The following is a 44,197-nucleotide window of genomic DNA, read 5'->3' as shown; positions in this document are numbered from 1 at the left end:
TCGCAGGGGGAGATCGCGGCTGCGGTGGTGGCGGGTGCGTTGAGTCTGGAGGACGGTGCGCGGGTGGTGGCGTTGCGCAGTCGGGCGATCGCCGCGGAACTCGCCGGCCACGGCGGCATGGCATCGGTGGCGGCCTCCGAGAAGGACGTGCGCCGACTTCTGGACGGCATCACGGACCCCGTGACCGTGGCCGCGGCCAACGGACCCGCCACGACTGTCGTCTCGGGTACCCCCGAAGGGCTCGACGCGCTCCGGGCCCGGTGCGAACGCGAGGGAGTGCGCTACCGCCGCATCCCGGTCGACTACGCCTCCCACTCCGGGCAGGTGGACGCGCTCACCGACCGGATCCTCGCCGACCTGGCCCCCATCCGCGCGGACCGCGCCCGGGTGCCGTTCTTCTCGACGGTCACCGGTGACTGGCTCGGCGACGAGGTGCCGGACGCCGCCTACTGGGTGCGCAACCTCCGCCACCGGGTCCGCTTCGAGGAGGCCGTACGCGCCCTCGCCGCGACGGACGCCGGAGCGTTCGTGGAGTGCAGCGCGCACCCGGTGCTGACCGCGGCCGTGCACGAGACGTTGGAGGCGGCCGGTCACGAGGCCGCGGTGACCGGGACCCTGCGCCGCGACGACGGAGGGGCCCGGCGCCTGTTCGCCTCGCTCGGCGAGGCCTTCGTGCACGGCGTGCCCGTGGACTGGGCGCGGGCGTTCGCCGGCGTCGGCACCGGACACGTCGACCTTCCCACCTACGCCTTCCAGCGCGAACGCTACTGGTGGGACCCCGACACGCTGCGCGGGCCCGCCGCGCCGGACACCTCGCGCCCCGGCGACGACACCGGCTTCTGGGAAGCGGTGCAGAGCGACGACGCCGGAACCCTCGCCGACCTGCTCGACGTGGACGGCGACGCCCTGGACGGCGTACTGCCCGCGCTGCGGACCTGGCGCCGCCACCGTACGGCCGAGGCCGCTGTCGACTCCTGGCGGTACCACGTGCGCTGGGCCCCGGCGACCCTGCCCGGCGATCCCGTACTGAGCGGCACGTGGCTGCTGGCGGTCCCGGCGGACTCCGCCGCGGCGGCCGACTGCGCCGCCGCGGTCGCCGCCGCCGTACGCGAACACGGTGGTGACGTCACCACGCTCACCCTCACCGCGGACGCCACCCGGGACGACGTCGTCCGCCTGCTGCCCGACGGAGCCTTCGCGGGGGTGCTGTCCCTGCTGACCGTCACCGACGGAGACGGAACCGCTCGGGGACGCGTCGAACGCACCGGCCTCACCACCACCGTCGCCCTGTTCCAGGCGCTCGGCGAGGCCGGGTGCAGCGGCCCTCTGTGGTGCCTGACCCACGACGCGGTCACCGCGACCGCCGAGGACGCGCGCACCGCCCGGGACGCCGCCGCGGCCCAGCACATGGTGTGGGGCCTCGGCCGGATCGCGGCCCTGGAACACCCCGAGCGGTTCGGCGGCCTCGTCGACCTGCCCGCCCGCCCCGACGGGCGCACGGGCCGCCTCCTCGCGGCGGTCCTGGCCGGCGGCAGCGGCGAGGACCAGGTGGCCCTGCGGCCGTCCGGCGCGCTCGTCCGGCGCCTGTCCCGCACCGGTGCCCCCACCGGGACGCGGCCGGCGTGGCGCCCGCACGGCACCGTCCTGGTGACCGGCGGCACCGGCGGTCTCGGCGCCCGCGTGGCCCGCCACCTCGCCCGGCACGGCGCCGACCACCTCCTGCTGGCGAGCCGACGCGGCCCGGACGCGCCGGGCGCCGCCGAACTGCGCGCCGAACTGGAGGAGACCGGCGTCCGCGTCACCCTCACCGCCTGCGACGTCGGCGACCGGGAGGCCGTAGCCGAACTGCTCGCGACCGTGCCCGCCGACCATCCGCTGACGGCGGTCGTGCACACCGCCGCCGTCCTGGACGACTCCGTCGTCGAACGCCTCACCCCCGACCGGATCGACCAGGTCCTGCGGGTCAAGGCCGACGGCGCCCGGCACCTGCACGAACTGACCCTGGACACCGGCCTGGACGCCTTCGTGCTCTTCTCCTCCCTGGCCGGCACCCTGGGCGCCTCCGGACAGGGCAACTACGCCCCCGGCAACGCCTACCTGGACGCCCTCGCCGAGCAGCGGCACGCCCTGGGACTGCCCGCCACCTCCATCGCCTGGAGCATCTGGGACGAGCGCGGCATGGCCACCGAGGGCGACATCGAGGCGACCGCCGGCCGCCACGGCCTGCCCGTGATGGACCCCGGCCTGGCCGCCGAGGCCCTCGTCGCGGCGGCCGGCGACACCGAACCGACCGTCGTCGTCGCGGACGTGGAGTGGGACAGGTTCCACGTGGCCTACACCGCCACCCGCCCCAGCCCCTTCCTCGCCGACCTGCCCGAGGTCCGCCGGCTCACCGCCGCGGCCACCGGGCCGGCCCCCGGCACCGCCGCCGGTACTCTCGCCGGGCGCGTCGCCGCGCTGGGCGGCCGGGCCGAACAGCAGGCCGCCCTGCTCACCCTCGTCCGCGAACAGGCTGCCGAGGTCCTCGGCCACTCCGGACCCGACGCCGTCGATCCCACGACCGCCTACCGCGACCTCGGCTTCGACTCCGTCACCGCCGTCGAACTGCGCAACCGGCTGAACAAGGCGACCGGACTGCGGCTGGCCTCCACCATCGTCTTCGACCACCCCACCGCCCGCGATCTCGCCGCCCACCTGCGGGACGAACTCGTCGGCGGCCCCGGCGCGGACCCGGCCCCGGTCCCCGCGCCCGGCCCCGCTCCGGCCCCGGCGGACGGGGACGACCTGATCGCCGTCGTCGGCATGGGCTGCCGCTTCCCCGGAGACGTCCGCTCCCCGCAGCAGCTGTGGCAGCTGCTCCGCGACGGGGGCGACGCCATCACCCCGTTCCCCGACGACCGGGGCTGGGACCTCGACGCCCTCCGGGGAACCGACCCGGGCGACCGCGCCGGCACGTCGACCGCCCACGAGGGCGGATTCCTCCACGACGCGGGCGATTTCGACGCGGAGTTCTTCGGGATCTCGCCGCGTGAGGCGCTGGCGATGGACCCGCAGCAGCGGCTGCTCCTCGAAACCTCCTGGGAAGCGCTCGAACAGGCCGGCATCGACCCGACCGGCCTGCACGGCACCCGCACAGCCGTGTTCACCGGCACCAACGGCGGCGACTACCTCACGGTCAGTCCCGACGTCCCCGAGGAGACCGCCGGATACGTCGCCACGGGCAACATCGGCAGCGTCCTCTCCGGGCGGGTCGCCTACACCCTCGGACTGGAGGGCCCGGCCCTCACCGTCGACACCGCCTGCTCGTCGTCCCTCGTCGCCCTGCACCTGGCCGTGCGCTCGCTCCGGCAGGGCGAGTGCGACCTGGCCCTCACCGGCGGTGTCACCGTCATGTCCACCCCGGGCATCTTCACCGAGTTCACCCGCCAGGGCGGTCTGGCCGCCGACGGCCGCAGCAAGGCGTTCGCAGCCGGTGCGGACGGCGCCGGGTTCGCCGAGGGGGTCGGCGTCCTCGTCGTCGAACGGCTCTCGGACGCCCGGCGCAACGGCCACCGGGTGCTCGCGGTCGTGCGGGGCAGCGCGGTCAACCAGGACGGCGCGTCGAACGGCCTGTCCGCACCCAGCGGCCCCGCGCAGCAACAGGTCATCCGGGCGGCGTTGGCGGACGCCGGGCTGGACGGGTCGGACGTGGACGTGGTGGAGGCGCACGGTACGGGTACGAAGCTGGGTGATCCGATCGAGGCCGGGGCGCTGCTGGCGACGTACGGGCAGGGGCGTGATCCCGGACGGCCGTTGTGGCTGGGGTCGGTGAAGTCGAACATCGGCCACACGCAGGCCGCGGCCGGTGTCGCGGGCGTCATCAAGACCGTCCTCGCCCTGCGGCACGCAGCCCTGCCCCGGACCCTGCACGCCGAAGAGCCCTCCGCACACGTCGACTGGTCCACCGGCACCGTGGCACTCCTCACCGGGCCCCGCGACTGGCCGGAGACGGGACGGCCGCGCCGCGCCGGTGTCTCGTCCTTCGGCGTCAGCGGCACCAACGCCCACGTCATCCTGGAACAGGGGCCGGACCCGGAGGCCCGCGACGACGACCACCCCACCGACGGCACCGTCGAACCCTGGACGCTGACGGCGCGGTCCGACGCGGCCCTGCGGGACCAGGCCCGGCGCCTGCTGCCGTTGGCGGAAGGCGCCGCACGGGACACCCGGGCCCCCCGGGGCGACGACATCGGCCACGCCCTCGCGACCACACGCGCCGTACTCGACCACCGGGCGGTCGTCCTCGGCGCGACCGGCGCCGACCCGGCCGGCGCCCTGACCGCCCTGACCGCCCTGACCGCCCTGGCCGAGGGCCGGCCGACACCCGCCGTCGTGACCGGCACGGCCACCTCCGCCGACGACCGCGTCGTCTTCGTCTTCCCGGGTCAGGGGTCGCAGTGGGTGGGTATGGCGTTGGGGTTGTTGGGTGATGTGCCGGTGTTTGCGGAGCGGTTGGGGGAGTGTGCGGCGGCGTTGGAGCCGTTTGTGGATGTTCCGTTGTGGGAGGCGTTGGGTGATGGGGTGGCGTTGGGTCGGGTGGAGGTGGTGCAGCCTGCGTTGTGGGCGGTGATGGTGTCGTTGGCTCGGGTGTGGGAGTGGTTCGGGGTGCGTCCGGCTGCGGTGGTGGGGCATTCGCAGGGGGAGATCGCGGCTGCGGTGGTGGCGGGTGCGTTGAGTCTGGAGGACGGTGCGCGGGTGGTGGCGTTGCGGAGTCGGGCGATCGCCGCGGAACTCGCCGGCCACGGCGGCATGGTCGCCGTGCAGCGGCCCCTCGCCGAGGTGGAGGGGATACTCGCCGGCTACGGGGAGGAGGTCACGGTCGCCGCGGTGAACGGGCCCGGATCCACCGTGGTCTCCGGCGGCACCGACGCGCTCGACGCCCTGATGGCCGACTGCGAGACCCGCGGCGTCCGGGCCCGCCGCATCCCGGTCGACTACGCCTCCCACTCGGCACAGGTGGACGCGCTCACCGACCGGATCCTCGCCGACCTGGCCCCCATCCGCGCGGACCGCGCCCGGGTGCCGTTCTTCTCGACGGTCACCGGCGACTGGCTCGGCGACGAGGTGCCGGACGCCGCCTACTGGGTGCGCAATCTCCGCCACCGGGTCCGCTTCGAGGAAGCGGTACGGGAACTGGCCGCCGACGGCTTCGACGCCTTCGTGGAATGCAGCGCCCACCCGGTGCTCGCCGGGAGCGTGACGCAGACGCTGGAGGACGCGGGCCGGGACGCGGTCGTGACCGGCTCGCTGGTCCTCGGCGACGGCGGTCTGCGACGCCTGCTGACCTCACTGAGCGCCGTCTTCACGCACGGCCTCCCCGTGGACTGGAGCCGGATCTACACCGGCACCGGAGCCCGCCACGTCCCGCTGCCCACGTACGCCTTCCAGCACGAACGCTACTGGCTCGACACCGGCCCCGGCACCGGCGCCCCGGACGTCGCGTCCGCCGGACTCACCCCGGACCGCCACCCGCTGCTCGGCGCGGCCCTGCGCACCGCCACCGGTTTGAGCCTCGTCCTGACCGGGCGGCTCACCCCGTACCGCCACCGCTGGCTCCGCGACCACGCCGTCGGCACCCTTCCGCTCCTGCCGGGAACCGCCCTGCTCGAACTGGCGGTGCACGCGGGCGAACGGTACGGAACCCCCCACATCGGTGAACTCACCCTGCACGCCCCGCTGCCGCTGCCCACCGGAAGCGACACCACGGACCTCCAGGTCACCGTCACCCCCGACGGCCCCGACGGCGCGACCGCGACCGTGCACAGCCGTCCCGGCACCGACGCCGGCCCGGACACCCGGGACTCCGCCCCCTCCTGGGTCCACCACGCGACGGCGGTGCTCCGCGCGGACGCCCCCGCACCGGAGCCCGCCGAACCCCAGTGGGCCGCCACCTGGCCGCCCTCCGGCACCACCGAGGCCGACCTCACCGGCCTCTACGACGAAATGGCCGACGCCGGCTACGCCTACGGCCCCGCCTTCCAGCGACTCGCCCGCCTCTGGCACGCCCCCGACGGCACCGTCTACGCGGAGGCGCGACTGCCCGAGCACGGCGAACCGGCGTCCCCCGACGACGAGGGCTTCACCCTCCATCCGGCACTGCTCGACGCCGTCCTGCACGCCGTGGTCACCACCACCCGCTCCGAGGACGGAGTGCGCCTGCCGTACGCCTTCGACGACGTCGCCGTGCACGCACCCGGAGCCCGCGTGCTGCGCGCCCGGATCACCCGCTCCGGCGACTCCGCCGTCGCCCTCGACCTCGCCGAACCGTCGGGGCGGCGGGTCGCGAGCATCGGCTCCCTCACCCTGCGGCCCGCCGACACCGCGCAGCTCACCGCGTCGCACGGAGCGGCAGCCCGCTCCCTGTTCGCCGTGGAATGGGAACCGCTGACGCAGCCCGGCGAGGAACGCCCCACCGGCCGGTGGGCCGTACTGGGCGACGGCGACGGCGTCCCCGTACTCGAAGCGCTCCGGAGTGCCGGCGCCGCACCGGACGCCCACCGCGACCTCGACGGTCTGCTCGCCGCCCTCGACGCCGGTGCCCCCGCGCCCGACCTCCTCGTGTGGACCGTCGGCGACCGGCACGACGACACCGTGACCGCGGCGCACGATCACACGGCCACGGCCCTGGCGACCGCCCGCGCCCTGCTCCTCGACGAACGGCTGGCCGGCACCCGGCTGCTCGCCGTCACCGAGGGAGCAGCCGGCCCGGCCCCCGCGACCGGCGCCGCCGCCGCCACCGTCTGGGGCTTCCTGCGCACCGCGCACACCGAGACACCCGGACGGTTCCTCCTCGCCGACACCGACCGGGACCCCGCGTCGCTGCGGCTCCTGCCCGCCGTCGCCGCGGGCGAGGAACCCCAGGTCGCCCTGCGCGCCGGCCGCGTCCACACCCCTCGCCTCACGCGCTCCACCGACCGGGCCGACGACACCCCCGCCCCCTTCGGTCCCGACAGCACGGTCCTGCTCACCGGCGCCACCGGACACATCGGCCGGCTGATCGCCCGGCGCCTGGTCCATGAGCACGGCGTACGCCGACTCGTCCTCGTCAGCCGACGGGGAGGCGAGGCGACCCGCGACCTCACCGCCGAACTCGCCGGGGCGGGCTGCGAGGTGACCACCCTCGGCTGCGACCCTGCAGACCGCGAAGCCCTGCGGACCGCGCTCGCGGGCATCCGCGCCGACCACACCCCCACCGCGGTGGTGCACGCGGCGGGCGTCCTCGACGACGGAGTCGTCACCTCCCTGACGCCCGACCAGCTCACGACCGTGCTGCGCCCCAAGGTCGACGCCGCCTGGAACCTGCATGAACTGACCAAGGACGAGCCGCTGACCGCGTTCGTCCTCATGTCCTCGGTCTCCGGCCTCCTCGGCGGCGCGGGGCAGGCCAACTACGCGGCCGCCAACGCCTTCCTGGACGCACTCGCCGCCCACCGCGCCGACCTCGGTCTGCCGGGACAGAGCCACGCCTGGGGCCTGTGGGACCAGGACGACCTCAGCGGCGGCATGGCCTCCGGACTCGACACCACCGACCGCGCCAGGCTGGCCCGGCTGGGCGTGGCGCCCCTGCCCGAGGACCAGGCCCTCGCGCTGTTCGACCGGGCGGTCGCGGACCCCGCACCGCTCGCCGTGCCCACCAGGCTGGACCTTCGACAGGTACGCGAACAGGCGGAGAGCGAGGGGATCCCGCCACTGCTGCGCGGACTCGTCCGCCCGCCACGGCCCGCGGGCAGCGACGGAACCTTCACCGAGCGTCTGACGGCCCTGACACCGGACGAGCGGATCGACCTGGCCCTCGGGCTCGTACGCGACCTGGCCGCCGCCGTACTCGGCCACGCCTCGGCCGACCGGGTCCCCGCCACGCGTGCCTTCCGCGACTCCGGCTTCGACTCGCTCGGCGCACTCGAACTGCGCAACCGGCTGAACAACGCCACCGGACTGCGCCTCCCCGCCGGACTGGTCTTCGACCACCCCACCCCCACGGAGCTGGCCGCCCACCTGGTGGACCAGCTGCCCGGCCCGGCCCGGCAGGAGGAGCCCGCCGCGCCCGCCGCCCCCACCGACGAACCCCTCGCGATCGTCGGCATGGCCTGCCGCTATCCCGGCGGCGTCACCAGCCCCGGGGAACTCTGGGAGCTGGCCGCCACCGGCGCCGACGGCATCGGCCGCTTCCCGGCGGACCGCGGCTGGGACCTCGACGGGCTCTACCACCCCGACCCGGACCACACCGGCACGTCGTACACCCGCGAAGGGGGCTTCCTCCACGACGCGGGCGACTTCGACGCGGGTTTCTTCGGGATCTCGCCGCGTGAGGCGCTGGCGATGGACCCGCAGCAGCGGCTGCTCCTCGAGACCTCCTGGGAAGCCCTCGAACAGGCCGGACTCGACGCCGACGACCTGCACGGCAGCCGCACCGGAGTGTTCGCGGGGCAGGTCTACCACGACTACGCACCGGCCCCGGAGCGGACCCCCGGACACGTCGAGGGCCTGCTCATGACCGGCGGCGCGGGCAGCGTCCTGTCCGGCCGGGTGGCCTACACGTTCGGTTTCGAGGGGCCGGCGGTGACGGTGGACACGGCGTGCTCGTCGTCGCTGGTGGCGATCCACCTGGCGGGCAGGGCCCTGCGGTCGGGCGAGTGCGACCTCGCGCTGGCCGGCGGCGTGACCGTCATGGCGACCCCCGGCCCCTTCGTCCAGTTCGCCCGTCAGCGGGGTCTTGCGGCCGACGGCCGCTGCAAGCCCTTCTCGACGGACGCCGACGGCATAGGGATGGCCGAGGGTGCGGGCGTCCTGGTCCTGGAGCGGCTGTCGGACGCGCGGCGCAACGGACACCGGGTGCTCGCGGTCGTCCGGGGCAGTGCGATCAACCAGGACGGTGCGTCGAACGGCCTCACGGCACCGAACGGCCCCGCGCAGCAGCGCGTGATCCGCGCCGCGTTGGCGGACGCCGGGCTGGCCACCTCGGACGTGGACGCGGTGGAGGCGCACGGCACCGGCACCGTCCTCGGCGACCCCATCGAGGCGGAGGCGCTGCTGGCGACGTACGGGCAGGGGCGGGATGCCGGGCGGCCGTTGTGGCTGGGGTCGGTGAAGTCGAATGTGGGGCACACGCAGGCGGCGGCGGGTGTGGCGGGTGTGATCAAGATGGTGGAGGCGTTGCGGCGGGGGGTGTTGCCGGCGTCGCTGCATGCCGGGCGGCCGTCGCCGCATGTGGACTGGTCGTCGGGTGGGGTGCGGTTGCTGGACCGGGCGCGTGAGTGGCCCGAGGTGGGGAGGCTGCGCCGGGCGGGTGTGTCGTCGTTCGGGATCAGCGGCACCAACGCCCACGTCGTCCTCGAACAGGCCCCTGCCGAGACCGGGTCCGGAGCGGGGCGACGCGCCGAACTCCCGGTCGTGCCCTGGGTGATCTCCGGTCACCACCAGGAGGCCCTGCGGGCGCAGGCCGGACGGCTGGCGGCCTTCGTCGAGGCACGGCCGGACACCTCCGCCACGGATGTCGGCGCCGCACTCGCGGCGGGTCGTGCGGTGCGCGGGCATCGTGCGGTGGTGGCGGGTGCGTCGCGGGAGGAGTTGCTGGGTGGGGTGCGGGCGTTGGCCCGGGGTGAGGGTGGTGCTGGTGCTGGTGCTGGTCCAGGTGGCTGGCGGGGGTGGGCGCAGGTGGTGCAGGGTCAGTCGGTGGCATTTCTGCGCCGCCTTGCTTGCCAGGTGACCGCGGCGGCCAGGGCGGCGATGGCCGCGATGCCGGTGATGAGGCCGACCGAGGGGCCGCCGCCGCTGTCGTCGTCCGAGATGTTCTTCTCCTCGGGTGCTGCCGACCCGTTCTGCTTCTCCTGCTTCTGGTTCTCCTGGTTCTGCGACACCTGCTCCCCGCACCCCGACTTCGGGTACCCCCCGATCGCGCACAGCAGGGCGTTGGTGTCGTAGCGGAGGGGGCCGGCGACGGCGGCCAGGGTGTCGGCCGTGGTCGCGTCGGGGGAGACCTGGGCGCAGGCCGTGCGCGGGGACGGCGGGGTCTCGCCGGACGGGGCGTCGGAGGCCGTGCCGAAGTCGAGGACGAGTGCCACCCGCTTGCTGCCGTCCTCGGCCGGTGTCTTCGCGCAGATCGACGCGAAGTCCGCCGTGCCGCGCGGCTGGGCCGCGTCGCCGGAGTCCTCGCTCACCGAGAAGCGGAAGCCCTGGACGTCGCCGTCGGCGGGGCGGGCCGTCGAGGGGCCCTGGGTGGCGTAGGCCCACTGGTCGCCGTCGCGGTCCCAGAAGGACCAGTAACGGTAACCGGCGGCCTGCGCCTGCCCCGCGGCCGCGATCAGGACGAACGCGGCCAGGACGAGGAGGGCGACGCGGCGGGTCACGGCTGCTGCTTCTTCGAACGGTTGCTGAGCAGGAAGCCGATGCCGATGCCGAAGACCAGGAAGACGCCGACGAACCACCAGACGCCGAAGGGGGAGTCGTCCTCCTTCTCGTCCTTCTCGTCCTTCTCGTCGTCCTTCTTCTTGTCTTCCCCGTCCTTGTCGCCGCTCGTGGTCGCGGCGTCGCCCGCCTTCGCCCCCTGCGGGGCCGGGCCCGTCGCGTTCAGTTGCTCGACCAGGTCCGTGCCGCCGAAGTCGCGCGGGTCGGTGCCCGCGGCGTGGGCGGCGAAGATCAGCTGGGCGTAGGCGGCCGGGCCGTTCTCCTTCGCCCAGTTCCCGGCGTTCTTCTCCAGCCAGGACATCAGCGCGGCCGCCTTGTCGGTACCGCCCTGCGCGGCGAGGGCGACGACCGCGTCGGAGGTGTTGCCGTAGTCGGGCTGCGAGGTGGAGCCGCCGAGGGCGGACGTGAGGTAACCGTGCTCGGCGACGGCGGCGGTGAGGTACGCGGCGCCGTTCGCGGCGGCCTGCTCCCGGGTCGGCTTCTTCGCGTCGGCGCAGGCGGCTTCCGCCTCCGTGGCCGTGCCGTCGGCGGCGGCCCCGGCGACCAGGCCCTTGCCGAGGGCGCCGAGGACGCCGGCGGCGGTCGCGTCCGCGTTGGCGAGCAGCTTGCCGTCCTCGTCCGGCTGGAAGGCGAAGGCGCCCTCGCCCTTGTCCTTCGCGCAGGGCAGGGCGAACGTCAGCAGGGCGTCGTACGGGGACTTGCCGTCCTTCTCGACACCCTCCGGGTCGGTCTCCGTGGCGGTCAGGGCGCCGATGACGACGGAGGTGGAGTTGGCGTCGCTGGGGGTGCCGGGGCTGTAGCCCCAGCCGCCGTCCTTGTTCTGCACGGACTTCAGCCAGCCGAGGGCGTCCTCCACGACGTCGCCGTGCCCGCCGACGGCCCACAGGGCCTGGACGGCGGCGGCCGTGCTGTTGGTGTCGACCATGGTCTTGTCGTCGCAGGCCTTGGCCGGGTCGGCGCGGAAGGCCGGGAAGGCGCCGTCGGCGCACTGCTGGTCCGTAAGCCACTTCACGGCCTTCGACGACGGCACCACACCGGCCGTGTCCTGCGCGAGCAGCGCGAGGGACTGGCGCCAGACACCGTCGAACTGCGGGTTGCCGGACCCGTACAGCCCGGACGCGGCGGCGGACGGCGAGGGCGCGGTGGACGCGGTGGTGGACGGCGACGGGTCGGCGGCGACCGCGGGCGCGGCGGCGACGGCTATCACGGCTGTGGCGGCCAGAGCCGCGGCGCTGCTGCGACGGCGGACGTTCATGAGCGGCGGGTGCCTTTCCCTGTGCGGGGCCGGGCAGCACGGGGCACCCCCGGCGGCTCGGCCCCGTATGCCTCGACGGTGCCCGTGCACCGGCGGGCGCCGGGCACGTGAGCCGGTCACGTCCGTGCGGGGCAGTCCGGCTCACCGTCCGCGGTCCTCAGGAGGGCTCGGCGGGGCGGTTCACGGTTGCGGGTCAGCGCCGGAATTGCACCGGCTTCCCCCCGTACGGGTGATGACGACCCCGCCACTTTACCCGCCCGCCGGATTCGGGCCGAGGGGTGCGGTGGGAGGGGTGTGCTGGGAGGGATGCGGTGGGAGGGGTTGGTGACGGCCGAGCGGCTACGGTGACCGGCCCGGCCAACTCTCAGAGGCGCGGCGCGGTGCCGTCCTCGGGCTCCGTCAGGTCGATCAGGCGGCACACCGTTTCGATGTCCGTCCGTACCTGGGTCAGGGACGTGCGGCCGGCGAGCCAGGTGATCAGGGTCGAGAGCCAGGTGTGCTCGACGACGCGGACGGCGGAGAGCTGCTCCGGGGTCGGGTTCTCCAGGCCGCCCATCGCGTCCAGGATGATCGCCGTGGTCTGCCGGGAGACCTGGTCGACCTCCGGGGAGACGCTGCGGTCCGCGAAGGTCAGGGCGCGGGCCATCGCCTCGGCCAGCCGCGGTTCGCGCTGGAGTGCTCCGAACGCCCGCATCAGGGTCTGCGCCACCCGGTCCGCGGCCGTCTCGCCGGTCGGCGGGCTCTTGCGGAGGGTGCCGTGCAGCCGTTCCAACTGGTCGTGCATGGTGGCGACGAGCAGGTGGACCTTGGAGGGGAAGTAGCGGTACAGCGTGCCGAGGGCGACCTGCGACGACTCCGCGACCTCCCGCATCTGCACCGCCTCGAAACCGCCCCGGCCGGCCAGCCGGGCGGTCGCCCGGAGGATGCGGCGGCGGCGCTCCCGCTGCCGCTCCGTCAGGGGCGGGGCAGCGGGGCGGTGCGGCAGGCCCGCCACCTCCGGCGCCGTCTCCGGCCTGTCTGCCCTGGTCACCTGCTCCCCCTCTCGCCGTGGCCCGCCGTGGCCCATCATGGCCCGCCGTGGCGTGAATCACCTGATCCACTCGTCACAGTCCGGCTACCTGCCGGTAGATTCGAAGCCGCTGACGATCAAGTCTGAAACTTGTTCTAGATTAGCGTCCCGGCATAGTGTCGCGGGACGTCGCGGGACGTCGCAGGACAGCGCAGTGAGAAGGGGGCCCAGAGTGACCGCCGAGGCCAGTCGGACGGGTCCCCGTCCGGAACCCGCCGCCGACGGCTTGCGACCGCTGCGCATCGCGCTCCTCACCTACAAGGGGAACCCGTTCTGCGGCGGCCAGGGCGTCTACGTCCGCCACCTCTCGCGCGAACTGGCCCGCCTCGGCCACCGCGTCGAGGTCATCGGTGCCCAGCCCTATCCCGTCCTCGACGTCCTCGACGTCCTCGACGAGGGGATCGACGGGTTCGAGGGGCCCGCGGGGATCGATGGGCCCGAGGACCGGCTGTCGCTCACCGAGCTGCCGAGCCTCGACCTCTACCGCCAGCCCGACCCCTTCCGCACCCCGAAGCGCGGCGAGTACCGGGACTGGATCGACGCGCTCGAGGTCGGCACGATGTGGACCGGAGGGTTCCCGGAGCCGCTGACGTTCTCGCTGCGCGCCCGGCGCCATCTGCGCGCCCGCCGCGGCGACTTCGACGTCGTGCACGACAACCAGACCCTCGGGTACGGGTTGCTGGGCGACGTGGGTGCGCCGCTCGTCACGACCGTCCACCATCCCATCACCGTGGACCGGCAGTTGGAGCTGGACGCCGCCGACAGTCGCAGGCGCCGCTACTCGGTGCGCCGCTGGTACGCCTTCACCCGCATGCAGAAGCGCGTCGCACGCCGGCTGCCCTCCCTGCTCACCGTCTCCGGCACCTCGCGCCAGGAGATCATCGACCACCTCGGCGTACGGGACGACCGGATCCATGTCGTCCACATCGGCGCCGACACCGGCCTGTTCTCCCCCGACCCCTCGGTGCCGCGGGTGCCGGGCCGGATCGTGACGACGTCCAGTGCGGACGTGCCGCTCAAGGGCCTGGTCTTCCTCGTCGAGGCGCTGGCGAAGGTGCGCACCGAGCACCCCCGGGCCCACCTCGTCGTCGTCGGCAAGCGGCCCGCCGAGGGGCCCGTCGCCCAGGCGATCGAGCGGTACGGCCTCGAAGGCGCCGTCGAGTTCGTCAAGGGCATCTCGGACGCCGAACTCGTCGACCTGGTGCGGTCGGCGGAGGTCGCGTGCGTGCCGTCGCTGTACGAGGGGTTCTCGCTGCCCGCCGCCGAGGCCATGGCGGCCGGCACGGCGCTGCTCGCCACCACCGGCGGGGCCGTCCCGGAGGTCGCGGGGCCCGACGGGGAGACCTGCCTCGCGGTGCCGCCCGGCGACGCGGACGCGCTGGCCGCCGGGCTGAACCGGCTGCTCGGCGACCGCGAACTGCGGGCGAGGCTCGGCGCGGCCGGACGCGAACGGGTGCTGAAGCACTTCACCTGGGCCCGTGCCGCCGAGGGCACCGTCGCCCGCTACCGCGAGGCCATCGGCCGCGATTCCTCCGCGCCGGCCGCGCCGGCTGCACCCGCTGCACCGGCCGCACCGGCCACGCGGCCGGTCGGGTCCCAGGGACCGGCCGCGGCCCCGACCCCACCCCCGACCACCGGTGACACCGGCGTCTATCCCGAAAGCAGGGCCACGTGCTGACCGTCGACTTCTCCCGGTTCCCGCTCGCCCCGGGCGACCGCGTCCTGGACCTCGGCTGCGGCGCGGGCCGGCACGCGTTCGAGTGCTACCGGCGCGGGGCGCGGGTCGTCGCCCTGGACCAGAACGCGGAGGAAATAAGGGAGGTCGCCAAGTGGTTCGCGGCGATGGAGGAGGCCGGTGAGGCTCCGGCCGGCGCCACCGCCACCGCCATGGAGGGCGACGCGCTCGCCCTGCCCTTCCCCGACGCGTCCTTCGACGTGGTCATCATCTCCGAGGTGATGGAGCACATCCACGACGACAAGGGCGTCCTCGCCGAGATGGTCCGCGTCCTCAAGCCCGGCGGCCGCATCGCGGTCACCGTGCCCCGCTACGGCCCCGAGAAGGTCTGCTGGACGCTGTCCGACGCCTACCACGAGGTCGAGGGCGGCCACATCCGCATCTACCGGGCCGACCAGCTCCTCGCCCGGATCCGCGAGGCCGGCCTCAAGCCGTACGGCACCCACCACGCGCACGCGCTGCACTCGCCGTACTGGTGGCTGAAGTGCGCGTTCGGCGTCGACAACGACAAGGCGCTGCCGGTGCGGGCGTACCACAAGCTGCTGGTGTGGGACATCATGAAGAAGCCGCTGGCGACCCGCGTCGCCGAGCAGGCGCTCAACCCGCTGATCGGCAAGAGCTTCGTGGCCTACGCCACCAAGCCGCACCTGCCGCCGGTGGACGCCGCGTGACCTCGTCCCGTTCTCCCGGCACGCCCCGCACTCCCCGTACGGAGCACCTCGTCCTGCCCGGCGTCCTCACCGACGAGCAGGCCGCCGCGACCGTCCGGGGCATCCTCGCCGTACAGCGCGAGGACGGAGCGATCCCCTGGTTCCGCGGGCACCACCTCGACCCGTGGGACCACGTCGAGGCGGCGATGGCCCTGGACGCGGCCGACGAGCACGAGGCCGCCGGGCGGGCGTACGCGTGGCTGGCCCGGCACCAGAACCAGGACGGTTCCTGGTACGCCGCCTACGCCGACGGGGACTTCGCCGACGTCACGGACCGCGGCCGGGAGACCAACTTCGTCGCCTACGTCGCCGTCGGCGTCTGGCACCACTACCTCGCCACCGGCGACGACACGTTCCTGGACCGGATGTGGCCCGTCGTCCACGCGGCCGTCGAGTTCGTGCTGCGCCTCCAGCAGCCCGGCGGGCAGATCGGCTGGCGGCGCGACGACGACGGCTCCGGCACCACCGACGCGCTGCTGACCGGCAGTTCCTCCGTCCACCACGCGCTGCGCTGCGCGCTCGCCATCGCCGAGCAACGCGAAGAGCCGCAGCCCGACTGGGAGTTGGCGGCGGGTGCGCTGCGGCACGCCATCCGCCGCCACCCGGAGCGGTTCCTCGACAAGGGGCGCTACTCGATGGACTGGTACTACCCGGTCCTGGGCGGCGCGCTGACCGGCACCGAGGCCCGCTCCCGGCTCAGGGAGAGCTGGGACCGCTTCGTGGTCCCGGACCTCGGGGTGCGCTGCGTCGTCCCCAACCCGTGGGTGACCGGCGGCGAGTCCGCCGAACTCGCCCTCGCCCTGTGGGCGGTGGGCGAGTCCGACCACGCCCTGACCGTCCTGCAGTCCATCCAGCACCTGCGGGACGAGGAGAGCGGCCTGTACTGGACGGGGTACGTCTTCGAGGACGACGCCGTATGGCCGCGCGAGCTGACCGCCTGGACGGCCGGATCGCTGCTGCTCGCCGTCGCCGCGCTCGGCGGCCACGAGGCCACCTGCCAGGTCTTCGCGGGCGACCGCCTGCCGAGGGGACTCGACCCCGACTGCTGCGTCTGACCGCGGGGCGGTGTCCGGCCCGTAGGCCGGTCCGGTCGGGGGCGGCGCCGATCAGTTCCGGTGCAGGCGGTTGGCGATGGCGTGGCCGACGAAGAGGTAGACGACCGCGGCCAGTCCGTAGCCGGCGACCACGCGGGCCCAGGCCTCGTCGAACGTGAACAGGTCGTGCGACCAGCCGGCGAGCCAGCGGGCCGCGTCATGGACGAACTGCACCAGGTCGTTGCCCCGGTTGGCGTCCAACAGGTACATCAGGATCCACAGTCCGAGGATGACGGCCATGATGTCCGCGATCACCGCGACGACCGTTCCGGCGGAGTGGGAGCCACTGCGACTTCGAGGGGACATGCCTTCCGTCTGGCCCCGCAAGTGTGTTTGAAACCTGCGAAACCCCCGGCCCCCCGCCCGGCGGCACGGTGAAGTGCCGGTGGGCGGGGGGCCGTTGAGGTGAGCGAGCGGGCGGGCAGGCCCGGCCGGTCAGCCGCGCTGGATGCCCGAGGTGTCCTGCAGGACACCTCGGCGGCCGTCCTGCGTCTGCGCGACCAGGTTGGCGCCGCGCTGCTCGACGGCCAGGTACCAGGTACCCGGCGCCAGCTCGGCGATCGGCGTCGGGGAGCCGTCCTCCGCGAACAGCGGACGCGGCACCGGCACGGCGAACCAGAACGGGGAGAAGTCCCCGGCCGGCTGCGCCTGCGCCTGCTGCGGAGCCTGCGGCTGACCGGGCTGCGGCTGGCCGGGCTGGGGCTGCCCCGGCTGCGGCTGCCCGCCGAAGGGCTGGCCGGGCTGGCCCGGCTGGCCGCCGAACGGCTGCTGCTGGGCGCCCGGGTAGCCGTAACCACCCTGGGGCTGGCCGCCGTAGGGCTGCGGCGCCGCCGGACGCGAGGCCGGGATCAGGGAGCCCTTGAGGGCCGGGACCAGCTCGGTGGCCACGGCCGCGGCCGCCATGATCAGCGTGGCGATCAGGGCCAGGATCAGGCCCATGCCGGCGTTGATGCCGCTGGCCCCGCCGTTGTTGTCGAAGGCACCGGCCGGGTCGAAGATGTTGCCGAGCGCGCACCACGCGGCGAACACCGTGAACGCGGTGCCGAACTGGCCGAGGTCGAGCCCCGCCACCTTCCTGGGCTGCGGCATGGCACGCGCCACGACGACGAGCGCGGCGCCGATGACGCCCGCCAGAACGACACCGAGCACGACCGAGCCACTGCCCCACAGGCTGGGGATTTCGGCGCTGTCCGGGGCACCGTCGATCGAGTAGATGTCGAGGAACGACGCGATCAACAGCAACACCGCTGCTCCGATCACCACGCCGTCGCCTCGAGTGAGGGAGCGGATATTCACTTCAGGTCCTTCGTAGATGGTCTCGTCATCGGTAGAGGCGTCGCTGTCACGATGGCGCCGAAAGGTTCCGGTGTGAAGCGCGGGGGTGGCCCCTCATCGTACGGACGACACTATCGTCCGTACCTCGGCGCTGTCCGCAGGGATGGGCGCGCTGATCGCTACCCGCGCAGGAAACTCACAATCCCCTCAGACATCCCTTGCGCCGCCTTCTGCCGCCAACTGCCGCTGGTCAGCAGGGCGACGTCCGTGCTGTCGCGCATGTTGCCGCACTCGATGAAGACCTTCGGAACCGTTGACAGATTGAGACCGCCCAGGTCCGTGCGCGTGTTCAGGCCGGTGCCGTCGCCGATGTAGTTGGAGGGCGCGCTGCCGGTGACGCGCACGAAACTGCCCGCGACGCTCTCGCCCAGTTCCGCGGAGGGTGCCACGATGGCGCGGGTGTCGGCGTCGCCGTCGTGCACCGCGCCCGGCATGATCACGTGGAAGCCGCGGTTGCCGGCCCCGGACCCGTCGGCGTGGATCGAGATCGCGGCGTCCGCGTGCGCCTCGTTGCCGATCCGGGCGCGCTCGTCCACGCAGGGGCCGTACGAACGGTCGCCGTCCTGCGTCAGCTTCACCGTCGCGCCCTGCTTCTCCAGCAGCTCGCGCAGCCGGTGGGCCACGTCCAGGGTGAACTTCGCCTCGGGCCAGCCCGTGTTGGTGGCGGTGCCCGTCGTGTCGCATTCCTTCCAGTGTGTACCGACGTTCACCTTGCGGTTGATCTGCGAGGGATGCTCGAAGTTGGCGGGGTTGTGCCCCGGGTCGATGACGACGACCTTGCCCTTGAGGGGCGCGGAGTCCGAGGGGGACGGTTTCGCGGTGGGGGAGGGTTCCACCGTGGCCGACGGCTCGGTGGTGGCGGAGGACGTCGCCGGGGTCCCGGCGGCGTCTGAGCCCCCGCCGTCCGAGCCGCCGCCGACCGCCGCGTACACCCCCCACCCGAGCAGCGCCCCCGGTACGAGCGCGGCGACCGCCACGGTCAGCGGGCGGCGCAGCGGGGAGCGGCGGGGCTGAGGAGGTTCGAAGTCCGGGCCTGTGTACGACACGTCAGCGACTCTAGGGCCTGTCCGGTACTCAGGCCCTCACCGCGTCCGGATCCCCGTAGCCGCTGCAGCCGCCGCAGCCGCCGCAGCCGCCGCAGCCGTTCGCCGCAGGACGCGCAGCGAGTCGGTCGCGGAGACCTCGGTGAACGCGCCGGACGCGAGAGCCCTGAGGTAGACCCGGTAGGGGGCCTGGCCGGTGAACTCGTCGGCCGGGTCCGGGAAGACGTCGTGGATGACCAGCAGGCCGCCGTCGGCCACGTGCGGCGCCCAGCCCTCGTAGTCGGCGTTCGCGTGCTCGTCGGTGTGGCCGCCGTCGACGAAGACGAGGCCGAGCGGGGAGTTCCAGACCGCCGCGACCTGGGGGGAGCGCCCGACCAGCGCGACCACGTGCTCCTCCAGACCGGCCCGGTGCAGGGTGCGGCGGAAGGCGGGCAGGGTGTCCATCACGCCCAGCTCCGGGTCGACCGTCTCCGGGTCGTGGTAGTCCCAGCCCGGCTGCTGTTCCTCGCTGCCCCGGTGGTGGTCGACGGTGAGCGCGGTGACCCCGGCCCGGCGGGCCGCGTCGGCGAGCAGGACGGTCGAGCGCCCGCAGTACGTGCCGACCTCCAGCAGCGGCAGCCCGAGCCCGCCCGCCTCCACGGCGGCGGCGTACAGCGCGCGGCCCTCGTGCGCGGGCATGGGGGCCTTTCGGTGGTCGTACACCTGTGTTCCTGTGCCTCGGTCGACGTACGGGCGTCTGAGCCTCGGTCGACGGCTGGGCGGGCTGGCGGCCCCATGTTGCCGCACCCCCCCGCCGCGCGCTGCGGCAGGGGGTGCGGGACCGGCCGGGGCCGCCTGCGGGTCGGGGCCCGAGGGCCGGCCGGAGTCCGGGAGGTCGGCTCAGGCCGGGACCGTCTCGCCCGGCAGGGACAGGTCCAGGTCGACGGGGCGGTCGCCGCCGTGGGTCGCCGAGTGGGCGAGCGGGCCGTGACCGGCGGCGCGGGCGGCCAGGACGTACGGGCCCCGGGCGGGCACCGCGAGGGCGTAGCTGCCGTCGCCCGCGGAGAGGGTCGCGCCCGCCTGCCGTCCGTGCCGGTCGATCAGCGTGACCTTCGCGCGGGCCACGGGAACGCCGTCGGCGGCCAGCACCCGGCCGCGGAAGCCGTGGGGCTGCTCCTCCCCGGCCCCGACGAGCGCCTGCTCGGCACGGACCAGGTTCGCCTCCTCCTCGCTGCTCGCCCGCAGCTGCGTGACCCCGGCCGCCGGGGTGCGGCGGGGGAGGAAGAAGGCCAGCGCCAGACCGATCGCGACCGCGGCGGCCGCGATCAGGAAGGAGACGCGGAAGCCCTGCATGGTGGGGAGGGCGACGCCGCCGACGTCGGTCGCCGTGTCGGCGAGCACCATGCCGATGACGGCGCTGGACACCGACGTACCGATGGACCGCATCAGGGTGTTGAGGCCGTTGGCCGCGCCCGTCTCCGAGGCCGGGACCGCGCCGATGATCAGCGCGGGCAGCGAGGAGTAGGCGAGGCCGATGCCGGCGCCGATCAGCACGGAGGTGACGATGGTCTGCCAGGCGGCGCTCATCAGGCCGAGGCCGCCGCCGTACCCGACCCCGATGATCAGCAGGCCGATGATGAGGGTGGTGCGGGGGCCGTAGCGGGCGGACAGGCGGGCGTACACCGGAGCCGTGAACATCATCGTCAGGCCCAGCGGGGCCACGCACAGACCCGCGACGACCATCGACTGGCCGAGCCCGTAACCGGTCTCCGAGGGCAGCTGCAGCAGCTGCGGCAGGACGAGGGAGATGACGTAGAACGAGACGCCGACCATGATCGAGGCGAGGTTGGTGAGCAGGACCTCGCGGCGGGCCGTGGTGCGCAGGTCGACCAGCGGGGCCGCGACGCGCAGCTCCATCAGCCCCCACAGCAGCAGGACCACCGCGGCGGCGGCGAACAGGCCGAGGGTGGTGCCCGAGGACCAGCCCCAGTCGCTGCCCTTGGTGATCGGCAGGAGGAAGAGGACCAGTCCGGCGGCGAGGCCCAGGGCGCCGGGCAGGTCGAAGGACCCCTTGGCGCGCAGCGGGGACTCCGGTACGACCAGCAGCGTCAGGGCGATGGCGAGGAGGCCGAGGCCGGCGGCGCCGTAGAACAGGGCGTGCCAGTCGGTGTGCTGGGCGACCAGGGCCGCGGCGGGCAGCGCCAGACCACCGCCGACGCCGATCGAGGAACTCATCAGCGCCATCGCCGAGCCGAGCCGCTCGCGGGGCAGCATGTCGCGCATCAGGCCGATGCCGAGGGGTATCGCGCCCATCGCGAAGCCCTGGAGCGTACGGCCGACGATCACCGGGAGCAGGGCGTCGCTGAACGCGCTGATCAGCGCGCCGACCACCATCACCGACAGGCTGACGATCAGCATGCGGCGCTTGCCGAAGAGGTCGCCGAGCCGGCCCATGATGGGCGTGGCCACGGCTCCGGACAGGAGCGTGGAGGTCATGACCCAGGTGGCGTTGCTGGGTGTGGTGTCCAGAAGTTGGGGCAGGTCCTTGATGACGGGAACGAGCAGGGTCTGCATCACCGCGACGGCGATGCCCGCGAAGGCGAGTACGGGCACGGTGGCCCCGCTCGCCTTTCGCACGGGCTCGTCGGTCGTCGTGTGGGACATGTGGCGGGGCCTCCAGGCCAGGAGTCGTCGAGACGCGTGCGGGGTCGGCGCATGCGTGCGTGGGCGGGACGTGTGCAGGGGGAACCTCGTGTGCCCGGGCAACTATTCCGATGCTTCGAGTCCCTAACGAATTCTTGACCTTCTCTTGGTGACCCCGCAATGCCGCCTTTTCCGCCGGGTCACCCGTGGCCGCGCCCGTGCCCATGGCCGTGCCCATGGCCTGTCACTGTCCCTGGTCGTGGCCTGCCCGTGGCCGTAGGCCCTCGGACCTAGTACCGCCCGGGGTCGAAATACCGATGCAAGGGGCGCTTCCGGGTTGAGACCATGACGTTCATGCTGGAAGCCACCGGTACCTCCGCCGGCCCCCGAATATCCCCGCGCCGTACGCCGCCCACCTGGCTCGTCGTGGCCCTCGCCTGCGCGGGACAGTTCCTCGTCGTGCTCGACGTCTCCGTCGTCAACGTCGCCCTGCCGTCGATGCGGACCGACCTCGGACTGAGCGCGCAGGGTTTGCAGTGGGTGGTCAACGCATACGCCATCGCCTTCGCCGGGTTCATGCTGCTCGGCGGCCGGGCCGGCGACCTGTACGGACGCAAGCGGATGTTCCTGGTCGGGCTCGCGGTGTTCACCCTGGCCTCGCTCGGCGGCGGCCTCGCCCAGGAGGGCTGGCAACTGCTGCTGGCACGGGCCGCGCAGGGCCTGGGCGCGGCAGTGCTCGCGCCCTCCACGCTGACGATCCTCACCGCCGCCGTGCCTGAGGGCGCGGCGCGCGCCCGGGCGATCGCGACCTGGACCGCGGTCGGCGCGGGCGGCGGTGCCGCGGGCGGTCTGGTGGGCGGAGTCCTGGTGGACGGGCTGTCCTGGCGCTGGGTGCTGCTGATCAACGTGCCGATCGGCGCGGTGGTGCTGATCGGCTCCGTGCTGTGGCTGACCGAGGGCCGGGGCGGCGAGCGGCGCCGCCTGGACCTGCCGGGCGCGGTCCTGGTGACCGCCGGCCTCGCCACCCTCGCGTACGGCATCTCGCAGACCGAGTCCGAGGGCTGGACGGCGGCCGCGGCGCTGCTGCCGCTGGCGGCCGGGCTCGCGCTGCTGGCCCTGTTCCTCGTCGTCGAGACCCGGACGAAGGCGCCGCTGATGCCGCTCGGGCTGCTGCGGCTGCGGTCGGTGGCGTCGGCGAACGTGGCGATGCTGGTGTCCGGTTCGTCGATGTTCTCGATGTGGTTCTTCATGACCCTGTACGCGCAGAACGTGCTGGGCTACTCCCCGCTGGAGGCCGGGCTGGCCCTGGTGCCCAGCTCCCTCGCGGTGATCCTCGGCTCGAAGGCGGCCCCGCGGTTCATGCCGGTGGTCGGAGCGCGGAACGTGGCCGTCCTCGGCACGGTCGTCGCGGCCGTCGGCTTCGGCTGGCAGTCGACGATGACCGCGGACGGGAGCTATCTGACCGCGATCATGATCCCCGGCGTGCTGATGATGCTGGGAGCGGGGACGGCGGCGACTCCACTGGCCTCGCTGGCCACCTCCGGCGCGGCGCCCGGGGACGCCGGGCTGGTCTCCGGGCTGATCAACACCTCCCGGACGATGGGCGGTTCGCTGGGGCTCGCGGTGATGTCGACGATCGCGGCGGCCCGCGCCGGGGGAGAGGGCGCCGGGCCGGGCGCCCTGACGGACGGCTACGCGCTGGTGTTCCGTACGGGGGCGGTGGTCCTGGCCGCCGCGGCGCTCATGATGTGGGCGTGGCTGCCGTCGGGGAAGCCGAGCGGGGAGGCGGTGCAGCGGGGGTAGGGGAGCGGCCTCGCGACGGGCGTTCCGGTTCGCTTCACAGCCAGCCCTGGCGGCGGGCCTCGCGCAGCGCCTCCGTGCGGTTGCGGGTGGCGGTCTTGCCGATGGCCGCGGAGAGGTAGTTGCGGACCGTCGACTCGGACAGGTGCAGCGCCGCGGCGACGTCCGCGACCGTAGCGCCGTCCGCCGAGGCCCGCAGTACGTCGCACTCCCGGGCGGTGAGCGGACTCGGTCCCGCGCTCAGCGCGGCGGCGGCGAGCGCCGGGTCGACGACCGTCTCGCCGCCCAGTACCCGGCGGACGGCACCGGCCAGCTCCTCCACCGGCCCGTCCTTCACCAGGAAACCGGCGGCGCCCGCCTCCATGGCCCGCCTCAGGTACCCGGGGCGGCCGAACGTGGTCAGGATCAGCACCCGGCAGCCGGGCACCCGCTCCCGCAGCTCCGCGGCGGCGTCCAGGCCGCTCATGCCCGGCAGTTCGATGTCGAGGAGCGCGACGTCCGGACGGTGCGCGAGCGCGGCCCCGACGATCTCGTCCCCGGCCGCGACCTGTGCGACCACCTCGATGTCCGTCTCCATCCCCAGCAGCAGCGCGAGCGCGCCGCGCATCATGCCCTGGTCCTCGGCGAGCAGCACACGGATGGGGCCGGGGCGGGAGGTCTTCTCGTCCGTCACACGGCAAGGTTAGGGGCCGGCTGCCACGGCGGAAGCGCGAAGCGGGACCGGTTCCTCCTCGTCCGCCGCCGTCGCCGTCCGCACCGGTAGTTCCGCCGTCACCGAGAAACCGCCCCGCGGCTGCACCCCCGCGGTGAGCGAGCCGCCCGCCGTGGCGAGTCGCTCCGTCAGACCGGTCAGCCCGGTGCCCGTGCCGCGCACGGTACCGTCCCCGCCCGTGCCGTTGTCCGTGACCGTCAGCCGCACCCGCTCGGCACCGCCCGCGACCGCGATCTCGCACCGGCTCGCCCCGCTGTGCCGTACCACGTTGGTGACCGCCTCCCGCACCACCCACCCCAGAAGTGCCTCGGTCTGCGGCGGCAGCGGCGGGCCCGAGCGGCGTACGACCGGGTCGACGTCCGCCGCGGTGAGCACCGAACGGACCCGCTCCAGCTCGGTGTCGAGGCTGCCCTGCCGGTAGCCGGTGACCGCCTCGCGGACCTCGGTCAGCGCCTGGCGGCCGATCGACTCGACGTCGCCGACCTGGGTCAGGGCGGCGTCCAGGTCGCGGGGTGCCAGCCGACGCGCGGCCTCCGACTTGACCACGATCACCGACAGGGTGTGCCCCAGCAGGTCGTGCAGGTCCCGGGAGAACCGCAGCCGCTCCTCCGCGACCGCCCGCGTGGCCAGCTCCTCACGGGCCGCGCGCAGTTGCCGTACGGCGTCGGACAGGCTCAGGATCGCGGCCGTCACCATCGTCGACAGGAACGTCCCGTAGGCGATGTTCAGCCCCGTCCAGCCGTCCTTCAGGCCCGCCACCACCCCCGCCACGGCCGCCAGCGACCAGCCCCACCGGCCCAGCCACCGGCCGCGCAGCGCCGCGCCCGCGGCCAGGCCGAGCAGTGGGAAGAACAGCAGCCAGCTGCCGCCGTACGCCAGCGCGAGACCGCAGGTCACCAGCGTCATGGCGGCCAGCGACAGCCGGGTGGACAGCGACTCGCGCAGCTCCTTGTCGAAGGAGCGGAAGGCGACGTGGATGTAGAGGGAGTTGAAGACGAGCAGCCCCGCCCCGCCGATCCAGGGGTTGGACGTGTGCCCCTGGACCATGTTGGCGACACTGCCCAGGCCCATCAGCAGCCACGGCAGCAGCGTGAAGCCGGTGGGCGGCGGCCCCATCCGCTCCGGCCGCCCGCCGGCCTGGTCCGGTTCGGCCTCGCGCGCCAGCCGCCACGCGTCCAGCCGGCACGAGATCCTGCGCAGTCGCCCCCGGGTCCTGGTCATGACCGTCGGCCCCCTTGTCCTCTGTCCTCTGTCCTCTGTCCTCTGTCCTCTTCCGTCTCCGTGAAGTGTCCGTCCCGGGGGCAACACCCCGCATGGGCACCACGGACACCAGCGACGCTACGGAGCGGGCGGGGCGGGCGGCAGAGCCGGTTGTCCGGAGTCGGGGAGGACAAATGTCCCGGGCGGGCTCTGTTCGGGCGGGCATCGCGTACGGTCGGGCTGTTCGTGATCGTCGCCGTGGGGCGGAGGGAGGAGCAGGACGAACATGCCCATCGACGCAGCCCGGGCGCTCGCCGCCGCGCCCCGCGTCCGCGAGATCGCCTGGGACCACAAGGACGTCCAGCTCTACCACTTGGGCATCGGCGCGGGCCGGCCCGCGACCGACCCCCGCGAACTGCGCTACACCCTGGAGTCCAGGCTGCGCGTGCTGCCGAGCTTCGCGACGGTGGCGGGCGGCGGGTCCCCGGGCGTGATCGAGGCCCTGTCCGCACCGGGGGTCGAAGTGGATCTCGCCCGCGTCCTGCACGCCGGGCAGTACCTGCGGACGCACCGCCCGGTCCCGGTGCGGGGCCGGGCGCGTGCCGCCTCGCGCGTCGTCGCCGTCCACGACAAGGGCACGGCGGCCGTCCTCGTCCTGCGCACCGAAGTGACCGACGCGGACGGCCCGCTGTGGACCGACGAGGCCGAGGTCTTCGTACGGGGAGAAGGCGGCTGGGGAGGCGAGCGCGGCCCTTCCGGGCGTCCGTCGCCGCCGCCCGCCGCCGTGCCGGACCACGTGGCCGAGCGGTCCCTGCGCGAGGACCAGGCCCTGCTGTACCGGCTCTCCGGCGACTGGAACCCCCTGCACGCCGACCCGGAGTTCGCGGCGCGCGCGGGGTTCGACCGGCCGGTCCTGCACGGGCTGTGCACCTACGGAGTCACGCTCAAGGCGGTCGTCGACACGCTGCTGGGCGGTGACGTGACCCGGGTGCGCGAGTACCGCACGCGGTTCGCGGGGGTGGCGTACCCGGGGGAGACACTGCGCGTACGGATGTGGAAGGCCGTGGCACCCGGGGACAGTCCGGCGGAGCGGGAGACGGAGCAGGAGGCGGCGGGGAACGCGGAGGCGGAGGCGGACACGGTGCGGGTGGCCGTCGGCGCGGTCGACCGGGACGACGCCCCGGTCCTCGCCGACACGGTCGTCCGGCTCCGGTGACGACAACGGCCCCGCTCGCCGGATGCGACGAACGGGGCCGGAGCCGCTTGCTTCGGTGTTTCTGTGCCTTGTCCCGGCTGGACCTGCTTCGACGTACTTCGTACTTCGTACTCGGTACTACGTACTCGGTACTTCGTACGTGTCGTCAGGCGGCCGCTTCGGACTCCTCCGCCGGCTTGCGGTGGCGGCCCTGCGGAGTCGCCACGTGCTCCTGGCTGGAGACCGGCCCACGGTGCTTGCCGTGGCCGGCGTCGGTCTCGGGAACGTCGGCACCGTCGGCCTGGATCGGCTGGGTCGTGCTGGCGTCGTTCATCGGAAGGAATTCACCCCGTCAACATGATCTTTCCTACAGCCGGGTGAGTCTAACCGGCCCACCACGGCCCGGATCCAGGCGACCACGCCAACCGGCACTAGTTCGTTACAAGCCGCGCCAGCGGAGCCTGTTGCAGCGGCACGGGACGCGGCGGAGCGGACGCCGAAGCACCCGACACATCCGCTTTCCCGGAGTCCCCGGAGTCCCCGGAGTTCCCCGAGATCCCGGACCCGCCGGGAGCCGGATGCTCCGCGTCATCCGCCGCCTTCTCGTCGCCCGCGGCACCGGGTGCCCGCAGCCGCGCGAGGCCGCACGGCAGCCGCGGGGTGGAGCAGGGCAGCCGCAGCTCCCCGTCCGCCGTCCACAGCCCGGCGCCCGTCAACCACCCGTCGGGCGCCGGTAGATGACGCACCTCGCGCTCCGCGGGCCGCCACACCGCGACCCAGCTCCCGAACGCGCCGTCGACGCGCAGCGCCACCGCACAGCGCTCCGGCGTCAACGCCTGCCCCGGCTGGATCGCGAAGGGCGTCACCGTACAGTCCGGCAGCACCAGGCACTCCGGGAAACGCACCGGCAGCGTGCTGCCCAGGACCCCCCAGCCGATCCGTTCCCGCCCGGGCGAAGGGGCGTCGGAGCGGACCAGTACCAGCCCGCTGTCGGGGTCGGCCAGCAGTATCCGGTCGTCGCTGTCGGCGGCGATCTGGAGCAGCGGCGACACCTCGCCCTCCCGCTCCAGGTCCACCACGACGGCCTTGACGCGCCCACCGGTCTCCCGGTCCAGCGCGAGCATCCGGCCCGCGCCGTCCAGCCAGACGCCGCCCGAGCAGCGGCCCGGAACCTCACCGACCCGCTCGGGCCCGAAGGCGCCGCCCGCGATCTGCCACAGCACGGTCGCGCGCGGGCCGACGGCGAGGGCGTATGCCCGCTCGCCGCCCGGTACCGGCGGCAGCAGCCGCAGCCCCGTGCCGCCCGCCGGGCACTCGACCGCGCCGAGCGACTGCTCGCCGGTACCGGGGCCGGTCGGGTACAGCAGCGAGAAGTGGTGCCGGCCGGCCGCGACGCGGTGGACCAGGACCCGCCCGTCCCCCATCGGCTGCACCTCGGTGCCGGGGTCCTCGGGCTGGTTCACGGGCAGCGGCACCGCGTACGGCTCCGGGCCGTCCAGCGTCCAGCGCTCTGGGTACCAGGCGTCTCCGCCCTCCCCGTCCCGGGCGAGACGCGCGGCGTAGGCGCCCCCCGCGGTGATGGTGCAGCCCGCCCGCGGGGCCCCGTCGTTCGCGGGGTCCGCCGAAGGCTCGATAGCACAGGCCGTCATCGTTCGGTCACCTCCGGCGACGAAGCTAGTTTTCGCACGCACGGGCGGGGGAGCAGCGGCGGTCCGCATCACACGTACGTGTGTCACAGGAACGATTCTCCTGAGGTGAGGGCGAGGTGTGTGCTGTGCCGGACCACGAACCGGACCGGAACCGGGGTTGGAACCGGGGTTGGGGCCGGGGCCAGAGTCGAAGCCGGAGATCGGAGTCGGGGCCGGGGTCGAAGCCGGAGCCGGAAACCGGATCCGGAACCGGCTCTGCACCAGGCCCGGAACCAGGCCCGGGACCGGCTCTGAACGAGGCCCGAAACCAGGCCCGGAACCGAACCGCGGCCGAGCCGAAACCGGGTCCGTACGGGTACGGGAGCCCGCGGGCCCCTTACCGGTGCGGCGGCGCAGAACGGCCAGGTAGCCTTGCATCCGTGCCCCGTCTGTCAGAAGTCATCGCCGCGCTGGAGAACCTGTGGCCCGCCGAGCGGGCCGAGTCCTGGGACGCGGTCGGGACCGTCGTGGGCGAGCCCGGCCAGGAGGTCTCCCGGGTCCTGTTCGCGGTCGACCCCGTCCAGGAGGTCGTCGACGAGGCGGTGAAGCTGGACGCGGACCTGCTCGTCACCCACCACCCGCTGTACCTGCGCGGGACGACCACGGTCGCGGCCTCCACCTTCAAGGGCCGCGTGGTGCACACGCTCATCAGGAACGACGTCGCCCTGCACGTCGCCCACACCAACGCCGACACCGCGGACCCGGGCGTCTCCGACGCGCTGGCCGGCGCGCTCGACCTGAACGTCGTACGGCCCCTGGTGCCGGACCCGTCCGACCCCGAGGGCCGCCGCGGCCTGGGCCGGGTGTGCGAACTGCCGCACCCCCTGACCGTCCGCGAACTCGCCGCCCGCGCCGCCGAGCGGCTGCCCGCCACGGCGCAGGGCATCCGCGTCGCCGGCGACCCGGAGGCGACCGTACGCACGGTCGCCGTCAGCGGCGGTTCCGGCGACAGCCTCTTCGACCACGTACGAGCGGCCGGCGTCGACGCCTTCCTCACCGCGGACCTGCGCCACCACCCCGCGTCCGAGTTCGTCGCGGACCGCGCCCACCGTCCCCTCGCGCTGCTCGACGCGGCGCACTGGGCCACCGAGTGGCCCTGGTGCGAGCTGGCCGCCGCCCAGCTCGACGAGATCTCCGACCGCAACGGCTGGGACCTCAGGGTCCACGTCTCCAAGACGGTCACCGACCCCTGGACCGCCCACGCGGCGTCCGCCCCGACCTCCGACTCACTGGGAGCCCCCAACTGAAAGCCGAGCCCGCCGACCAGATCCGACTCCTCGACGTCCAGGGCCTCGACGTCCGTCTCCAGCAGCTCGCGCACCGGCGCCGGTCGCTGCCGGAGCACGCCGAGATCGAGTCGCTGACCAAGGACCACGCCCAGCTGCGCGACCTGCTCGTGGCCGCGCAGACCGAGGAGAGCGACTGCGCCCGCGAGCAGACCAAGGCCGAGCAGGACGTGGACCAGGTGCGCCAGCGCGCCGGCCGCGACCAGCAGCGCCTGGACTCCGGCGCGGTCACCTCCCCGAAGGACCTGGAGAACCTCCAGCGCGAGATCTCCTCCCTCGCCAAGCGCCAGGGCGACCTGGAGGACGTCGTCCTGGAGGTGATGGAGCGCCGCGAGTCCGCGCAGGAGCGGGTCGCCGAGCTGACCGAGCGGGTCGGTGCGGTCCAGGGCAAGATCGACGACGCCACCGCCCGCCGGGACGCCGCCGTCGAGGAGCTGGACGGTGAGGTGGCCTCGGTGACCAAGGAGCGCGCGGTCGTCGCGGGCGCCGTCCCCGACGACCTGCTGAAGCTCTACGACAAGCTGCGCGAGCAGCAGGGCGGCGTCGGCGCGGCCAAGCTGTACCAGCGCAGCTGCCAGGGCTGCCGCCAGGAGCTGGCCATCACCGAGCTGAACGAGATCCGCTCGGCGGCGCCCGACACGGTCGTACGCTGCGAGAACTGCCGCCGCATCCTGGTGCGTACGGCCGACTCCGGGCTGTAGGGCCGGTCCGGTGGCCGACCACGCGGCGCGTCCGGCCGCACGCCAGGCGGCTCGTCCCGCACGGGAGTTCGTCGTCGAGGCCGACGGCGGGTCACGGGGCAACCCCGGGCCCGCCGGCTACGGCGCGGTGGTGCTGGACGCGGCGACGGGGGAGACCCTGGCGGAGGCCGCCGAGTACCTCGGGGTCGTGACCAACAACGTCGCCGAGTACCGGGGCCTGCTGGCCGGCCTGCGCGCGGCGAAGGAGCTGGACCCGGACGCCGGCGTGCACGTCCGCATGGACTCCAAGCTCGTCGTCGAGCAGATGTCGGGCCGCTGGAAGATCAAGCACCCCGACATGAAGCCCCTGGCGGCCCAGGCGGCGCGCGTCTTCCCGCCCGGCCGTGTCACGTACGAGTGGATCCCCCGCGCGGAGAACCAGCACGCCGACCGCCTGGCCAACGAGGCGATGGACGCGGGTGCGCGCGGCGAACAGTGGTCGCCGTCCGATTCGACGGCGGAACTCGACGCCGCGTCCGACGCGGCCGCCGCCGGCGTGGGTTCACGGGCGGCCGCCGACACCGACGTACGCGCCGCGAAGGCCGTCGCCTCGCCCGGCTGGGGACCACCCGACATGGGCACCCCCGCCACCTTCGTCCTCCTGCGGCACGGGGAGACGCCGCTCACCCCGCAGAAGCGCTTCTCCGGAAGCGGCGGCAGCGACCCCTCCCTGTCGCCGGTCGGCCGGGAGCAGGCCGAGAAGGTCGCCGAGAGCCTCGCCCGGCGCGGCACGGTCCAGGCGATCGTCGCCTCGCCCCTCGCCCGTACCCGCGAGACCGCCGGCATCGTCGCCGCCCGCCTCGGCCTGGAGGTGGCGGTCGACGAGGGACTGCGCGAGACCGACTTCGGCGCCTGGGAGGGGCTGACCTTCGGCGAGGTGCGCGAGCGCTACCCCGACGACCTGGACGCCTGGCTGGCCTCGCCGGACGCGGAACCGACCGGCGGCGGCGAGAGCTTCGCGGCGACCGGCACCCGGATCGCCGCCACCCGCGACAAGCTCGTCGCGGCGCACGCGGGCCGCACGGTGCTGCTGGTCTCCCACGTGACGCCGATCAAGACGTTCCTGCGACTCGCGCTGGGCGCACCGCCCGAGTCGCTGTTCCGCATGGAACTGTCGGCCGCCTCGCTGTCGGCGGTGGCGTACTACGCGGACGGCGGCGCGAGCGTCCGCCTGTTCAACGAGACGTCCCACCTGCGCTGAGCGTGGCCGCCGCTCGCGCCAGCGCCTCGACACGCCCCCAGTCCCGCCCGGCCACCGCATCCTTCGGGAGCATCCAACTGCCCCCGACACAACCGACGTTGGGCAGCGCCAGATACTCGGGCGCGGAGGCCGGGCCGATCCCGCCGGTCGGGCAGAAGCGGGCCTGCGGCAACGGCGCGGCGAGCGCCTTGAGATAGGCGGTGCCGCCCGCGGCCTCGGCCGGGAAGAACTTCATCTCCCGCACCCCGCGCTCCAGCAGCGCCACCACCTCCGACGTGGTCGACACCCCCGGCAGGAACGGCACCCCGGACGCCCGCATCGCGTCCAGCAGCCCGTCCGTCCACCCCGGGCTGACCAGGAACCGCGCCCCGGCCGCCACGACCTCGCCGACCTGCTCCGCGGTGATCACCGTGCCCGCGCCGACCACCGCGCCCGGCACCTCACCGGCGATGGCGCGGATCGCGTCGAGCGCCACCGGCGTCCGCAGCGTCACCTCGATCGCGGGCAGCCCACCGGCGACGAGCGCCCGGGCGAGCGGCACGGCATCGGCGAGTTCCTCGACGACGACGACCGGAACGACGGGCGCGAGATCCAGCACCGAAGCGGTGGGGGAGGAGGACGGCGGAGTACTCATCATGCCCTCATCGTGCCGAGGAACAGCAGATGCCGCAACGCCCATTGCGTCCTGCGCAACAAGCTTCTCCCTTCGCTCCCGGCGCATCAATGCACCTCGGCCACCAGCACATCCAGCGACCACGGCTTCCCGGCCCGCGCGGGTGCCTGCGCCTCCACCTCGTACCCCAGGTCCCGCAAGGCCTCGACCAACTCCGCCGGCCCTTCGGGCGCGCTCCCGGACGACAGCAGGCTCCGCACGATCCGCCCCTTGGTCGCCTTGTTGAAGTGACTGACCACCTTCCGGGTCGGCGCGTGCAGCACACGTACGGTCGCCGTCCGCGAAGCGACCTCGCCCTTCGGCTTCCAGGCCGCCGCGTACGCCGCCGAACGCAGGTCGAGCACCAGCCCCGTACCGGCCGCCCGGGGCAGCACCTCGGCCATCGGCGCCCGCCAGTACGCGCCCAGCGCCCCGAGCCCCGGCAGCTTCACGCCCATGGAACACCGGTAGGACGGAATCCGGTCGGTCACCCGCACGGCACCCCACAACCCCGAGAACACCAGCAGCTCCCGGGCGGCCCGCTTCTTGGCGGCGGCATCGAGCGAGGCGAGGTCCAGGGCGTCGTACAGCACGCCGGTGTAGATCTCGCCGGCCGGCCGGGCGCCCGCCGTCCGCAGCTCCACGTTCTTGGCGACCTCGCCGCGCAGTCCCTCGCTCAGCCCGAGCACCTCGCGCGCCTTCTCCGCGTCACCGGCGCACAGCTCGACCAGCTCGCCGAGGACGGCCTCGCGGGCGGGGGTCAGCCCCGGAAGGGAGAGCGACTCCGGCTTCAGCGGGGCACCCCGGCCGGACGAGGCCTTCCCCTCGGACGGCGGCAGCAGGACAAGCACACGTACTCCTTGATGCTCATGCAGTTCACGACGACGCTCATGCGTGTTCACGACAGACACGTCGTCTCTCGGCCCCAGGTCAGGGTACGGCGTGCCCGCGCCCCTCCCGCGCCCGCTCGACGGCCCGTACGAGACCGCCGGCATCGTCGGCGTGGCAGCGCACCACCCGCACGTGGCGCCGGCGCCCGAAGAAGGAGAGGTACGCGACCGGCTCGGCGAGCTCGACGGTGACGGAGGTCTGGGCTCCCACAGCCAGGTTCAGCTCCCCGTCCGCCGCCTCGTGCGTCGCACGCATCTCACGCCGTACGGAGGCGATCCTCTCCAGGGGTATCCGAACGTCCACGTGGACGGCCCGGCGAATCCGCAGCATGCCGGCGCCCGGATCCAGGACGTGCGGCCGGACCACGGACGCGGCGTGCAGCCCGACGACGAAGACGACGGTGTACACATCCAGAACCAGCACCGCATGGTGAACGACCGGCCACTCCCGCAGCAGCACGGACATCCCCACCGACTCGACGACGCACACGAACGCGAGCCCGAACATCATCGCGCCCTGCCCCCGCGCGTACCCGAAGCCGGAGGCCCCGGCCGCCACCCCCTCGACCCGCCGGGCCGCCCACAGCCACAGACTGCCCAGCAACCGCGCCTCGTGCCGCACGAGAAGCCACGGCACGGAAACAACGGGAACGACGGAAACGAAGGACCGTCGCCCCTTCCCACCCCTACCCCTGTTCACTGCCCCTCCTCTCCCGGGCCACGATCTCCATGGCCCGCCGGATCGCCTCCGCCTGCCCCGGCGCGAAGTCGGCGTACATGGCGCGCAGCACCCCGTGGTCCGGGTCGAGGCCGATGTCCTCCTCGGGCAGCAGCTCCACGGGCAGACAGTCGGCAAGCGCCCGCGCCGCCCCGCCCACCCGCGGGTCGTCGGCCCCGGCGCCCGCCAACTCGTCAAGGAGCGCATACGCCCGACGGGCCCGCGCCACCGCCCCCGGAGCACCCAGCGCACCGCGCAACGCGGCCAGCAGACCCGCCCGGGCCTCCGGCGCCACGGTGTTCTCCAGCATCGCCAGCATCTCCCGGTCCCGTACGGCCATCGGCGAGCCGGAGACGTCCCCCATCCCCGCGAACAACTCGGCCAGCTCCGGCGAGACCGGCCCCTCCGGCGGCAACCCGCCCTCCGCCTCGAGCAGCGCCCGCAGCCGCGCCCGGCGCTCCCGGATCGCCGCCTCCTGCCGCGCGAGGTCCGCGTCCAGCTCCTCCAGTACCTCGGCCAGGTCCTTCCCGGCCTCGTCCGCCAGCACGTCCCGCACCTCGGCGAGCCCGAGCCCCAGCTCCGTCAGCCGCCTGATCCTGGCCAGCACGACGACGTGCCGCAGGGTGTACGTCCGGTATCCGTTGGCCAGCCGCTCCGGTTCGGGCAGCAGGCCCTGGTGGTGGTAGTGCCGCACGGTCCGCGTGGTGACGCCGACGGCACCGGCGAGTTCTCCGATCCGCATGCCCTCAGTAGAAACGTTGACGTTGCGGCAGGGTCAAGCGCAACGGCTCGCCTTCCGGACAGCGGCGCCCGGCCTGTGCCACGATCGAGGGAACGGTTCCCGATCTCTCGGACAGGTGATCAGCCGATGCCCCAGTCTGGCGAGCGACCGAAGGAGGGGCGTGACATGACCGCCATGGCCCACGAGCCGCTGACGCAGGCGGATGTCCTGCTGGAGGGGTTCCTCGCCCTGGACCCGCCGGAAGGCTTCCGGGCCGAGCTGATCGAGGGGGAGATCGTTGTGACGCCGCCGCCGGACGGGGATCACGAGGATTACATCGGGCTGATCGTGGCCCAGGCGATCAGGAAGTCCCGGACCGACATGCAGTTCTCCGGGAACAAGGGGCTGAAGATCAGGGGCGGGCTCGACCTCCCCATGGACCATGTCATCCCCGACGGCACCTTCGCGCCCGAGGAGCTGCGCCTGTTCCGCGGTGCGGACTCCTGGATGCCGTGCCAGGGGGTCGCCATGGTCCTGGAGGTGACGTCCGGCAAACCCCGGGTCGACCGCGCGGCCAAGCGCCGCTGCTACGCGGGCGGCGGCATTCCCCTCTACCTGCTGATCGACCGGCACGCGTCCTCGCTCACGCTGTTCAGCGCCCCGCAGAGGATCGACCACCGCGACGACTACCGGGAGCACTGCACCCGCCCCCTGGGCAAGTCGCTCACCCTCCCCGCCCCCTTCTCCTTCGACCTGGACACCGCCGACTTCCTCTGAACGCCGGACGACTGCTGAACCGGCCGGGACCGTCACTCGTTAGGAGAGCACACCGTCCCGAAGTCCTTGAGGGGAATCATGAGCCCGAACACCCCGTCTCCGGCGTCCAACGGGTCATGGCGCCGTATAACCGCTTCAGCGACGTCAATCGCGCGGCGGGTCGCCCGGCGAGAGAGCCCCGACCCCGATGAGCCCCGCCCCCTGTTGAGGAGCGAGGCGTCACAAGCCTCTGCCGCATACTCGAGCTCCCTGCGGGTGAGCCAGGAAGGAAGGCCTTACGAGACCCCTGCGGCTGCACCAGAGAGGCCCCAGGCCCCGCTGACGCCCGAGGAGGAGAAGATTCTGCGGCAACAGGCTGCTTTCAGCCTGATGGCGACGGCCGGAATCGTGCATTCAGGCAGGATGATCACTCCCGGCATGCGCCTGCCGCAGCAGCCGATCTCCGGTGAAGGGCACGATGTTCTGCGGGCGACGGCCGATGGACCGCGCTCGTCCGCCGGTTCCCACCCCACCGGTCAGCAGCCTGGGGGCGCGCCTCAGCCGACGGGCTCTCGTCCTGCTCCCAAGCGAGCCGCCAGGTAATAGGGGAGGGCCCTCGCGCCAGGGGCTGCGTCAGCCGCAACCAGAAGGGGGGTCCCGAGCAGCCGAGGTTGAACCGTGTCCGGGTCTCGTCCGTTGGAGGAAGTGTCCAGCCCGACCGGATCGGCGAGCGAAGTGAACGGGTTCAGTGGGCTGGTGGAGAACTCTCTTGGTGGCCGTTGGTGAAAGGACTCTTCGCATGCAAGATCCTGAACAGCCCGCTCAGTCCACCGCAGACGTCGAAAGGGGGCCTGGCAGTCAGGGCGGAGTCGTGCTGCAAGTGTCGCCGGCTGACAATGACACCGACCAGAGCCTACCTTCGATCATCTTCACTACTCCGGATGGAGAGACCTACGCTGCCACGCGTGACGCGAATGGCGACTGGACTGTTTGGGTCCAGCAGTGGACGGGTCGGGCATTGCAGTGGGCGCGAGAAAATCGACCGCAGATCACCACCGGATTCAAGACGCTAGCCGCCTCCATCATTTTCACGAGCAGTGCAATTGACGCCTTCGGGAAAGGCGACAATGAAGCGGTGGTGAAGTATGTAAAAAGTGCCGGGAATATCCTGATGTCACTGACAGGGGCATCTGATGTCGGGCATTATCTGCATTCTGCCATTGTTAACTTCTGGAAAGATCCAAGAGAATCCTTGTACGACTTCACCAAGGCTGCAGTGCAGGGCGTTGCGACGGGTGTGGGAATCTCGAACGGTACGGTTCCGGTCTTTCGAAACGATCAGCAGGCTGCCTGGGATATGGCTAACGCAATCATGACAGCTGCGGCCTTCTATGCGACCGGCCCGACGACCACGGAGAAAATAGCGGACAGGCGGAGGAATAATTTAGGGAGATCTCACCAGGACCTCAGTCTTGTGAATCTTCCGGCGTCAGCCCTGCGGCCAGGCACTCAGGAGCCGGGTGCGTCGGCCCACGGATCCACTGGCGCGAGTTCCTCGGGCGCTGAGTCGGTGTTCGGGACCTCGCAGGCCGGCCCGTCCGCCTCGCGCGGCGCCCGGTCCGGGCGGTCGACTGGTCGTGGCTGAACCCGTACACGTTCAGGCGCCTCAACTCTTGACCTGACCTTCTTGGCCCCCCACTCGACAATGTCATGACCCCATCATTCGCGATCAGAAGGGCACGCCATGTCAACCCCTTTGCCTCATGAACAGCGCAACGACGGCGCCTCCTCTTCGGCAGACCAAGGGGCTGTGGGAGAACCCCAGGCAAGCACCATCCCGGCCTATACGACTCCGCCCGGTATGTCGAGGCAGGCTTCAGCCTCGTCCCTCTTGTCGGGGTCGACCCTCGCGTCGGCCGCGGACTCGTGGGCATCGACGGAAACCGTTGTCAATCGCCCCGGGCAAGGCCGCGGAGGGAACGGCAATGTGAACGCAGGCGGCATCCGCGTGGTTCCGGCCGTCGTCGTGGACCAGCCCGCCGCCACGTCTCCGCAGAGTCGTGTCCGGCGTCAACGCGGTCGGGATCCCCTCCGCCCCACAGCGGCTCAAGGGGAGCCTGGACAGTCTGGACCGCAAGCGGACCGACAACCTGAGCGCACGGCAATCGGCTCCCCTTCGGCCGCACGGGCTGCCGCCCTGCGGCCCGCAGCCACATCCTCCACGCCGCGCCTCCGAGAACGGGAGAGCGTCGACAACCTTCGAGCGCTCGCAGACTCTCACGGGAGGTCCGGTTCTCAGCAGCGGCGCCGCAGCCAAGGCGGAGGCAGCGGCGCCAGGTGAACGTCTGATCGGACACGCCGACGTGCCCCGCGGCCGGAGGGGAGGCGGCGGAGCTGGTGGCATGCAGTGCCAGTCCGGTCCCTTAACATGGTCGGTACGGCAGACGAGCCGGGCGGGCGGCCGCGTGGAGTCCCTCTGGGGGCTTCCCGAGGAACGTCCGGGCTCCACAGGGCAGGGTGATGGCTAACGGCCACCCGGGGTGACCCGCGGGACAGTGCCACAGAAAACAGACCGCCGGAGGCCTCGGCCCTCGGTAAGGGTGAAACGGTGGTGTAAGAGACCACCAGTGCCCAGGGCGACCTGGGCAGCTAGGTAAACCCCACCCGGAGCAAGGTCAAGAGGGGACGCCCCCTCGCAAGAAGGGGCGGCTCTGCGCGGACGTTCGAGGGCTGCCCGCCCGAGTCCGCGGGTAGACCGCTGGAGGCCGGTGGCAACGCCGGCCCTAGATGGATGGCCGTCGCCGGAGGGCCCGCGAGGACCCTCCGGAACAGAACCCGGCGTACAGCCCGACTCGTCTGCCGCCCAGCTCATAGTCGCCTCAGGACGGGCGGTTCGATCTCCGACGGCCCGTCGACTGACAGGACACCAGCTACGAGGGTATGAGGGGCGTTCCGTCGCGAAGGTACAGCGGTCGTTCCGCGTCCAGTGCGTGCAGAGCATGCTCGAACCGGCGCCGGGTGCGGTTCCGGAGGCGGGCGGCGGCTTCGGGGGCCGTGACGAAGGCGGCTTCGGACAGCTCGTCGTCTCGTGGCCGTAGCCGGTCGGCCTCGTCCTCGTCCTCGTCCAGGGTGCCGCCGTCGAAGACGAACGCGAGCTGATCGTCCCAGGGGCCGTGCGGGGCGACCCAGTCCACCACCAGCAGTCCGAGCAGCGTGACGCGTAGGCCGAGTTCCTCCATCAGTTCACGGCGTGCCGTGTCCTCCGGCGGCTCGTTGGCCTCTGCCATTCCGCCGGGCAGATCCCATGCCGGTTTGTAGGTGGGGTTCACCAGGAGCACACGGCCGGACGGGTCCCGCAGCAGCACATCGGCCGCCACGCGTTTGCGGGCCTGCTTGGCGTTGCCTTCCGCGAGGTATGCGTTCCACGCGTCGGTGTCGGTGGGATCGGGTGCTGTGGGCCTCATGTGGTCGTGCCTCCCGGGGTGGGCGGAATCAGGCCGGCCGGCATCCTGGCGCGGCGTGCCTGCTGCACCACTCGGACCGAACCGGGAGTCGGCTCGTACTGAGGAGGTCGGGCAGCGTGTGACGGGCTGCTCCGGCACCGATGCATCGCAGTGAGAAGGCCAGGGCTCCGCCTCAGGAAGTACCGAGCAGGCCGTCCAGAACGCGTGGGAGCGCCCAGGCGAAGTCGTCGCGGGGGGTGGGGTGTTCGGGGGACGTCATGCCGTCTGCTTCCGCGGTCCCCGGGGGAGTCTCGACCTCCCCGGTCCCCTCGGTGTCGGCGTGGCCCAACGGGTGGGCGTTGAGGACGTGGCCGAGCAGGAGGTGCCACAACACCCTGTATACGCGGGTGAGTTCCGTTCTGGAAGGCTCCGCGTCCCCTGACAGCGCCCCCAGCGTTTCCAGTGCGCTGCCGGAAAAGGCCGCCGCGCCGTCCGCCGCATGTTCGCCCTCGGCGATGATGCGGGCCGCCCAGCGGTGCCGTGACAGGTAGTCGTAGGCGTCCAGCCACTGTCCGACGATCCGCTCCCGGGGGTCGGGGTGTCCCTTCGGGACCGGGAGTTGGAGTGCCACGTCCTCCGCGAGGAGGCGGAGCAGTTCGTCGCGGTCCTCGATGTGGCGGTAGAGAGACGCCTGTCCGGTGCCGAGGTGCTGGGCGACCCGGCGCACGGTCAGCGCGTCGAGCCCTTCGCCGTCTGCGATACGCCGAGCGACGGTGACGATGCGTTCGCGGGACAGGACGCGCGGGCGTCCGGGAGCACGTGCGTTCACGTAGGCACCCTACTTGCCGACCTCCGACGGGGCTTGTGGTCGGAGGGTGGGGATGGTTACGCTCAAGATTTAGCGAACGTCGGTCGCAAATTACGACGCCGAGGTGATCCTTGACAGCCCCCGCAGTTGCAGACCCTGTCCGGTCAGGGAGGAAGGCTCTGTCGGCCCTCATCCTGGCCGTCCTGTCCTACTCCCTCGTGCAGACGATGCTGGTGCCCACGCTGGGCATCCTGCAGACCGAGCTGGACACGAGCGCCGCGGGTGCCTCCTGGGCCGTACTCAGCTCCACACTGCTGGCCAGTGCGGTCCTCACCCCGCTCATCAGTCGCCTCGGTGACAGCCACGGCAAGCGGCGGATCCTGCTGGCCACGCTGGTGGTCCACCTGCTGGGCAACATCGGCGCGGCGGCCGCCTGGAACGTCGGTTCGCTCATCGCTTTCCGTGCCGTCCAGGGCGTCAGCCTCGCGCTGCTGCCGCTCTCCCTGGGGCTGATCCGTGAGGTGCTGCCACCGCAACGAGTGGCGTTCGGGTTGGGGCTCACCTCGGGCCTGGTGGGCGGCGCGGCAGGCGTCGGGCTCCTGGTGGGCGGGCTCCTCGTGGACCACGCCTCGTGGCGCTGGCTCTTCGTCGCGGGCGGTGCGCTGGTCCTGCTGGCCCTGTTCGCCGTGGTCCGGTACGTACCCGCGAGCCACCGGACGGCCACACCGGCGCCTCTGGACCTGACGGGTGCCGCGCTGCTGGGCCTGACCCTGGTCTGTGTGCTGCTGGGGCTGACCGAGGGACCGTCCTGGGGCTGGCCCTCCGGCCCGGTGCTTGGCCTCTTCACGGGCGGTGCCCTGTTCTGCGTCCTGTTCCTGTGGTGGGAGCACCGGGCGCCGCACCCGCTGGTCGAACCGGCCCTGCTGCTCGGCCGCCCGATCGTGGGCGCCCACATCGGCGCCTTCCTGCTGGGCGCCACCCAGTTCGTCTTCTACGTCCTGGTGCCCAAGCTCGCCCAGCTTCCGGCAGGGCTGCCACCGGAGTCGGCACACCTCGTCGACCACGGCTTCGGGGCGTCGGTCACCGTGGCCGGTCTCATCCTCGTCCCCGGGACACTGCTCGGCCTGCCGGCCAGTTCGGCCGTTGGACGGGTGGAGAGCCGACTGGGCCCGCGGGCCCCGCTGGGCCTCGGGCTCGCGCTGAGCGCGGTGGGCGGGGCGGCCATGGCGCTGTTCCACGTGCGGGAGTGGCAGGCCGTGGTGGCCTACGGCGTGATCGGCACTGGCTTCGGGCTGGCCATGGCGGCGCTGCCTCAACTCGTCCACGACGCCAGTCCGCCGCACACCATTGCCACCGCCAACGGCATCAACACCGTGGCCCGCACCGTGGGCGGAGCCGTCGGCAGCCAGCTCGCCACCGCGGTCCTGGCCTCCCGCACGATCCCTGGTACGACGCTCCCCGCCGACGAGGGCTTCGCCCTCGCCTTCTGGATGGCCGCTGCCATGGCCGCGGCAGGAGCGATCCGTGCCCTGGTGACCGGTCGCCGCTCCAGCCGTCCGGCAGGCGCGGGGAAATGGCTGGAGTGAGCTGTGGCGCGCTCACCAGGGTGTACGGTCCTGTCCCGATGTCGTGCCCGTGGTGCGCGGCGCCGGGCTCGGTCAGGGGAGAGCATGAGACGCAGGCCGTATCGGGCGATGACGCATGTGCCGGACGGGGGAGGGAAGTCCGCCGTCGCTGTCGGCACGCTGCTCGTCGCCGTGCTGCTCGCGGGGTGCGGGGGAACGGCGGACGACGACAGGACCGCCGACTCGGAGGCCTCCGCGTCCTCCGTGTCCCCCGCGTCATCCGCGAGCCAGGCCGGTTCGGCCGCGCGGGACGAGGCGTCCGAGCCCACGGCGACCAAGCCGCCCGGCCCCGCCCAGAAGCTCGCCGACGGCGACGGCAGGCCGGTCGAGTACTACGAGGACGTGCTGGCCGTGCTGGCGCCGCGCTGCGAGGAGGACGTCGCGGGGTTGGTGACCGTGGTCGACACGACGTTGAAGGGTCTGCGGGCGAAGGGCGTGGAGGGCGAGACCGAGTTCAGCGTGCTGCAACACCTGGAGCACTGGGTACCCGCCGGCCAACCTCGTACGGCATGCGCGTCCTCGGCGAAGGACTACGTCGCCTCCCGCGACGCGGACTGAGAATCCCGCCCCGCACGGACCTCGCGAGTCACCAGCTCACCGGCAGCTCGTGCAGGCCGTAGATCACCGCGTCGTACTTGAAGCGGGTCTCCTCCAGGGGCACCGTCGCGCGCAGGGTGGGGATGCGGCGGAACAGGGTCGGGTAGAGGACCTGGAGCTCCAGGCGGGCCAGGGGCTGGCCGATGCAGTGGTGGGTGCCGCCGCCGAAGGCCTGGTGCTGGCGGGCGTTGCGGGTGATGTCCAGGCGGTCGGGGTCGTCGAAGACCAGCGGGTCGCGGTTGGCGAGTTCACCGAGGAGGATGACGCCCTCGCCGGCCCCGATGGTTCGTCCCGCGATCTCGATGTCCTCCAGAGCGGTGCGCCGGCGTCCCAGGTGGACGATGCTGAGATAGCGCAGGAGTTCCTCGACGGCGGTCACCACGACCCGGGGGTCGTCGGTGTCGCGGACGACGGCGAGTTGGTCGGGGTGGTGGAGCAGGAGCAGCGTGCCGAGGCTGATCATGTTGGCGGTCGTCTCGTGGCCGCCGAGCAGCAGGAGGACGCCCATGGTGGCCGCCTCGCGCCGGGTCAGCTCGCCCTCCCGTACGCGGCGGCCGAGTGTGGACAGGAGGTCCTCGCCCGGCTCGGCGATCTTCTGGCCGATCAGTTCGTCGAGGTAGTCCCCGAGGGCCGCGTGGGCGCGGCCCCGCTGCTCGCCGGTCGCCACGGCGGAGACCAGCGTCTTGCTGTTCGTCTGGAAGAACTCGTGGTCGTCGTAGGGAACTCCGAGCAGTTCGGAGATGACCAGGGAGGGCAGGGGCAGGGCCAGGGAGTGGACGAGGTCGGCCGGGTTGGGGCCGGCGAGCATGTCGTCGATGAGGCGGTCCGTCATCCGCTGGACGGCCGGGCGCATCGCCTCGACGCGCTTGATGGTGAACGTGCCGCTGATCATGCGGCGCAACCGGGTGTGCTCCGGGTCGTCCATGCCCACGAAGCTCAGGTCCGGCCGCTCCCCGTGCGAGCGGCTGTTCTGGGGGTCGATGGGGCTGGGGAAGCCCGGGTTGGCGAAGTCGACGCTCAGGCGCGGGTCGGAGAGCAGGACCTTCTGTTCGGCGTGGCCGGTCACCACCCAGGGGGTGCTGTCCCCCCAGGAGCGGACGCGGCTGACCGGGCCGTGGTCCGCCAGTGCGCTCAGTTCCGGTGAGGGCGCGAAGGGGCAGGCCGAGGAGCGGGGCGCCGGGAAGTCGGGGATGTCCGGGGTGTCGGTGGTCGCCGGGTGTGTCGTCATGATCGTTCCTAAGGGAGGGCGGGCATGGGGAACCGTGCGGGGGAGGGGAGCAGGGTGCCGCCTCGTGACGCGTGGGGTGCTCGCTGCGCCGCGGTCACCGCGTCGCGGACTCGCGTGGTCTCGTGTAGTGGTCGGTGATGCTCGCCCGGTGCAGCCGGGTCTGCTTCGGCATCCGCCAGCCGAGGACGCCGACCGGCCCTCGCGGACCCTCGTGGCGGACCACGAAACGGCCCTCCGCCGGGTCGCCCTCGACGACCTCGGCGCGGTACTCGGCCGAGGGCAGGCCGAACACCTGGAGCTTCACGTCGAACTGGTCGGTCCAGAAGTACGGCACCGGCACATAGGGGCGGTCCTCGCCCATGATGTCGCCGGCCACCGCCAACGCCTGTTCCGTGGCGTTGGTGCGGTTCTCCAGACGCAGCAGCCGCCCCAGACCCCGGTGGTGCCAGCGGGCCACGTCCCCCGCGGCCCACACCCCCTCGGCCGCCCGGCAGTACGCGTCGCACACCACGCCGTCGTCCAGTACGAGGCCGCTGTCCGCGAGCCAGTCGGTGGCCGGTGAGCAGCCTACGGCGGCCACGACGACGTCGGCCGGCAGGTCGTCGCCGTCGCTCAGCCGGACGCCCGTGACGGCGCCGTCGCGGGACAGCAGCGTGTCCAGCAGTACTCCGGTGCGCAGCGCGACGCCGTTGCGGCGGTGCAGTTCCGCGAGGTGTCCGGCGACGAGCGGTCCCAGCTGTGCGGTCATCGGTGCGGGCTGCGGGCCGGTCAGGCACACGTCCAGGCCCATCGAGCGGGCGGTGGCCGCCGTCTCCGCGCCGAGGACGCCGTCGCCCACGACCACGACCCGCCGGGCTCCCAGCAGGGCCGAACGCAGGGCGAGCGCGTCGGCCGCCGTCCGGACGACGTGTACGCCGCGCAGGCCGCCCTGCCCCGGCAGCTCGCGCGGTCGCAGGCCCGTGGCCACGACGACCGCGTCCGCCGTCACCGACGCGCCGGACGCGGTACGGACACTGCGGCGCCCGGCGTCCAGGGCGACGGCCGGGTCGCCCAGCAGGAACTCCGCGTCCAGCGCGTCGAGTGCGTCCGGCGTGCGGAGTTGGGCCCGCGCGGGCTCCCACGCGCCGGAGAGGACCTGCTTGGACAGGGGCGGTCGGTCGTAGGGCGCGGCGTCCTCGGCGCCCAGCAGCGTGAGGCGTCCGCCGAACCCCTTGCGCCGCAGTGCCTCGGCGGTGCCGAGGCCGGCCGCCGAGGCCCCGACCACCAGCACGTGCGCGGGCATGCTCACGCCTCGTCCAGGTGGATGGCGGCCGCGGGGCAGACACCGGCGGACTCGCGTACCGGGTCGTGGTGTTCGGCGGCGGGCTGCGCGTCCAGCAGGACGACGATGCCGTCCTCGTCCCGCTGGTCGAACACCTCGGGGGCGATCAGTACGCACTGGCCGGCGCCGCAGCACTTGTCTTCGTCGACGGTGATCTTCATGGTGATTCCTGTGGGTCGGGGGTGGGTGTGGGCGCGCTCGTGTCCCGCCTGGTGCGCGGCGGCGGGGCTGGGCCGTAGGGCGTGTCGCCCTGGCTGAGGGCTGCGGCACGTCCGCACTTCAGGTGACGACGATCCTCAGGCCTCCAGGC

General features: G+C 73.2%; 33 protein-coding genes, 1 other RNA gene and 3 pseudogenes. 16 read left to right on the top strand and 21 right to left on the bottom strand.

Annotated elements, in window-relative coordinates:
- Positions 1 to 12: 12 nt before the first annotated feature.
- From HZS56_RS39275 to HZS56_RS39265, 3 pseudogenes are all read left to right on the top strand, one after another.
- Positions 13 to 942: pseudogene (locus HZS56_RS39275) on the top strand (acyltransferase domain-containing protein); the annotation flags it as partial.
- Between the two features lie 45 nt (positions 943 to 987).
- Positions 988 to 5,796, top strand: a pseudogene (locus HZS56_RS39270) (type I polyketide synthase); the annotation flags it as partial.
- Positions 5,797 to 9,534 (top strand): annotated as a pseudogene (locus HZS56_RS39265) (type I polyketide synthase); the annotation flags it as partial. It lies immediately after the preceding pseudogene.
- 170 nt (positions 9,535 to 9,704) lie between these two features.
- Here HZS56_RS39265 and HZS56_RS23540 read toward each other — a convergent pair.
- The 3 genes from HZS56_RS23540 to HZS56_RS23530 form a co-directional block, all read right to left on the bottom strand.
- On the bottom strand, positions 9,705 to 10,385 hold the full coding sequence (locus tag HZS56_RS23540; protein WP_216722765.1) for an SCO2322 family protein: 681 nt from the start codon (positions 10,383 to 10,385) through the stop codon (positions 9,705 to 9,707).
- Positions 10,382 to 11,698 (bottom strand): SCO2321 family membrane protein, encoded by a 1,317-nt coding sequence (locus HZS56_RS23535; protein ID WP_216722764.1) that lies wholly within the window; start codon positions 11,696 to 11,698, stop codon positions 10,382 to 10,384. The genes HZS56_RS23540 and HZS56_RS23535 overlap by 4 nt, the downstream gene beginning before the upstream one ends.
- Before the next feature lie 364 nt (positions 11,699 to 12,062).
- The gene (locus tag HZS56_RS23530) at positions 12,063 to 12,728 is read right to left on the bottom strand and encodes a TetR family transcriptional regulator (protein ID WP_308408140.1); all 666 of its coding nucleotides are present in this window, start codon (positions 12,726 to 12,728) and stop codon (positions 12,063 to 12,065) included.
- 211 nt (positions 12,729 to 12,939) lie between these two features.
- Between HZS56_RS23530 and HZS56_RS23525 the strand changes: the two genes are divergently transcribed.
- From HZS56_RS23525 to HZS56_RS23515, 3 genes are read left to right on the top strand one after another with little or no spacing between them, the layout of a single operon-like run.
- A complete protein-coding gene (locus HZS56_RS23525; protein WP_216722763.1) occupies positions 12,940 to 14,445 on the top strand; it encodes a glycosyltransferase family 4 protein in 1,506 nt (501 codons plus the stop codon).
- Complete coding sequence (locus tag HZS56_RS23520) at positions 14,439 to 15,173, top strand: class I SAM-dependent methyltransferase (RefSeq protein ID WP_216722762.1); 735 nt, start codon at positions 14,439 to 14,441, stop codon at positions 15,171 to 15,173. Before HZS56_RS23525 ends, HZS56_RS23520 begins: the two co-directional genes overlap by 7 nt.
- Positions 15,170 to 16,267: a glucosidase family protein gene (locus tag HZS56_RS23515; protein WP_216722761.1), complete on the top strand. Its 1,098-nt coding sequence runs from the start codon at positions 15,170 to 15,172 to the stop codon at positions 16,265 to 16,267. The genes HZS56_RS23520 and HZS56_RS23515 overlap by 4 nt, the downstream gene beginning before the upstream one ends.
- A gap of 51 nt (positions 16,268 to 16,318) precedes the next feature.
- Here the strand turns inward: HZS56_RS23515 and HZS56_RS23510 are convergent, their stop codons facing one another.
- The 5 genes from HZS56_RS23510 to HZS56_RS23490 form a co-directional block, all read right to left on the bottom strand.
- Positions 16,319 to 16,612 carry a hypothetical protein gene (locus HZS56_RS23510; protein WP_216722760.1) on the bottom strand — a complete coding sequence of 98 codons (294 nt, stop codon included), beginning with the start codon at positions 16,610 to 16,612 and terminating at the stop codon, positions 16,319 to 16,321.
- 129 nt (positions 16,613 to 16,741) lie between these two features.
- Positions 16,742 to 17,602: a DUF5336 domain-containing protein gene (locus tag HZS56_RS23505; RefSeq protein ID WP_216722759.1), complete on the bottom strand. Its 861-nt coding sequence runs from the start codon at positions 17,600 to 17,602 to the stop codon at positions 16,742 to 16,744.
- Between the two features lie 158 nt (positions 17,603 to 17,760).
- Positions 17,761 to 18,687 carry an N-acetylmuramoyl-L-alanine amidase gene (locus HZS56_RS23500; RefSeq protein ID WP_216722758.1) on the bottom strand — a complete coding sequence of 309 codons (927 nt, stop codon included), beginning with the start codon at positions 18,685 to 18,687 and terminating at the stop codon, positions 17,761 to 17,763.
- Positions 18,688 to 18,723: 36 nt separating this feature from the next.
- The gene (locus tag HZS56_RS23495) at positions 18,724 to 19,362 is read right to left on the bottom strand and encodes a class I SAM-dependent methyltransferase (RefSeq protein ID WP_216722768.1); all 639 of its coding nucleotides are present in this window, start codon (positions 19,360 to 19,362) and stop codon (positions 18,724 to 18,726) included.
- Between the two features lie 201 nt (positions 19,363 to 19,563).
- Positions 19,564 to 21,327 carry an MFS transporter gene (locus HZS56_RS23490; RefSeq protein ID WP_216722757.1) on the bottom strand — a complete coding sequence of 588 codons (1,764 nt, stop codon included), beginning with the start codon at positions 21,325 to 21,327 and terminating at the stop codon, positions 19,564 to 19,566.
- A gap of 333 nt (positions 21,328 to 21,660) precedes the next feature.
- Here HZS56_RS23490 and HZS56_RS23485 point away from each other — a divergent pair, with 333 nt between their 5' ends.
- Positions 21,661 to 23,109, top strand: coding sequence for an MFS transporter (locus HZS56_RS23485; RefSeq protein WP_253914728.1), 1,449 nt, complete (start codon positions 21,661 to 21,663; stop codon positions 23,107 to 23,109).
- Between the two features lie 34 nt (positions 23,110 to 23,143).
- Here the strand turns inward: HZS56_RS23485 and HZS56_RS23480 are convergent, their stop codons facing one another.
- Together HZS56_RS23480 and HZS56_RS23475 are read right to left on the bottom strand one after the other, a co-directional pair.
- Entirely contained in the window at positions 23,144 to 23,716 is a 573-nt protein-coding gene (locus tag HZS56_RS23480; RefSeq protein ID WP_253914734.1) for a response regulator transcription factor, read from the bottom strand.
- Between the two features lie 72 nt (positions 23,717 to 23,788).
- Positions 23,789 to 25,039, bottom strand: coding sequence for a sensor histidine kinase (locus tag HZS56_RS23475; RefSeq protein WP_216722754.1), 1,251 nt, complete (start codon positions 25,037 to 25,039; stop codon positions 23,789 to 23,791).
- A gap of 265 nt (positions 25,040 to 25,304) precedes the next feature.
- On the opposite strand from HZS56_RS23475, the gene HZS56_RS23470 reads away from it, so the two are divergent.
- Positions 25,305 to 26,234, top strand: coding sequence for a MaoC/PaaZ C-terminal domain-containing protein (locus tag HZS56_RS23470; protein ID WP_216722753.1), 930 nt, complete (start codon positions 25,305 to 25,307; stop codon positions 26,232 to 26,234).
- 145 nt (positions 26,235 to 26,379) lie between these two features.
- On the opposite strand, the gene HZS56_RS23465 is transcribed toward HZS56_RS23470, so the two are convergent.
- Both HZS56_RS23465 and HZS56_RS23460 read right to left on the bottom strand, forming a co-directional pair.
- On the bottom strand, positions 26,380 to 26,547 hold the full coding sequence (locus tag HZS56_RS23465) for a hypothetical protein (RefSeq protein WP_216722752.1): 168 nt from the start codon (positions 26,545 to 26,547) through the stop codon (positions 26,380 to 26,382).
- A 97-nt stretch (positions 26,548 to 26,644) separates the two neighbouring features.
- Complete coding sequence (locus HZS56_RS23460; protein WP_216722751.1) at positions 26,645 to 27,862, bottom strand: hypothetical protein; 1,218 nt, start codon at positions 27,860 to 27,862, stop codon at positions 26,645 to 26,647.
- 419 nt (positions 27,863 to 28,281) lie between these two features.
- Here HZS56_RS23460 and HZS56_RS23455 point away from each other — a divergent pair, with 419 nt between their 5' ends.
- Genes HZS56_RS23455 through HZS56_RS23445 form a run of 3 tightly spaced genes read left to right on the top strand, consistent with a single transcriptional unit; the run spans position 28,282 to position 31,128 of the window.
- Positions 28,282 to 29,148 (top strand): Nif3-like dinuclear metal center hexameric protein, encoded by an 867-nt coding sequence (locus HZS56_RS23455; protein ID WP_216722750.1) that lies wholly within the window; start codon positions 28,282 to 28,284, stop codon positions 29,146 to 29,148.
- Positions 29,145 to 29,888, top strand: coding sequence for a zinc ribbon domain-containing protein (locus tag HZS56_RS23450; RefSeq protein ID WP_216722767.1), 744 nt, complete (start codon positions 29,145 to 29,147; stop codon positions 29,886 to 29,888). Before HZS56_RS23455 ends, HZS56_RS23450 begins: the two co-directional genes overlap by 4 nt.
- Before the next feature lie 10 nt (positions 29,889 to 29,898).
- A complete protein-coding gene (locus HZS56_RS23445) occupies positions 29,899 to 31,128 on the top strand; it encodes a bifunctional RNase H/acid phosphatase (RefSeq protein WP_216722749.1) in 1,230 nt (409 codons plus the stop codon).
- Here the strand turns inward: HZS56_RS23445 and eda are convergent.
- The 4 genes from eda to HZS56_RS23425 all read right to left on the bottom strand — a co-directional run bounded on the left by eda (position 31,103) and on the right by HZS56_RS23425 (position 34,130).
- Positions 31,103 to 31,762 carry a bifunctional 4-hydroxy-2-oxoglutarate aldolase/2-dehydro-3-deoxy-phosphogluconate aldolase gene (gene eda / locus HZS56_RS23440; protein WP_216722766.1) on the bottom strand — a complete coding sequence of 220 codons (660 nt, stop codon included), beginning with the start codon at positions 31,760 to 31,762 and terminating at the stop codon, positions 31,103 to 31,105. The two genes, HZS56_RS23445 and eda, sit on opposite strands and share 26 nt — an antisense overlap.
- A gap of 86 nt (positions 31,763 to 31,848) precedes the next feature.
- A complete protein-coding gene (gene yaaA, locus HZS56_RS23435; protein WP_216722748.1) occupies positions 31,849 to 32,631 on the bottom strand; it encodes a peroxide stress protein YaaA in 783 nt (260 codons plus the stop codon).
- Between the two features lie 79 nt (positions 32,632 to 32,710).
- Complete coding sequence (locus HZS56_RS23430; protein WP_216722747.1) at positions 32,711 to 33,307, bottom strand: hypothetical protein; 597 nt, start codon at positions 33,305 to 33,307, stop codon at positions 32,711 to 32,713.
- 49 nt (positions 33,308 to 33,356) lie between these two features.
- On the bottom strand, positions 33,357 to 34,130 hold the full coding sequence (locus tag HZS56_RS23425; protein WP_216722746.1) for a MerR family transcriptional regulator: 774 nt from the start codon (positions 34,128 to 34,130) through the stop codon (positions 33,357 to 33,359).
- 165 nt (positions 34,131 to 34,295) lie between these two features.
- Between HZS56_RS23425 and HZS56_RS23420 the strand changes: the two genes are divergently transcribed.
- The 3 genes from HZS56_RS23420 to rnpB all read left to right on the top strand — a co-directional run bounded on the left by HZS56_RS23420 (position 34,296) and on the right by rnpB (position 37,724).
- A complete protein-coding gene (locus HZS56_RS23420) occupies positions 34,296 to 34,886 on the top strand; it encodes a Uma2 family endonuclease (protein WP_216722745.1) in 591 nt (196 codons plus the stop codon).
- A gap of 778 nt (positions 34,887 to 35,664) precedes the next feature.
- Positions 35,665 to 36,510 carry a hypothetical protein gene (locus tag HZS56_RS23415; RefSeq protein ID WP_216722744.1) on the top strand — a complete coding sequence of 282 codons (846 nt, stop codon included), beginning with the start codon at positions 35,665 to 35,667 and terminating at the stop codon, positions 36,508 to 36,510.
- Positions 36,511 to 37,310: 800 nt separating this feature from the next.
- Positions 37,311 to 37,724: RNase P RNA component class A (rnpB, locus tag HZS56_RS23410), an RNA gene on the top strand.
- A 71-nt stretch (positions 37,725 to 37,795) separates the two neighbouring features.
- Here the strand turns inward: rnpB and HZS56_RS23405 are convergent.
- Positions 37,796 to 38,329, bottom strand: a complete 534-nt coding sequence (locus tag HZS56_RS23405; protein ID WP_216722743.1) for an NUDIX domain-containing protein — start codon at positions 38,327 to 38,329, stop codon at positions 37,796 to 37,798.
- Between the two features lie 172 nt (positions 38,330 to 38,501).
- On the bottom strand, positions 38,502 to 39,137 hold the full coding sequence (locus tag HZS56_RS23400) for a TetR/AcrR family transcriptional regulator (RefSeq protein WP_216722742.1): 636 nt from the start codon (positions 39,135 to 39,137) through the stop codon (positions 38,502 to 38,504).
- 110 nt (positions 39,138 to 39,247) lie between these two features.
- Between HZS56_RS23400 and HZS56_RS23395 the strand changes: the two genes are divergently transcribed.
- Together HZS56_RS23395 and HZS56_RS23390 are read left to right on the top strand one after the other, a co-directional pair.
- Entirely contained in the window at positions 39,248 to 40,702 is a 1,455-nt protein-coding gene (locus tag HZS56_RS23395; protein ID WP_216722741.1) for an MFS transporter, read from the top strand.
- A gap of 84 nt (positions 40,703 to 40,786) precedes the next feature.
- Positions 40,787 to 41,299 carry a hypothetical protein gene (locus HZS56_RS23390; RefSeq protein ID WP_216722740.1) on the top strand — a complete coding sequence of 171 codons (513 nt, stop codon included), beginning with the start codon at positions 40,787 to 40,789 and terminating at the stop codon, positions 41,297 to 41,299.
- A gap of 28 nt (positions 41,300 to 41,327) precedes the next feature.
- Here the strand turns inward: HZS56_RS23390 and HZS56_RS23385 are convergent, their stop codons facing one another.
- The 3 genes from HZS56_RS23385 to HZS56_RS23375 form a co-directional block, all read right to left on the bottom strand.
- On the bottom strand, positions 41,328 to 42,566 hold the full coding sequence (locus HZS56_RS23385) for a cytochrome P450 (RefSeq protein WP_216722739.1): 1,239 nt from the start codon (positions 42,564 to 42,566) through the stop codon (positions 41,328 to 41,330).
- Positions 42,567 to 42,660: 94 nt separating this feature from the next.
- The gene (locus HZS56_RS23380; protein WP_216722738.1) at positions 42,661 to 43,848 is read right to left on the bottom strand and encodes an NAD(P)/FAD-dependent oxidoreductase; all 1,188 of its coding nucleotides are present in this window, start codon (positions 43,846 to 43,848) and stop codon (positions 42,661 to 42,663) included.
- Between the two features lie 2 nt (positions 43,849 to 43,850).
- Positions 43,851 to 44,048, bottom strand: a complete 198-nt coding sequence (locus HZS56_RS23375; RefSeq protein WP_216722737.1) for a ferredoxin — start codon at positions 44,046 to 44,048, stop codon at positions 43,851 to 43,853.
- Between the last annotated feature and the right edge of the window lie 149 nt (positions 44,049 to 44,197).

This window comes from Streptomyces mayonensis (assembly GCF_018982965.1).
Lineage (GTDB): Bacteria > Actinomycetota > Actinomycetes > Streptomycetales > Streptomycetaceae > Streptomyces > Streptomyces mayonensis.
Note: the sequence above shows the minus strand (reverse complement) of the source record. Positions and strands in the feature narration are given on the sequence as shown.

Coding starts and splice junctions, on each gene's coding strand:
- HZS56_RS23510 (WP_216722760.1), bottom strand. CDS start 16,612: ATGTCCCCTCGAAGTCGCAGTGGCTCCCACTCCGCCGGAACGGTCGTC.
- HZS56_RS23485 (WP_253914728.1), top strand. CDS start 21,661: ATGCTGGAAGCCACCGGTACCTCCGCCGGCCCCCGAATATCCCCGCGC.
- HZS56_RS23535 (WP_216722764.1), bottom strand. CDS start 11,698: ATGAACGTCCGCCGTCGCAGCAGCGCCGCGGCTCTGGCCGCCACAGCC.
- HZS56_RS23490 (WP_216722757.1), bottom strand. CDS start 21,327: ATGTCCCACACGACGACCGACGAGCCCGTGCGAAAGGCGAGCGGGGCC.
- HZS56_RS23425 (WP_216722746.1), bottom strand. CDS start 34,130: ATGCGGATCGGAGAACTCGCCGGTGCCGTCGGCGTCACCACGCGGACC.
- HZS56_RS23415 (WP_216722744.1), top strand. CDS start 35,665: ATGCAAGATCCTGAACAGCCCGCTCAGTCCACCGCAGACGTCGAAAGG.
- HZS56_RS23375 (WP_216722737.1), bottom strand. CDS start 44,048: ATGAAGATCACCGTCGACGAAGACAAGTGCTGCGGCGCCGGCCAGTGC.
- HZS56_RS23475 (WP_216722754.1), bottom strand. CDS start 25,039: ATGACCAGGACCCGGGGGCGACTGCGCAGGATCTCGTGCCGGCTGGAC.
- HZS56_RS23380 (WP_216722738.1), bottom strand. CDS start 43,848: ATGCCCGCGCACGTGCTGGTGGTCGGGGCCTCGGCGGCCGGCCTCGGC.
- HZS56_RS23495 (WP_216722768.1), bottom strand. CDS start 19,362: ATGCCCGCGCACGAGGGCCGCGCGCTGTACGCCGCCGCCGTGGAGGCG.
- HZS56_RS23405 (WP_216722743.1), bottom strand. CDS start 38,329: ATGAGGCCCACAGCACCCGATCCCACCGACACCGACGCGTGGAACGCA.
- HZS56_RS23470 (WP_216722753.1), top strand. CDS start 25,305: ATGCCCATCGACGCAGCCCGGGCGCTCGCCGCCGCGCCCCGCGTCCGC.
- eda (WP_216722766.1), bottom strand. CDS start 31,762: ATGAGTACTCCGCCGTCCTCCTCCCCCACCGCTTCGGTGCTGGATCTC.
- HZS56_RS23420 (WP_216722745.1), top strand. CDS start 34,296: ATGACCGCCATGGCCCACGAGCCGCTGACGCAGGCGGATGTCCTGCTG.
- HZS56_RS23480 (WP_253914734.1), bottom strand. CDS start 23,716: ATGATGCGCGGCGCGCTCGCGCTGCTGCTGGGGATGGAGACGGACATC.
- HZS56_RS23465 (WP_216722752.1), bottom strand. CDS start 26,547: ATGAACGACGCCAGCACGACCCAGCCGATCCAGGCCGACGGTGCCGAC.
- HZS56_RS23390 (WP_216722740.1), top strand. CDS start 40,787: ATGAGACGCAGGCCGTATCGGGCGATGACGCATGTGCCGGACGGGGGA.
- HZS56_RS23385 (WP_216722739.1), bottom strand. CDS start 42,566: ATGACGACACACCCGGCGACCACCGACACCCCGGACATCCCCGACTTC.
- HZS56_RS23460 (WP_216722751.1), bottom strand. CDS start 27,862: ATGACGGCCTGTGCTATCGAGCCTTCGGCGGACCCCGCGAACGACGGG.